Below are 57671 nucleotides of genomic sequence, written 5' to 3'. Positions count from 1 at the left end.
CGCAGGCGCACAAGCTGCGCCACCACCTGGACGCGGTCGACGCCGACCGGGCCGGGTCGGTACTCGATATCGGATGCGGCTGGGGCGCGATACTGAACGGGCTCGCCGAACGCGGCGTGGGCCGCTCGGTCGGGCTCACCTTGAGTGCCGAGCAAGCGGAATACGTTGACGCGCAGCGTTATCCGGGTGTCGAGGTGCGTATCCAGGACTGGCTGGACTATCACCCGCAGGAGCGGTTCGACGGCATCATCTCCATCGGCGCGTTCGAGCACTTCGCCCGGCCCGACGATTCGCCCGAGCAGAAGATCCGCGTCTACCGCGAATTCTTCACCCGCTGCCGGGAGTGGTCGAACCCGGACGGCACGCTCTCCCTGCAAACCATCGCCTACGCGAATATGGATGCCGCCCAGGCGAATTCGTTCATGACGCAGCAGATCTTCCCCGACGCGGAACTGCCCACACTCGCCGAGATCGCCGCGGCGGCGCAGGGCCTGTTCGATATCTGCGAGGTCACCAACGGCCGCCTGGACTACGCGTGGACCTGCGCGGAGTGGGCACGCCGGCTGCGGGCCGAACGCGCGGCGGCCACCGAACTGGTCGGTGCGGAGGCGGTGGCCCGGTACGAGCGGTATCTCAAGCTGTCGGCCATGGGATTCCGGATGGGCAAGCTCACGCTGTATCGATTGGTGCTGCGGCCGTACCGCACCTCGTTGTTCGGTGCGCGGGGAGATCGGGTGTCGTGACCGTGCAGGCATCCGGACCGGCGCGCCCGCGTGTCCGATTCAATCCGTTCAGCGCCGAATTCCGGTGCGACCCTTACCCGATGTACCGGGAGCTGCGTCTGAGCGCCCCGGTACACAAGACCCTCGGAATGTGGGTGCTGACCCGGCACGCCGATGTGAAGGCCGTGCTACTGGACCGGAGCTTCAGCGCCGGGCTGATTCCGCAATTGGTGAGCGCGCGGGCCGAGCGGCTGGGGCAGAGCGATGTGGGGCGCATCGAACGACTGGGTCGAAAGTCGCTGGTATTCACCGATAATCCGGATCACGCGCGGCTGCGTGGACTGGTGAACCGGGTGTTCACCGCGTCGGCGGTGGCCGAACTGCGCCCGGTGGCGACCGCCGTCGCGACCCGGCTGTTGGATAGCGCCCGCGCGGCGGGCAGTCTGGATATCATCGCTGATTTCGCTGGGCCGCTGCCGATTTCGGTGCTCTGCGAGTGGATGGCGCTGCCCGGCGAACTGCGCACCCGGGTCGGCCCGTGGACGCACGATATTCGCTTCCTGCTCGAGCCCGGACTCATGACCGCGGCCGACTTCGCGCGGGTGCGGGAGGTGGTCGAGGAGTTCGCGGCCGCGCTCGCCGAGGTGCTGGCCGCACGTCGGCGACGCCCGGGCGCGGACCTCATCAGCCGTCTGTGCGCGACCCGCACCGGCGGTGGTGACGCGCTGAGCGAGGAGGAATTGATCTTCGTCTGCATTATGTGTTTCGTCGCGGGCAATGAGACCACCAAATCCCTGATCGGCAATGGTGCGCTCGCGCTGCTCCGGCATCCGGATCAGGCGGCGCTGCTGCGGAACGACCCCGAGAACGCCAGAGCCGTTGTGGCGGAGACACTTCGCTATGACTGCCCGCTACAGCTGACCAAACGCTCGGCCACCCGGGATGTGGAGGTCGGCGGGCAGCTGATTCGCGCGGGCGATCAGGTGCTGGTGTGCCTGGGCGCGGCCAATCGCGATCCCGAGATATTCGCCGAACCCGACCGATTCGATCTGACCCGCGGTGCGAGCGGCCATCTGGCATTCGGTCACGGTATGCACGGCTGCCTTGGCGGACAGCTCGCCGAACTCGTCGCCGAAGTCGCCTTCGCGCACCTTCGGACGGTCGAAATGACGCCGCTGGCAGACGAATTCGACTGGCAGGATCACAGTTTCATCGTGCGCGGGTTGCGCAGCCTGCCGGTCCGGATTCGGGACGTGGCATGAGCGGTATTCGGTCCGGCAGTAAGGAATTCGAGATGCCCCCGCGTGAATTGCTTCCCGAGGTCCTGCGTCGCCGCGCCGTCGCCGAGGCGGACCGCACCGCATACATCTTTCTCGACGACAATGGCGAAGAGACCGCCGCCCTGAGCTACGGCGAACTGCATGCCCGGGCGCTGGCCGTCGCCGCGGAGCTCGAATCACGTTGTGCCCCGGGTGATCGTGCGCTGCTGGTGTTTCCGCAGTGCCCGGAGTTCATTATCGCCTACTTCGGTTGCCTGTACGCGGGCGTGGTGGCGGTCCCGCTGAATCCGCCGCGCCGCGCACGGGTTCAGGAGGCGACAATATCGATCGTGCGGGACTGCGCTCCCGCCGCCGTGCTGAGCCTGGAGATGTTCCTCGCGCCATTGCGCGCGGTCTTGGAATCGTATTGTGCCGCCCCGCACTGGCTCGCGGTGGACCGAATGTCCAGCGCCGCAGTTGAATTTGAGCCGACGGCCCGAATCGTGGACGATCCGGCCTTCCTGCAATACACCTCCGGTTCCACCGCCGCGCCCAAAGGCGTCGTGGTCACGCACGGCAATCTGATCGCCAATGAGGAGATGATCCGGCAGGGCTTCGGTCACGACCGCGACTCCACCGTGGTCGGCTGGGCTCCCTTCTTCCACGATCAGGGCCTGATCGGCAATGTGCTGCAACCCCTTTACACCGGCGCGACCAGTATTCTCATGTCGCCGACGGCCTTCATCCGGCGGCCACTGCTGTGGTTGTCGACCATCACCCGGTATCGCGCGCACACCAGCGGCGGCCCGAATTTCGCCTTCGACGCCTGCGTATCGCGGGCCGCCGCCGGACCATTGCCGGAACTGGACCTGAGCAGTTGGCGGGTGGCATTCAACGGCGCGGAGCCGATCCGGCCCGAAACGCTGCGCGCGTTCACGGAAACCTTTGCGCCACACGGCTTCGACGCCGGTGCGTGGTATCCGTGCTACGGCTTGGCCGAGGCGACTCTGCTGGTCACGGGCAGTCCGGTGGGCCGTGGCCCGCGCCTGCTCGAGGTGGACGCGGACGCGCTCGCGCAACGCCGGTATGCCGTCGGCGGCAGGACCAGAACACTGGTCGGGTCGGGACAAGTCCTTACCGGTGAGCAAGTACGCATCGTGGATCCCGAGACCTGCCGCACCTGCCCGCCGGATCGGGTAGGAGAGATCTGGGTATCGGGAAACCATGTCGCCCACGGGTATTGGCGGAACCCCACCGCCACCGCCGCGACCTTCCGGGCCGACGGCTTCCTGCGCACCGGTGACCTGGGCCTGCTGCTGGACGGCGAACTGTATGTGGTCGGCCGGGTGAAGGATCTCATTATCATTCGCGGCCGCAACTACTATCCGCAGGATATCGAGCACACCGCGCAGGCCGCGCATCCGGCGCTGCGGGCCGGCGCTGTCGCCGCATTCGCGATCACCGGCTCCGGTACCGAGAAACTCGTTGTGGTGCAGGAGATTCGGCGCGATATCGAGGCCGATCCCGCCGATATCACCGGTGCGATCAAAGCGGCGGTGACGGCCGAACACGAAGTGGCGGTCGCCGATATCGTGCTTGCCGAGCCGGGCCAGGTGCAGCGCACCAGTAGCGGCAAGATCATGCGATCCGCGGCCCGGGAACGCTACCTGGCCGGTGCGTTCGAGATGTGGACCCCGGCCGCCGACGATCTCACCCAAGCACAGAGGAGCTGATATGCCGACCTGGCAGGCACCGAATCCGGATTTCGCCGCCGTCGTCACGGGTGCGGTGCTGAGCATGCCCGCCGCCCGCCACCTGGGATTCGAATTCGCCCGAATCGCCCCCGGCGAGACCGAGATCGTCCAACCGTTCCGGACCGAACTCACCCAGCACAACGGCTTCTTTCAAGGAGGTATGCTCGGCTCGCTCGCCGATTTCGCGGCGGGCTCGGCCGCGGGCACGCTATTGCAGCCGGGCTGGGTGAACATGACCATCGACTACACGGTGAAAATCCTGGCCGCCGCCAACGGCCTCCGGGTGATCGCGCGCGGGCGAGTGCTCAAACCCGGCGCACTCATCACCTCGGCCGCCGCCGACGTCTACTCGGTCGACAACGAGGGCGAAACCCTCTGTGCCACAGCATTGGTCACCATGCGCAATGTGAGGCTGGGTTAGGTGAACGACTTCGTCTTCGACCCCTTCGCGCCCGGATTCGCCGACGATCCGTATCCGCACTACGCGCGGCTGCGCGCCGAGAGCCCGGTATACGAGCATCTGCTCGGCTTCTGGATACTGTCCAAATACGCGGATGTGGCTGCGCTGCAACGGTCTTCGCACTCCGTCGACGAGGCACGCCTGACCCGCCTGCCGGTGTGGAAGAGCGACAGCGGCACCCTCGGCAAGCGGAACCGGATCATGGGCGGGCAATCCATGCTGGATCAGGACCCACCGGACCACACTCGCCTGCGCCGTCCGGTAGCGAAGGCGTTCACGCGCCGCGCCGTCGAGGATCGGGCGCCGCGCATCCGGGAACACGTCCGGGCGGCCCTGGACCGCATCGCCGAGATCGGTCGCGCGGATATCGTTGCCGAACTGGCCTTTCCGCTGCCCTTCGCGATCATCTCCGAACTGCTCGGCATCCCGGTGCTGGAGCACACTCGGCTGCGCGAACTCACCGGAACCCTGGTGCTCGCCCTGGAACCGCTCGCCGATCCGCAACTGCAGGTGCGGATTCGGGCCGCCAACACCGAACTGCTCGAGCTGGTGGGGGAGTTGGTGCGGTGGAAGCGCGCGCACCCCGGTGATGATCTGCTGACCGCGTTGACGAAGGCCGAGCACGAGGGCGATGAGCTGACCGAGGACGAGTTGATCGCCCAGGTCATGCTGATCTATGTGGCCGGGCACGAGACCACGGTCAATCACCTCGGCGGCGGGCTGCTGGCACTGCTGCGCCATCCCGAGCAGGCCGCGCGACTGCGAGCCGAGCCCGCACTGGCCGGCAATGCGGTGGACGAACTGCTGCGCTATGACACGCCCGTTCACCTGATGCGACGCATCACGATCGAGCCCCTGGTTGTCGGGAAAGGCCGAGATTCCCTCCGGCAGTTGGGTATTGGGGGCGCTGGCGGCGGCCAATCGGGACACCGAATTCTGGGGATCCGATGCCGATGAGCTGCGCATCGATCGACCGATCGCGGCCCAGCACGGTTCGTTCGGGGCAGGCGCGCATCACTGTCTCGGTGCGGCCCTGGTCCGGGTGCAGGGGCGGGTGGCCTTCACCGAATTCGTCCGGCGCTTTCCGGACGCCGTGGTCGATGACGTGCGTTGGAACGGCCGCATCAATGTGCGCGGTCCCGAACAACTCGTCGTCACCGTTTAGCCCAGGAGTCGAGCCATGCCGACCGTTCTCGTCAATGGTGTATCGATCGCGTACTCCGACACCGGAATTCCCGAAGGCCGGGACAGCGCCGAGACCATTGTCTTCGGGCACGGGCTGCTGTTCGGTGGCTGGATGTTCGATCCGCAGGTCGAGGCGCTGCGGCAGCGCTATCGCTGCGTCACCATCGACTGGCGGGGCCAGGGGGATACCCCGCCCACCTCGGACGGGTACGACATGGACACGCTCACCGCGGATGCCGTGGGGTTGATCGGTGCTCTGCGCCTGGCGCCGGTGCACTTTGTGGGGCTGTCCATGGGCGGGTTCATCGGCCTGCGCCTGGCGGCCCGGCACCCCGAACTGCTCCGATCGCTGACGCTGTTGGATACCAGTGCGGCACAGGAGGATTCGGCGAAGATCGGTGAGTACAAGCGGCTCGCGCTCGCGGTGCGGGTGTTCGGGTTCCGGGCGGTACAGCGGCAGGTCGCCCCGCACATGTTCGGGCCCGCCTTCCGCGCCGATCCGGGTGCGCGGCCGATTATCCGGGACTGGGCCGCGCGGCTGCGCCGCCACGATCGCGCCGCGCTCCGCAGAGCCGTGCTTGGTGTCGCCGACCGCAGGCCCGTCGAATCCGAACTCGCCGGCATCACCCTGCCCACCCTTGTTCTGGTCGGCGCCGACGATACCGCCACCCCACCCGCGCGCGCCCGCGAGATCATTACCCGCATACCGGGCTCGCGCCTGGCCGTGATCGAACAGTGTGGTCACAGCAGCACCCTGGAACAGCCCCGGTCGGTCACCGGGCACCTCACCGACTTCCTTGCCGCGTCCGCCTCGCCGCTGATATGAGCCGCGGCGGCGGTTTTCGGCCCGAACCGGGTTACCGCTGATCGGCAGCCGGACGCGGGAGTACCGTCGACTGATGACGCGGAACCGGAGGGGGCGTCCTCGCATCGCCCGGATGGGGGCGCTGCTATCGGCTGTCGCATTGATCGCCGCGGGCTGCGGCGGGTCGAGCCCGGGGGAGCGGGTGAGCGGGAGTTGGCCGCCGGATGCCGGGCGCGGGCCGTGCGCGGTCGACAAACAACCGAACATTCCGGCCGCCATGCGGGACGGGGTGGTGCTCAAATCCGATGTGTACGCCCCGCGTACCTCGGATCAGGTACCGGTGATTCTCATGCGCACCCAGTACGGGAAGGCGGCGGCGCAGATTCAGCCGTATCGGTATCAGACGCCGGAGTGGTTCGCTTCGCAGTGCTATCTCGTTGTGGTGCAGGATATTCGGGGCCAGGGGGAATCCGCGGGGACGTTCACCGAATTCGGGAACGATATGACCGACGGCTACGACACGGTGGAGTGGGCGGCGAGGCTGGCGGGATCCAATGGCAAGGTAGGGATGTACGGATCCTCGTATGTCGGTGCCACACAATGGCTTGCGGCCGTCGGCGCGCCGCCGCATCTGACCACGATCGTGCCCGCCAATACCTCCTCGGATTATTACGACGGCTGGAACTACGAGGGCGGGGCATTCCGGCTGGGCTTCGTCGAACCGTGGGCCATGGGGACGATCGCGAGCACCGCCGCGGTCAATCGCGGAGATACCGGCACCGCCAAGCAATTACAGTCCGACCTTACGAATTACAGTCGCTGGCTGGGCTTTCGGCCGTATCAGCAGTTCCCGCCACTGCATCCGGAGAATCCGGCGGTCGCGTCCTGGTACTTCGACTGGCTCCGGCATTCGACGCGAGACGATTACTGGAAGCAGGTGAGTATTCGCGACCGTTATGCCCAGGTGCAGGTCCCCGTACTGGATATCGAAGGCTGGTACGACGCGTTTCTCGCGGGCGGGGTGGAGAACTTCACCGGTATGGTGGCGAACGGTGGTACGACCGCCGCGCGGGAGAATCAGCGGCTCGTGATCGGGCCGTGGGATCACATCGGCTGGGGCCGGCCGGACTCCGGCACCGGCACCCCGCTGATGGCAACCGCCGGTGCGGCCGGGGACAGTCCGATCAACGAACTCATGCCGGCCTGGTTCGACCACTTCCTGAAAGGCAAGAGCGACAACGTCTCCGGGCATCCGATCGTCGACTACTTCCTGATGGGCGCGAATCGCTGGAAGAGCGCCACCGCCTGGCCGCTACCCGATACCCGATGGACGACGTACTACCTGTCCGGGGCGGGCGGCAATGGAATGCACGGGCGTGCAGGGCATCTCGGTACCGACAAGCCCACGGATCCGCAGCCGCCGGACGGCTACGACTACGACCCGGCCAATCCGGTGCCCAGTGCCGGCGGGCACTCCTGCTGCGGTGCGGGGACCGGGCCGCAGGGGCCGGTCGACCAGTTCGTGGTCGAACAGCGCTCCGATGTACTCACCTACACGACCGATCCGATGGCCGGCGATACCGAGATCACCGGTCCGATCCGCCTGCGGCTGTGGGCGGCCTCCACCGCACCCGATACCGACTTCACCGCCAAGCTGGTCGCGCTCGCGCCGGACGGCAGTTCGGTCAACCTCAACAACGGGATAATTCGGGCCGCCTTCCGTGATTCGCTGGAGCAGCCGTCACCGATCGAACCGGGTCGGTCCTACCAGTACAATATCGACATCTGGCCGACGTCCTACCTGGTCAAAGCCGGATATCGGATCCGCGTCGAGGTCTCCAGCAGTGATTTCCCGCAGTTCGCGCCCAACCCGAATACCGGCGAACCCTTCGGCCTGACCGCCGACTCGCAGATCGCCACCCAGACCATCTACCACGATGCCGAGCACCCCTCGGCCCTCATACTTCCGGTCATTCCGGGCACCGACACCGGGAGCACCCGATTCCCTGTCGGGCACTGACCGTAGACTGCCCGGGAATACCCCTTGCCGGTATTTCAGTCATTCACGACGCCAATAGGAGATCATGTGTGCCAGCGAATTGTCTGTCAGGCCTGCGGTAAGCCCTCCTTCCAGGGCTGCGGCGAGCATGTCGAGGAAGTACTCGGCGATGTGCCTGTCGCACAGCGCTGCGCCTGCGCCAGCACGGGCGGTAGCCGCGGGCTCTTCTCCCGCCAGTAGTCGATCCCGCGATCGCGGCGTGTAGACAGCCGACCACGGCCCGGCCCCACCAGGGCCGGGCACGCGCCGGGAAAAGATCTCCGGAACGGTGTGGCTCAAGAGGATTCGAGAATGCGGGCCTTGGCTCGTTCGTATTCGATATCGCTGAGATGACCCTTGTTGTAGAGGGTGGCGACGCGTTCCAATTTGTCGACCACGGTGTCGTCCTCGCCGGTTCCATCGCCGCGGACCGGGCGATACAGGGGCAGGGCCAGGCGGGGGTGTGCGGGGTCGTCGCGCTCGTAGACGGCGTGGACGGGCAGGTCCAGCCAGGACCGCGCGGCGGGGATTCGGGAGCTGTGCGTGAAGCCGTCCCGGTCGGTGAAGGTCAGCACAGCGGTGCCCACTTCGTCGACGGTTTCATATTTACTCAATCGCGCTGGGGCATAGGGGGTTCCGAGCAGGCGGGGAATAATGCCGATCGTCTTCAGCTCATAGCACAGGGCCAGGGCCGTACCGGCGACGCCCACCCAGCCGGCAATGGTGCAGATGGTGATGGGGGTGGCGTACGCCGTAGGGGGTTGAAGTCCTTCGGCGGCGGCCGCGTGCCACCCGCTCACCGCCGCGAATGCCCCTGTGGTGAGCGCGATTCCGAAGCCCATCATGCGCATGATCGCCCACGCCGTTCCGGTCAGGCCACAGGCGGCGAAGGCTCCGCCGACCAGGAAGATCATCCGCGCGTCATCGGTGGCGCAGCCCTCGCTATCGCAATCCCAAGGGATGTCATGCAATACGTAGGTGCCCTGCCGGATCATCAGCCAAGCGGTGACACCGAGAACCGTCGAGAGAACGAGTAGGGCGGGGGCGGCGATCCGGCCGGGCCCGGGAGAGTCTGGCACGTCCTGATTATGCGGTGGGGCGGCCGTCGGCGCACCCTCCGGTCGCGGGTCCGAACCAGGCCGGAATCACCGCGCGGGCGAAGGCGCTGATGCACTCCGCGGTCGGGCCGGACAGGATTTCACCGGTGAAGTAGATGCCATTGCGCCCCTGCAGGTTCGCGATGCGGTCGAACCAGCCGGCGCGAATGGCGGCGGCGCTCGGATAGGCGGGCCATTCGGCGATGGTTTCGCTGATCAACTCGGGTTCGTGGAAGAGAAACAGGCTCTCCTTCGCCAGCGCCCACGCCTGTGCCTCCGAGAGCGAGCGGTCCGAGTTGCTGAAGCAGACCCAGTACGGGCCCGGATGCTGCTTGTTGGCGGCGGTGACGCGGTGCATGGCCTGCTCGGGATCGGTGTCGGTAAAACTGCCGTACGGATCGATCACCCAGAAGCCCAAGGGCTCAGGGGAGTTCGGCTTACGGGGGAAGCCGATGATCTCCTCGCTGACCTTGATGAGGTAGCTGCGGGTCCAGGCGCGCGGGCAATTGTGCTCGGCGAACAGGTCGTGAATCTCACCGGCGGGGAAGATATCTCGAATCTGTGCGGGGCGTGCGGTGAGTATCACTCGCGAATAGATCGCATCGCCGGTTGTGCCGCCCGCTGTATAGCTGACCCGAATGCCCTCCGGCGCAACAGGTTCGATCGCCGTCACGCGGGTGCCGAGTTCGACCCGAAGCCCATGGTCCTCGCCGATGCGCCGCAGCAGGCTGATGAACCCGTGTCGCAAACTCCGCGTAACCGGTCTGTGTGAACCCATCTGCGCGAGTAGCGATTCCGGCATCCTCGCCAGTAATGCCGCCCGCTGTCCCGGATAGAGCGACAGGATCATTTTCGCCAGCTGTGACACATGCCCGGAGATGTGCGCGTTGATATTGATGACGGTCTCCGCGGGCTGACGCGGGCGTCGCATATTCGCGTAGAGCGTGAGTCCCTGCAGGATCTCGCCGACCAGCGGTGCGTGCCGCGCCCGGTAGGTCTCCCAGGTCTCGCCCGGGACGCGATCGAAGGCGAGCCCGTTCAGTCCGGGACCGCGACTCTCCCGGATCGCCCGCTCGATAATGGTCCATGCCTGGGCGAGTTGATCGGCGGCCTGCTCCGGGGTCAGTTCGTGCAACAGTGGCACGAAATGCGGTGGTACGGCTATGCGTGGTTTGCCGGAGTCGTCCTTGGAGACGAAATGCAGTGCCTCGGTTTGCAGTTCGACCGGATGGCGGGTGAGGAGCTCATGGATGGCGGTTCCCGCGATATCCGCGCCGAAGTCCTGCTGTATCACCAGGTGGGCTTGGAAATCGTATGTCGCACCGTCGATTTCGGCGGTCTGGCAGTAACCGCCGAGCTCCGCGCCCGCTTCGAGGATGTCGATATTCTCGAACCCCAGCTCGCGTAGCTTCGCGGCCGCCATAATGCCGCTCTGACCTGCGCCGACGATACAGATGCGGTCCGCGAGCTCCACCGGGGCTCCTTCGCGTGGTAGCGACGGGGATGGCATGAGTATGCGCCCTTCGCGGGCAAGAGTCGGACCCTCTGAGTGAAACACGTTCTAGATTTGTGGGCTGCCGGGCCATAGGGTGCTGGGGGATCGGTGTGGGACTCCCCGCGCCGAACTTGGGAAGGAGCTGTCCGGATGGACATCACTGCGGCGGTCGCGCGCGGAGCGCAGGCGCCACTCGCGCTCGAAGCCATCACGCTGGAGGAGCCGCGCGCGCATGAGGTCGTGGTGCGCATTGTCGCGTCCGGTGTCTGCCATACGGATCTGGTCACCAAGAGCGTCTTTCCGGCCGAACTTCCCATCGTGCTGGGGCATGAGGGCGCGGGCATTGTCGAGGCGATCGGCTCCGAGGTCACCGATGTCAAGATCGGCGATCATGTGCTGTTGACCTACAACAGCTGTGGCGAATGCCGTCTGTGCACCACGGGCACACCGTCGTACTGCGAGAACTTCGTCATGCTGAACACCTCCGGCGGGCGGGCGGATTTCACCTCACCGCTGAGCCAGGGTGGTGACCGGGTGATGGGCGCGTTCTTCGGGCAGTCGAGTTTCGCGACGCATGTGCTGGTGTCGCGGCGCAGCGTGGTCGTGGTCGACGACGAGGTGGATCTGGTCGCGAGCGCACCGTTCGGTTGCGGCGTGCAGACCGGGGCGGGTGCGGTCGCCAATGTGATGCGCCCGCAGCCGCACGAGTCGATCGTCATCTTCGGCGCCGGTGGTGTCGGCATGTCCGCGCTGATGGCCGCCCGCGCGCTGGGCGTGGAGAATGTGGTCGCCGTCGACCTCTCCGCCGAAAGGCTCGCTGTGGCGAAGGAACTCGGTGCGTCCACGGTGATCGACGGTGCCGCCGAGGATGTCGTCGCCCAGGTCCAGGCCGCCACCGGAGGTGGTGCGAACTTCGCCCTCGACACCACCGCCGTCAATGCGGTGATCGCCAACGCCCTACTCGCGCTCGCCCCCCGCGGCACCCTGGTGCTGGTCGGCCTGGGCGAGGCGTCGATGGATTTCGAAATCGGCCACCTCACCGGCAATGGCAAAGCCGTCCGCGGTTGCATCGAAGGTACTTGCGACCCACAGGAATTCATCCCCCAACTGATCGAATGGCATCGCGCGGGCAAGTTCCCGATCGAGCGCATCTCCCGCCAATACCCGTTCGACGAAATCAATACCGCCATGCACGACGCCCACACCGGAGCCACCATCAAACCGATCCTGGTTCTCTGAGCAGAACCGGGCAGCGGGAAACTGGGCCGCCGAATCGGATCAATGATCGGCGGCCCAGTCCTCGGTATCGCTGTGGGTGCCGGCGGGACAGCCGTCGGCACCGCGGCCACTCGCCTCGCTCGAACGCGGAAACATCAGTAGGCAGCGCTGTTCGCCGAGTTGCTCGATGCCGGCGGTCACCAGAATTCCCATGGCGCTCCCGGCGACCACCTGCGAACTCGACGAGAAGGTGAGGTCGCCGGTGACTCCCTTGAAACTCTGTCGCAGCGCCAGAGCGACCGCGATCCGGTCGAGTGCTTCACCGTGATGATTCGGGCGCAGTAGCAGCGCCCGCTGCACTGCGGCTTCGAACATTCCGACCGCGTCGTACGCCAGCCCGGTACGGTCTCCCGGCCACAATGGTTTGTAGGTCTGTTCGAGGTCGGGCACCGCCGGATTTACGCTGAGACGTTTGATTTGGGTGCAGAAGCCCAGGAATTCCACCGACTGAACTTCGTTGCCCACATTCGCGCCGCCCTCCATACAGGTGCGCCCGCTCAGGATGACCCGGGCGCCCTTGGCGACATAGCGAACGGTCAGATTCGCCGGTAATCCGTTGGTCGCGTTGGGATCGGCGATGAGCCGGGTCACGGTGTCGCCACCGAGGATCTCGGGCAGATTGTCGGACTGGCACCCTTTGGTGACGGCTCGGCCGAACGCGCCGAAATCTTCGTTGCGGCCGGCGAAGAACAGCAGCGTATGACGATCGAAAGTGTCTGTCTGGCATGGTGATTGCGTATTCGACAGCATTGTCTGGTCTGACCAAGTCACCCTGTCCGCGTCGATTCGCCGGGTGGCGAGTTCCTGACGCAGATCCTCCACCAGCGAATTGACATAGATGTCATTGGGATCGTCCGGGTAGTAGATCCGCACGCGATTGTAGATCCGCTGCCCGGTCTCGGGCTTATCGCGCGGAACGCGCGCGCCCTGGACATAATCCGCGATCAGCTGAGCTTGGCTTCGATTCGCCGGTACCTCCTGTAGATACAGCTTCGAGGCATCGGGTAGTTGATCGGCCGACAGGGTGGTCGCGACCATCGGGACTCCCAGTCGGCCGAGCTTGGTCACCGCGTCGAGCGTTACCTTCGTGCTGCGGTCCAGTCCGATGACCCCGAGTACTCCCGGATCGTCGCGGAGCAGCTTCGCCAGCATATGGTCGACAACCCAGGCGGACTGCTTCATGGCGACACCGCCATTGGCGACAATGATGCGCACCAGTGGCAGTGAGGAATCCTGTTGAGAATTGAGTCTGCGCTGTTCCAGCGCGAGACCGGCCAACTCCTCGACCACCCCGCGTGGGTATCTGGTGCTGTCGCTGTAGGTGAGGCCGGCGAAATAGACGAGCGAGATCAGCTCCCGTCGCTCATCGGCGGCGTGCTTTTGTTTGGCAAGTCCGTTCTGCTCGAACACTTCCCGCTGCATTGCGGTGAGGGCGGCATCACCGGAGAAGACGCGCTTGGCATTGTCGCTGTAGCCGAGACATTCGCCGGCATGCTCCTGTACCGCGATGTCCTTCGTCCACGGCCACTCGGCGCAAGGCACATTTCGTAGGGCGGGCACGGTGATCACCGCGGCGGTGAGCAGGGCGGAGAGCGGAATCAGAACCGCCAGCAGTACAAACCATTTCCTGGCCGCGAGCGGTGGCGCGGGCGGTCGGGCCAGGTGCGGATCGATGCCGGTGAACTGCCGCGGTGGACCCTCGATATGGAACAACAGCAGCCAGGCGTACGCCCAGCGGTTCCGGCGCATGTTCTCGATCTCGAATTGCCAGCGTCGCAGCGGATCAGTGGATCCGGGCAGGCCGTAATCGCGGCCGAGCTCATCCAATGGCATGCGCGGCGGTTGGATGTCGAGGGCGTCGAGGTCGTAGGTCTCTTTGCCGAACGGTTTGTAGTCGAGCCGCGCGATGATCACCAACGGATCGAAAAGTCCGGTCTCATTGCGGATTTCGGTGACCCAGCGCAGTAGGTCGGCGCCCGCGCTGTCCTCGGTGAGATTCTCGATGAGCGCGATCGGATACGCGGTGCGCCGCCAGCTGGAGGGGCGCCAGATCCGGCGCCGGTAAGCGGCACGCAGGTCCGCGAGGAACGCGTGCACCAGCAGCTTCGCCACCTGCTCGGCATTCTCGCGCTCCCGATGCGGTTCGGTCAGGCGGGTCGCGAAAGCCAGGAAGTTGTCCGACAATTCCGGCGCCATGTACCGCTGGTGCATGAACCATCGGCTCTCGCTGGAGAATCCGGGCACTACGCCGCCGATGAACATCCAGAGCCGCAGCACCGGCCACAATGACAGCAGGGCGGCGGCGAACTTTTCGACAACCCCGCCGAGTAGCCCACTCACCGGACCGATCGGCGGCACCAGCGAATTGCCCCGCAGCAGTCGCGGCAGCCGCCGTCGCAGTTCGTCGGCCGCGATATCGGCTTGGGTGTCCGGCAGGTGCTGGCGGGTGATCCAGTCGGCGACTCGATAGCGCGGGAATCGAATCGGGCCCATCGCGGTGCCGTAGGAGGAGATGTCGTTCGCCAGCTTATTGAGGACTCGCAGGTAGGGAAGTTTGGCCTGCTCGCCGTCGAGTTCGTACACGCCCGCGCCGGTCGTGTCCTCGGCAATGACCTTGACGTCGGCCAGGCCGCGCGGAACAGTGCGCCCATGCCCGGTTCCGAGCCAGCCGTTCACATTCGGGAGTGGTGAGGTTGTCCTGAGATCCTCGGTGACCAGACAGATCATCGGCCGGGGTAGTGGCCGCCGGCGGCGGAGCAGGGTCGGCAGTACCCGCGGCCGCTCGTCCGGCACCACGAGTGTGCGTAGCAGTCCGTACAGCTTGCCGAGATCGATCGTTGCATTCGGCATAGGTCAGCCCCTCCCCGGGCGGAAACAGCGGTGACTCACTCCTGTGCGTGTCAACGGGACTGTACCGGGTCGGGAATGCCGATATGCCGCAATGGAATTGGTAACCACCGATTTACGCATTGGGCTGCGGGCGACACATCTCTACTTCACACTGAGCTCCTGGCAGACGCCGTGTGCGGGCGGCGTTTTCACTCGGGAGTTATATATGAGCGAGATCCAGCGCCAATCCGATGATGAACGACGGTTAGCCGAGCTCGGTTATAAGCAGGAACTGGCGCGGTCGTGGTCGGGGTTTTCGAACTTCGCCATCAGTTTCACGATTGTGTCGATCCTGACCGGTGGGCTCGCGAGCTATGGGATCGGATTGGCCAATGGCGGGCCGATCACCATGGCTTGGGGGTGGCCGCTGGTCTCGCTCATGGTGTTGTTCGTGGGGCTGGCCATGGCCGAATTGGCCTCGGCGTACCCGACTTCCGGCGGGTTGTACTGGTGGGCCGCGGAGTTGGGCGGGCCGATCTGGGGGTGGTTCACCGGCTGGTTCAATCTGATCGGGCAGATCGCGGTGACCGCCGCAATCGATTACGGCGCAGCGATTTTCACCACCGTGGTGCTCAATGTGATCGGGCTGGACATCGGAACCGACCGCACCGCAATCTTTTTGGTGTTCGCCGCCATCCTGATACTGCACGCGGTGCTCAATGCCATCGGCCCGCATCTGTCCGCGGTCATCAATAATATTTCCGCCTGGTGGCATGTGGGTGGCGTCGCGATCTTCGTGCTGGTGCTCGGGATCGGCGCGGAACACCATCAGAGCGTGGGGTTCGTCTTCACCCAGACCGTCGACAACTCCGCGGTCGGATTCGGCGGGGTGACCTTCAGCTTCCTGCTCGGATTGCTGCACGCGCAGTACACCTTCACCGGGTATGACGCCTCGGCGCATATGTCGGAGGAGACACACGATGCCTCGCGGATGGCGGCGAAGGGGATTATCAACACCATTATCGTCTCGGCGGTCGCCGGATATCTGCTGATCATGGCGGTGACCTTCGCGATCCCGAACCTCGATGACGCCCTCGATCCGACCAAGAACAGCGGTTATCCGGTGATCTACATCCTGGAGAACTCGCTCAATTCGTTCTGGTCCGGGCTGTTGCTGATCATTGCCGCCATCGCCCAATTGTTCTGCGGCTACGCCTCTGTCACCGCGGCATCGCGCATGCTGTTCGCCTTCTCCCGCGACGGCGCGGTGCCGGCTTCGGCGCTGTGGTCGAAGCTGTCGACGCGCAAGGTCCCGGTGAACGCGGTGCTGTTCGTGTCGGTCTTCGCGTTCATCCTGCTGATTCCGTCGATGCTGGTGCCCGCCGCGAACGCCCCCACCGCGTATGCCGCCGCTACCTCGGTCGCCACCATCGGCCTCTATATCGCCTACGGCATTCCGATTCTGCTGCGGCTGCTCAATGGCAGCCGATTCCATACCGGCCCTTGGCAACTCGGGCGCTGGTACAAGCCGATCGGCGTGATCGCGCTGATCTGGATCGTCTTCATCAGCCTGCTGTTCATCCTGCCCATGGATGATCGCGGCTACCCGTGGAACGCCGAATTCACCTGGAATGCGGTGAATTACGCGCCGATCGCCTTGGTGGGCGTGGTGGGCGCGATCGCCATCTGGTGGTTCGCGTCGGCCCGGCGCTGGTTCACCGGGCCGAAGCGCACTGTGGCGGAGCCGCCGGGAGCCGAAACCCCCGTCGGCGCCTGACTTCACAGCGGGGTCACGTACGCCCCGGAGATTCCGCCGTCGACCAGGAACTGCGAGGCGGTAATGAAGGAGGAGTCGTCGCTGGCGAGAAATGCCACGGCAGCGGCGATCTCCTCCGGCTCGGCGAATCGACCGGCCGGAATATGCACCAGTCGCCGTGCGGCACGCTCGGGATCCTTGGCGAACAACTCCTGCAGCAACGGGGTATTCACCGGTCCGGGGCACAGTGCGTTGACCCGGATTCCATTGCGGGCGAACTGAACTCCGAGCTCGCGGCTCATCGACAGCACGCCACCCTTGGAGGCGGTGTAGGAGATCTGCGAGGTCGCCGCGCCCATGACCGCGACGAAGGACGCGGTATTGATCACCGAGCCCTTACCGCGCTCCAGCATGTGCTGGATCGCGTACTTGCTGCACAGATACACCGAGGTCAGATTGACCTCCTGCACCCGCCGCCAGGCGTCCAGCCCGGTGGTGAGAATCGAATCATCCTCGGGCGGTGAGATTCCCGCGTTGTTGAACGCGATATCGAGACCACCGTAGGTATCCACCGCGGTCCGGAAGAGCGCCTGTACCTGCCCCTCGTCGGTGACATCGACCTTCACATAGAGTCCGCCGACCGCGGCCGCCGCGGCCTCACCGGAGGTGGCATCGATATCGGCGACAACGACTTTCGCGCCCTCCTGGGCGAAACGCTTGGCGGTGGCGAGCCCGATACCACTGCCGCCGCCGGTGACGACCGCGACTCGATCCTGTAAGCGCTGCAAGGTATCTCCTTAATTGTCGGTGGCGATGAAGACGTTCTTGGTCTCGGTGAAGGCGCGCGCGGCGTCCGGCCCGAGTTCGCGACCCAAGCCGGACTGTTTGAAACCGCCGAAGGGCGTCCAATACCGCACGGATGAGTGCGAATTCACCGACAGGTTCCCGGCCTCGACACCGCGTGCGACCCGCAGCGCCCGGCCGATATCGGAGGTCCAGATGGAGCCGGACAGGCCGTATTCGGAGTCATTGGCAATGCGCAGCGCATCGGCCTCATCATCGAACGGCAGCACGGCCACCACCGGACCGAACACCTCCTCGGTAAGAATCCGGTCGTGCGGGGTCGAGGGCAGCACAACCGTTGGCGGGAACCAGAATCCGGGGCCGTCGGGGCGTGCTCCGGTGAATGCCACCTTGGTCGAGGGCTCCAGGAATCCGGCCACTCGCTCGCGATGCGCCGCCGAGATGAGCGGTCCCATCTCGGTCGCCGTATCGGCCGGATCGCCGACCCGCACGCCCTGTACGGCCGGTTCCAGCAGCTCCAGGAATCGGTCGAAAACATTGCGCTGCACCAGAATTCGCGACCGCGCGCAGCAGTCCTGCCCGGCATTGTCGAAGACACCGTAAGGCGCTGTGGCGGCGGCCTTCTCCACATCCGAATCGGCGAATACGATATTGGCGCTCTTACCGCCCAATTCGAGGGTGACCCGCTTCACCTGCTCGGCGCAGCCGGCCATAATGCCGCGCCCCACCTCGGTGGAGCCGGTGAAGACCACCTTGCGCACCGCCGGATGGGTGACGAACCGCGCGCCCACCACCGAACCCTTACCCGGAATCACCTGAAAGACGTTCTCCGGCAAGCCGGACTGAAGAGCGAGCTCACCGAGCCGGATAGCCGTCAAAGGCGTCAGCTCCGCCGGTTTGAGCACCACGGTATTCCCCGCCGCGAGCGCGGGGCCGAAACCCCACGCCGCGATCGGCATGGGGAAGTTCCACGGCACGATGATCCCGACGACACCGAGCGGTTCGTGAAAGGTGATATCCACCCCGCCCGCGACCGGAATCTGATTGCCCAGCAGGCGTTCCGGCAGTCCGGCGCTGTAGTGCAGCACATCGCGCACATTGCCCGCCTCCCAGCGTGCGTTGCCGATGGTGTGGCCCGCATTGCGCACCTCGAGCTGCGCGAGGTTCTCCAGATCGGCGTCGACGGCCTCGGCGAACCGGCGCAGCATTCGCGCGCGGTCACCGGGTGCTATCGCGCGCCAGCCCGGCAGCGCCTGCCGGGCTCGTTCGATGGCCGCGTCCGTCGCGACGAGATCGGCCAATTCCACTGTGGCCACGACCTTTTCGGTCGCGGGATTGATGACCTGGGTCGTTGTCACCGAGTGCGCTCCCTTCCGAATTGTGCGGCCTGTTCCACCAATGCCCGCATGAGGCGGTCATCGGCCGGGTTCTCCTCCGGATGCCATTGCACGCCGACCAGGAACGAGCCGTCCGACTCGGCCGCCTCGATGGTGCCGTCGGGGGCGTGCGCGGACGCGGTGAGCCCGGGGGCCAGCGCATCGATCGCCTGATGATGGTGACAGTGCACCTTCACCTCCTGGCCCGCGATGGCCGCCACCCGGCTGCCCGCCGTGGTTCGGACGGTCGTGACCCCGAATGCCCCGGGGGTGCGGGCATGATCGGTATGCCCGAGCGCATCCGGAAGATGCTGCAGCAGAGTGCCGCCCATCGCGACGTTCACCAATTGCAATCCGCGGCAGATCGCGAGCACGGGCATCTTCGCGGCCCGTGCGAGTTCGAACAGCCCGAACTCGGATTCGTCCCGGTCCGGCCGGATGCCCAGGGTCGCGGGGTCCGGCTCGGCGGCGTATCGGGACGGATCGATATCCGCGCCGCCGGTCAGCACCAGGCCGTCGAGCCGCTCGATCAGCTCCGGTCGCGCGATTCCGGTGGGCGGCAACAGAACCGGGATACCACCCGCGCGCTCGGTCATATCCACATACGTGCGCGCGAGCACCGCGGCGTCGACCTCCCAGTGCCCGAAGCGGGTGCGCTCGGAATAGGTGGGCAGCCCGATCAGTGGCCGCCTGGCCGGTAAGGAGCTCGCCGAAACCTCGGGGCCGCTCGCACTCTCAGAGTCGTTCGAAACCACGCACCCGCTCCCAATCGGTCACCGCCGCGTCATAGGCGTCGAGTTCGACCTGCGCCGCATTGCGATAGTGCCGCACCACGTCCTCACCGAACGCCCGCTGCGCGACCTTGCTCTCACCGAACAGCCGCGCCGCATCCCGCAGCGTATGCGGAACCCGCGGCCGCTGCGACCGGTAGGCATTACCGTGGAATTCCGGTTCCAGGGGCAGCCGCTGTTCGAGTCCATACAATCCGGCGGCGATCGAAGCCGCCACGGCGAGATACGGATTCACGTCCCCGCCCGGCACCCGATTCTCGAATCGCAGTGACGGCCCGTGCCCGACCACGCGCAGTGAACAGGTCCGATTGTCCCGGCCCCACGCGACCGCCGTCGGCGCGAAACTACCCGCCTGAAAACGCTTGTACGAGTTGATATTAGGCGCGAGCAGGTAGGTGAACTCGCGCAGGCAATCCAATTGCCCGGCCAGGAAGTGCCGCATCAGTGGCGAGCCGCCATCCGCCTCCGCGCCGGCGAACACCGGATTACCTGCCTCATCCCGCAGGCTGAGGTGGATATGGCACGAATTCCCCTCACGCTCATTGTATTTCGCCATGAACGTGAGGCTGCGGCCCTCCTGCGCGGCGATCTCCTTGGCCCCGGTCTTGTAGATGGTGTGGTTGTCGCAGGTGATCAACGCCTCGTCGTACTTGAAGGCGATCTCATGCTGTCCGGGATTGCACTCGCCCTTGGCCGACTCGACATACATTCCGGCCCCGGACATTTCATTGCGAATACGCCGCAGCAGCGGTTCGATCCGGGCCGTGCCGAGCATGGAGTAGTCGACGTTGTACTGGTTCGCGGGCGTCAGATCCCGATAGCCGCCGCGGAACGCCGACTCGTAACTATCGTCGAAGACCAGGAATTCGAGCTCGGTGCCGACATAGGCGCGCAATCCGTGCTCGGCCAGCCGGTCCAGCTGTGCCCGCAGCACCTGCCGCGGCGATGCCACCACCGGCTTCCCGCCCGAATCCACCTGCTCCACATCGCAGAGCACCAGCGCGGTCCCCGGCCACCACGGGACCAGCCGCAGGGTGGTCAGATCCGGCCGCAGCACGAAATCCCCGTACCCGGTCTCCCAGGAGGACATGGCGTACCCGTCGACCGTGGTCATCTCCACATCCACGGCGAGCAGATAGTCACATGCCTCGGTGGCGTGATCGAGCACCTCCTCCACGAAATACCGTGCCGAACAACGCTTTCCCTGTAATCTCCCCTGCATATCGGTCATGGCCACCAGTACGGTGTCGATCGCGCCCGCCTCGACCTGCCCCACCAGCTCCGCAACACTCAGCATTCCGGCTCGCATCCGTGACCCCTCTCGACATCAACTGCCCCACGCTAAGCGAAGCGGTGCCACACCGTGCCCGAATCCGCAAGGAGATCAGGGAGCGTCGGGGAGCGCCGGGCCGGACGCGGCGCTCGATCCAATCCGCCAGTGTGACCGACTTCCGGCTGCCCGTCGCACCGCTGACCAGCGCCACTCGGATGGAATCCGAGCGCAGTACCCGATCGAGGAGGCTCAACTTCGCTTGATAATCGCTGTTCGGAGGCCCTGTGACTACCCGGCCAGGGTGAGTCGGGGCGCCTCTGTGGCGGGTCCGAAGCGGTATGCCGCGTCGATTACCTCGGCGTCGTGCCGGGGCCACAGGCGCGCGGCCGTGGTAAGGCCCATGGCGGCAATCACGGCCAAGATTACCCAGGTGGTGGTGAACCCGGCGGTGGTGGTCAGCCATCCGGTGATCGGGTAGGTGAGCAGCCAGGCCAGGTGTGACAGGGAGAACTGCGCCGCGAAGAGGGCGGGACGATCGGCGGGTGCTGCCGAGCGGCGCAGCAGCTGCCCGGTCGGGGTGAGGATGGCGGCGGTGCCCGCGCCCACCAGCGCCCACACCACTATTGCTGCGGCCCAACGCCATTCGCCGGAGTCGGCGGTCGAGAGGGCGATGGCGGTGACGAGTCCGGTGATCAGAGTCGCCGCGCCGGTCAGCATGACCGGACGGGCATCGACTCGATCCAGCAGCCGGGGGAGTGACAGCGCGATGAGCATGGTGCCGAAACCATTGGCGGCCAACAGCATTGCCACACCGGTCTGGGTGCCGCCGAGGGTATCGCGGACATAGTTGACGGTATTGACCATGATGACCGAACCGGCCGCCGCTACAACGAGATTCAAGCCGAGGAGTCCGCGCAGTCGTGGGGTCACGGCGAAGATACGCAGGCCGACGGTGATCCGGTCCCGGAAATCGGCCTGGCTGGTCGCGCCCGCATCCGGGATTCGAGTGGTGAGCACCAGTACGGCCGAGAACGCGAATCCGATTGCGGTGCCGACGAACAGCCAGTGGAAGCTGATCACCAGCAGTGCCGCCGCGGCCAGCATGGGGCTCAGCAGGGTCTCCATGGTCGCGGCCAGTTGTGCGGCCGATAGTGCGCGGGTGTAATCGCGCTCATCGGGCAGGATATCGGGGATGACCGCCTGATAGGTGGGGGTGAAGGCCGCCGACGCGGTCTGCAGCACGGCGATCAGTATGTAGATCTGCCAGATCTGGTCGATGAACGGCAGCGCCAGCACCACCGCGCCGCGAATCACATTGAGCCCGAACAGGAAGGTCCGGCGCGGGAGGCGATCGGCGTAGGCGCCCACAATCGGCGCGACCGTCACATAGACCAGCATTTTGATGGTGAGCGCGGTGCCCAGCACGGCGGCCGCCTCGGACCCGGCGAGCTCATAGGCGAGCAATCCCAGTGCGACGGTGGTCAATCCGGTGCCGAACAGTGCCGACACCTGAGCGGTGAACAGTCGCAGGTAGTCGCGGTGCCGCAGTAGTGAGGTGAACATCGGACGGTCCCTCCGATCCGCGCCATCGGGCGAATCCCGGTGGCGCGGACACGAATTCAGCCTTCGGCTACCCGGTAGCCGAGCTTCTCGATGGTGGTCTGAATCAATGCGCCGTCGGCCCCGCCCGCCCCGATAACACTCATCCGGCCGGTGGCGAGCTCGATCTGAACGCCGTCGATGCCGGAGAGTTTCCCGATCGCGGCCTCGACCTTGCCGACGCAACCACCACAGGTCACACCCGAAAGCGTGTACGTACTGATATCCGTGCTGTTGCTCATGGCCGTTCTCCTTGCGTCCCACGGGCTTTCCCGTCGAGGCGGTACCTCCGCCGCGACCGACTATAAACCCATACCCCCTAGGGGTATCAACGTGATCTAGATCATGTGCGTGTTGGTCCTCCGACTCGGCACACGCCTACCCGGGCCAATTCCGCTGGACTACCGTCGATCTCGTGGCAGTCCTCGATCTTGAAGCGCAGCGCAAGGCTCTACTCGACCAAACCGAGCGGCTGGCCGATCTGGTCCGTGGTTCCGACCCGCACACACCGATCCCGACCTGCCCCGGTTGGACCCTGGCCGATCTGCTCATCCACCTCGGCGGCGGCCATCATTGGGCCGCGACAATGATCACCGACCGTGCCACAACACGACTCAGCCGCGAAAACACCCCGCACCGCATGCCACCGGCCGACCCCGAGCAAGCCGATGAATGGCTTCGCCACACCGCCCGAACAGTGTTGGACGCGGTCGACACCACCGGCACCGAAGTCCCGATCTGGACACCGATCGGACCGATGCTCCCCGCCCGCTGGTGGATTCGCCGACGCCTGCACGAGGCAACCGCACACGGTGCGGACGCCGCACTCGCACTGGGCCACGACGTGACAATGGCACCCGAACTGGCCGCCGACGGACTCTCCGAATCACTCGAAATCCTGCAGACCGCACTGGTTTTCACCGCCCGATCCGTACCGGGCAACTTGACGGCGCCCCTCCCCGGCGGTGAGATTCTCACCCTGCACGCCACCGACGCCACCCGCGCACACCCCCGCGACTGGACGATTCGCCCCGCCGGCGACACGATCGAATGGAATCACGACCCCACCCCCGGCACCATCACCATCCACGGATCCGCCGTCGACCTCTACCTCACTATGCTGCGCCGAATCCCCGCCGACACCACCCGCCTGGACATCACCGGCGACCGCGACATCCTCACCCACTGGCTCCAGCGCACAGTTCTCTGAGCACGTGCGTACAAGCTCTGCGGCCTGCGCTCAGGGAGGACATTCGGCCAGGAAGGGTTGTACCCGGGGCCTTCGTAGCAGAGTTGGGCGGATTACCCTGAGCCTCAGCGGGGTTCGGAGGAAGGCCAAGATTCTTCGGAGTGGGAACCTCGCCTGCCGTACCCGACTTTCGCTCCCCCTTTGGGAGCCGCCCTCTCGCCTCCCAGCCTGGCCCGATGGCCGTGGGAACCTTCTCGAGACAAAGACCCCGAAACACCCGCGCGACACGCAGATATGAAACTGGACAGGCGATCACCGGGAACTGAGCGTTGGATTTCGAGCCAAATCCAACGCTCAGTTCCCGGTGATCGCTTGACCAAGTCTTGGGTGGGGGTTGACTCTTGTCTTGAACGCCGCCGGAACGTGCTGTGGCGCAGGGTATTCGGCTGCGAAAGGCCCCGGCTATTCCCGGGCGACGCGAAGGAATTCGTCTCCTGGGGGGCGGTTGACCGGCCGGATGAGGGCATCTGGGCGTGGTGAAATATTGTCGGTGATTGTGACAGGCAATGGTGATGGGATGCGCGGTAGTCGTGGGTAAGGCGAATCGTAAACATCGTGCGGCCAAGCGGGTGTCGCAGAGTGACGCTGATTTGTGGGTGGCGCAGGGGGTTCCGGTGGATCGGGAACCCAGTGCGGGGGAGATCGGGAATGCGATTATGGCCGCTGCCATGCAATCGGCGCAGGGCGGGGTGGGGGGTAAGACAGCGCGGGGTGATTCGGGGATCGCCAAACGGTTCGGTGTGCTGTTTGCTGGTGCTGGAGCGCTGACCGGCGAAGTGGGGTATGGCACGCAATTGGCTGGTCAGCGCATTATTGGTAGGGCATTTGAGTATGGCTGGCTGCCTGCGGATATCGCTCAGGCGGCGCAGCGGCGGACTGATGCGTTCGTCTCCGGATTTCTGATCGATGTGATCGCCGGCTATGTGCGGCCATTCGCGGCCGGCACCGTTCACGAGACCTGGCATGCGCAGTTCGGGGAATTGGGGGCGGACGTGTGGTGGTCGGAGTCGGCGACGCATATTTCGCAGTGGGCGGCGAAGCATATGTTGACCGCCGAGGAGGCGATGACCGCCGTTGTCGAAGCACTGGCGCTGCTCCTTCTGCTGCCGAAAATGGAATTGATCAGGCCGTTGCCGGGCACCGCGAGACCGCAATCCGATGTGCCGCATCATGTCGACGAGAAGGTGCTCGGTCGTGTGCGAGGGTTGCTCGCCAAGGCCGAATCGACGTCCTTTCCCGAAGAGGCGGAGGCACTTTCGGCCAAGGCACAGGAGTTGATGACCAAATATGCGGTTGATCGGGTGTTGGTCGATGCCGATACCTCCGCCGTCGATCTGCCGGGTGCCCGCCGAATTTGGCTCGATACGCCGTATACCGATGCCAAAGCGCTGCTGATCGACGCGGTCGCCAATGCCAATCGCAGCCGCGCGATCTTCATGTCGGACTGGGGATTTGTCACGATCGTCGGCGATGACGCCGACCTCGACGCGGTGGAAGTGCTGTCCACCTCGCTGCTCGTCCAAGCCACCCGGGCAATGATCGGCATCGACAATAACGAGACCCGCACCGACGCCCGCACCTTCCGAAAAGCGTTTCTGGTGGCCTACGCCACCCGCATCGGTGAACGCCTCGCCGCCGCCACCGCGGCAACCATCGCGCAATCCGCTGCCCCGGAACGCCTCCTGCCAGTGCTGGCCTCCCATCAACTCGCGGTGGACAACGCCTTCGAAACCCTCTTCCCGCAATCCCGCAGCCGCGGCATCACCATTCGCAGCGCCGAAGGCTGGGATGCCGGGCGCGCCGCCGCCGACCGCGCCCGGCTCGACGCGCGCCGCACCCTCGACAAGTAAGGGAATTCTCGGGGTTCCTGTGGGACCTGCGAGCGATGCGCGCCGCCGCCGGTTCGTGTGAGCCTGCAGGTATGACTTCGATGCTGAGGGTCCGGCGAATCGTAGTGAGCGGCGTGGCGCTGGCGTGCGCACTCACCGCATGCGGCTCCGGAGCGGATTCGGCTGCGCCGCAACCACTCTCCGACAGTGCCCGCACCGAGGTGCGGCGTGCGCTGGACGCGGCGGTCGCGGCCGGCACACCCGGGGTGCAGGTGGTCGTCACCGAACACGGGCAAACCTGGACCGCCTCAGCCGGAGTGGCCGATATCGCGACCGAAGCCGCATTCCCCGATAATGCCAAGGTTCGAGTCGGCAGCAATACCAAGGCCTTCGTCGCCACAGTGATGATGCAATTGGTGGCCGAAGGAAAAGTGGAACTCGACGCACCGATCGAGCGATACCTGCCGGGCGTAGTTCAAGGCAACGGTATCGACGGAAATCACATTACCGTGCGAAATCTCATGCAGCACACCAGCGGTCTACCCGAATACCTCGAATTACCGCAACTCGACGGCGATTACGACACCCTGCGCACTCAACATTTCGACTCCGCCGAGCTGATCCGTGCCGCACTCGCCAGTGGCCCCGCACATTTTCCACCGGGGGAGAAGGCCGAATACAGCAATACCAACTACCTCATTGTCGGAATGCTGGTGGAACGACTGACCGGCCACCTCTTCGCCGAGGAAGTCACCCGCCGGGTTATCGAACCCCTTGGCCTGCAATCCACCTACCTCCCCGCGGCAGGCGAAATCGACCTCCGAAACCCGCACTCCGCCGGCTACGAAATCGTCGAGGGCAAACCCGTCGACGTCACCCAACTCGATACCTCCTGGGCAGGCGCTGCCGGTGCCCTGGTCTCCACCGGCACCGACCTGAACCGCTTCTTCACCGCCCTGCTTTTCGAAAAGCTCCTCCAACCGGCCCAATTGGCCGAAATGCAACGCAACCCCAAACCGCTGACCAACCGTCCCGCCGGGATGGACTACGCCCTGGGTCTGGCCCGCCTGACCGTCCCCTGCGGCAAAGAGGTCTGGGGCCACGGCGGTTCCATCCCCGGCTTCCGCACCCACGACGGCATCACCTCCGACGGCCGCGCGGTAACCGTGCTGGCAAACCTCCGCGCCGTGGACCCGGCGGCCACCGCAGCCGTGCAACACGCCTTCGACACGGCGATCTGCGAATAGCTTTCGCGAACGGTCGGGAAGCGCGTTTGCGCACCTGGAAGACGTTCGGGCAGGCTGCACTTCGGGGCAGTATTCGATCGATCTGATCGGTACGCCCCGAAATCGGCTCTCCTGTAGGTAATCTCGATGCAATGGGACAACGTGCACCATTCGCGCTGGCCGGCATTGTTCTGGCCGCCTTGTGCGCGGTCATCACGCCGCGGGCCACTGCCGATCCGGGGTTACCCGCGGTGGGCGGAAATTTTCTGTGGGGTGTGTCCAGCTCCGGTTTTCAGAGCGAAGGCGCTGCGCCGGACAGCAATTGGAGCCGCTACGCCGCCTCCGGCCGAGCCGAGGATTACCGCAATTCGGTCGACTTTCTGCATCGCTACGGTGAGGATATCCAGAACGCGGCCGACCTCGGTGTCGGCGTCTACCGGATCAGCGTGGAATGGGCACGGGTACAGCCGAATCCGGGTGAATGGGATTTCTCATTCTACGACAACCTGATTGCGCGGATACGCGCGGCCGGAATGCGCCCGATGATCACCCTCGATCACTGGGTATTCCCGGGCTGGGCGGTCGATCGCGGTGGCTGGCGCAATCCGGGCATGGTCGAAGATTGGCTCACGAACGCGCGCGCCGTGGTGGACCGCTACACGGGGTCCGATCCGCTGTGGGTCACCTTCAATGAACCGCTCGCCTATGTGGCACAGGAACAACGGATCGGCGATATCGGCGCACTCGACGGGCCGGCCATGCTCGATCGGATGGTCACCGCACACCGAGTCATCTTCGACCACATTCATGCCCGGCAGCCCAATGCGATGGTCACCAGCAATATCGGCTACTCGGCAATCGGCGCGGCCCAATCCGATGCGTCCTTCGTCGATCGAATCGCCGATAAACTCGACTACGTAGGAATCGATTACTACTACGGCGGATCCCTGTCCAAGCCACCGAATCTGGCTGCGCTACTGACCAATCAACCGTCGAGCCTCATTCTGGAGCCCGAGGGCATCTATTACGTGCTCCGCAGGTACGCACAGAAATTCCCGGGCCGGCCGCTCTACATTGTCGAGAACGGTATGCCCACCGACAATGGCTCACCCACCACCGACGGTATGACCCGCCCGGACAATCTGCGCGACACCGTCTACTGGCTGCAACGCGCCAAGGCGGACGGGATGAACGTCATCGGCTACAACTACTGGAGCATCACCGACAACTACGAATGGGGCAGCTACGCACCACGTTTCGGCCTCTACACCGTGGACGTCACCACCGACCCCGGACTCGCCCGCCACCCCACCGCCGCGGTGGACACCTACCGCGACATCACCGGCGCGGGTGGCGTCCCCACGGGGTACCTGCCCACCCGCGCCCCGGCCCTGTGCTCCATCCAGGACCTGCCCTCGAGCTGCCTCAACCCGGTCGCCGTACCGGGGCGCTGACCATTCCCGATCGGCGAATACCCCTCCGCCACTACCGAATTGGCATCGTCCGGGAAATACATCTGCGTCACCAGCCGCTGGGTGAACGACAATCCGAACAGCGAGAAGTGAATGTGCGCGGGCCGCCACGCATTGTGGTGATTGCGCCACGGATACGCACCCCGCTTGACGGTGGTGAATGATGGCGCAGCGCCGTGGACTTGTACTCGGGAGCGTCCAGCGGCGGATGTGTGCCCGGCGGATCACGCCGGAAACCGTGCGTTGTCATGAGGCCGCCTTCAGCGCCCGCAGCGCCGCCAATTCCGTATCGGTCGGGGCGAGACTGGTTCGCAGATCGACCGCGACCTGCAAATCCCAGCCCGTCGCCGCACGCACCTGCTCGACCTCGATACCCGGATGAACGGCGGTGAGCACCAGCTCACCCGATGGATCCGGTTGCAGGACACCGAGATCGGTGATCACCAGCGTCGGCCCCCGGCCGCGCACCCCGAGTTTGGTGCGCTCGGCCCGCCCCCTGCCATGCCCGAACGAGGTGATGAAATCGACCTGCTCGACAAACGAACGCCGCGACTGGCGCACGATCACGAAAACCTCACCGCAGGACGCCGCGATCTCCGGCGCACCACCGGCTCCGGGCAGGCGCACCGCCGGATGGTGGTAGTCGTCGCCGATCACGGTCGTATTGATATTTGCGTACTTGTCGATCTGCGCCGCACCGAGAAAACCGATATCGATCCGGCCGGGTTGCAGCCAGTAATTGAAGACCTCGGGCACGCTGATCACCGCATCCGCTGTCTCGGCGAGGATTCCGTCGCCGATCGACGCGGGCAGCCGATCCGGCTTGGACCCCAGCGTCCCGGACTCGTAGACCAGCACGATGTTCTCGTCGATTGTGCGGCGCGCCAGATTCGCTGCGGTGGAAGGTAATCCGATGCCGACGAAGCAGCGCTTCCCGGCACTCAGCGCGCGGGCGGCCGCGACCGTCATCATCTCGTCGGAGGTGTAGCTCATGATTGGTCTCCGATCGTGGGGGTGCCGGCGAAGATGTGATCGCCCAGCCAGCGCTGGAAGGTTTCGCGGTCGCTACCGATCGCATCCCAGGCGCTGTAGTAGTCGTTGTCGCGTTCGGAATAGCCCTGCGCATACGAAGGGTGTGCGCCGCCGGGCACCTCCGCGACCAAGGTCACCGCCCAGGCGGGCAACACGATCGCGCCGGGCACCGGGGTCAGCTCGTCGACGATTTCCTCCACCGTCACCAAGCTCGTATCGGCGGCCAGGACCGCTTCCTTCTGCACCCCGAGCAGACCCCACAGCTGGACATTGCCGTGCCGGTCGGCCCGCTGGGCATGAATGATGGTCACATCCGGATTGAGCGCCGGAACCGCGGCCAATTCCTCACCGGTGAAAGGACAGGTGATCTGCTTGATGGTCGGGGTCACCCGGGGCAGATCCGTGCCGACATAGCCGCGCAGCACCGCGAACGGCAGACCGGACGCACCCGCGACATAGCGGTTCGCCATACCCGCGTGGCTGTGCTCCTCGATCTCCAGCGCGGCCGGCTACGAGTTCACCACCGCGTCCCGAAACCGATGCAGTGAGCCCACACCGGGATTCCCGCCCCACGAGAAGACCAGTTTCCGTGCGCAACCCGCGCCGATCATCTGGTCGTACACGATGTCCGGGGTCATTCGCACCAAGGTCAGGTCGCGTCGGCGCTGCCGAATGATCTCCTGCCCGGCGGCCACCGGAATCAAATGGGTGAAACCCTCCAGCGCGATGGTGTCCCCGTCGTCGACGAGCTCGGAAACCGCCTCTGCCAAGGACACAATCCTTGCCACAATCACTCCTTGTTCGAACTTGTACAGCGGTTCGCGGATCAGGCGATGGTCAGGCCACCGTCGACCGCGAGGGTTTGGCCGGTCACATAACCGGCGGCCGGACTGGCCAGAAACACCAGTGCCGCAGTGAGTTCGGCGGGATCACCCAACCGGCCCTCGGGGATCCGCGACAGTTGCCGGTCGAGGTAGCCCGGCTTGTACTGGGCCGTCATCTCCGAATCGAAGAAGCCGGGGGCGAGGGCATTCACCCGGATCCCGAGTCGACCGCTCCACTGCTGGGCCAGGTCTCGGGTCAAACCGAGCAGACCGGCCTTGCTCGCCGCATACGCGGCCTGCGGTAGCCCGGCGGTGGTCAGCCCGAGGATGCTGGAGATATTGACAATGCTGCTGCCCGGCCGCATCACCGCCGCACACGCCTGCGCCATCCAGTAGCAGCCATACAGGTTCACGTCGATAACCTGCTCGAACTGCTCGACGGTCTCCTGCAGGGCGGGCACCGCGGTACCGATACCGGCATTGTTGACCAGCAGATCCACCCGGCCGAACCGCGCCATCGCCGCATCGACCAGCGCTTGGCAATCACCCTGTCGCGCAACATCTGTGGCCACCACCAGCGCCGAGCGCCCGGTCTCCTCCACCAGTCTGCGGGTCTCGTCCAACCGGTCGACGCGGCGGGCGGCGAGCACCACATCCGCGCCCGCCTCCGCCAGCCCGCGCGCGAACGCGACTCCGAGCCCCGACGATGCGCCGGTAACGATCGCGACCCGGCCCGTCAGGGCGAAACGGTCTAGGACTGAGGTCATTTCGACTCCTGCTTGGGCTGGTTCGAATCGCCGAGGCGAGCGAGTTCATGACGCCAGGCGACGGCCAGATTGAGTCCGGCGCCCAGATCTGGGAGTTCGGCGAGATCCTCGGCGCTGATCGACCGCACCGTGCCGCCCGCCGAGGCCACCGAGAGCGAGATCGAGGCAATGGCATCGACCGAGATCGCGCGCAGAACCGCCTCCGCCACACCACTTCCCGTGGAAGTGAGGCCGTGCCCGCGCATGATGACCAGGGGGCGGTCGCCGAGCGAATCGGCCACGGCGTCACCCAGGGCGGGGGTGCAGATCAGTGCGGCCCGCGGGAAGACCGGAACACCACCGTGGGCGAGCGCGGCCCCGGGAATGTCGTACGCGCCCACGATCGGCAGGATCGGCAGACCCGCCAGGTCGGCGGCGACGACATCGCGCGGGTGGGCGTGCACGACACACGTCACTTCGGGCCGTCGCACCAAAACCCTGGTGTGCAAAGGCAATTCGTACGGGACGGAGTAATCGTCCAACTCGCCCGCCGCGCCGGGAAGGCCGGACAGATCGACCAGGCGGATATCCCGCGCGGTGGTGTACGCCAACCCCCGCTCGTGCGGTCCGCGACAGCGGATCAGCAGATGTGATTCGTCGACCCTGAGACTGATGTGGCCCAGAATGCCAGGAGCCAATTCGCGGGCCGCCAGCACGCGGCAACCCAGGGCCACCTCTTCGCGGCGGCGATCCAATTCGTCCTTGTTCACTTCGACGCTCCGATCAGTTGCGCGCCGACCTCGGAGGCCGGGACGCCCCGGGAAATCCCCTGCCGCAACCGAACCGAGGCCTGCGGCCAATTCACCGTCATCCCACCCGTGACGCGGTCGAGGTCGTCGCGCCAGACGGCAGCCAAGCGGAACGGATCGGCCTGCTCGATAATGTGCGGGGAGTGGTCGAGGTCGCGGGTGCCGATGAGCTGGATCCGCCAGTCGTACTGGTCGCTCCACACATAGGGCACCGGGTCGTACGGGACACGGTTGTCAGGGCGGGCGATATTCTGCGCGACGTGGTCGGCCTGTTCCACCGCGTTCGTCCAGTGTTCGATGCGCGCCGCCCGGCCCAGCCGCGGCTGGTACCAGCCCGCGATATCGCCGACCGCGTGAATCTTGTCGAAACCCTTTGCGCGGCCGTACTCGTCGCATTCGACGCCGTTTCCGACGGGCAGTCCCGCGAACTCCAGCCAGTCGAGATCGAGGCGAGCCCCGATACCGACGACGGCAGTGTCGGCCTCGACCACGGATCCGTCCGACAACTCGGCGTGCAACCGGTTATCGTGCCGCGCAAGGCTATTCACGCGAACCCCGAACCTGGTGTCCACGCTGTTCATTCGATGCAGCTCGGCCAGGCGTTCACCCAGCGCGGCACCCACCACCCGCGCCATCGGCACGGCGGCTTCGTCGACCAGCGTGACCGCGATCCCGGTGCTGCGGGCCAGCGAAGCGACCTCTGCGCCGATGAATCCGGCCCCGATGACCAGCAGGTGGCGTGCGGCCGCGAGGTCGGCGCGCAGCCCGCGCGCATCGGCCAGGGACCGCAGCACATGCACACCTGGGCAAGACCACGGTGCGGGCCGGGCGGCGGCTCCGGTCGCGATCACCAGCTCGTCGTACTGAAGCTCGGCGGCGTTGTCGAGGGTGACTGTCGAAGCGGCAGTGGACAATTCGGTAACTCGCCGCCCCAAAAGTAGTTCGATACCGAGATCCGCCACCTCGGATTCGGTGAGCAGCGGCACTCGGGGGTCCTGTGCGAGTGAGGTTTTCGACAGCGGCGGTTTGTCATACGGCAGTTCGGCCTCGGCCTCGACCACCCGCACGCGCCCGGCATAACCGTGGCGGCGCAGTGCGCGCGCGGTGTACACGCCCGCGACCGAGCCGCCGGCGATCACCACGCCGCTCACTGATCCTCCAGCCGTAAGGCCGAGACCGGGCAGCTGCGCACGGCGGCCTCGACGCGGGCCCGGTCGGCTTCGGCGACCTCCGCCGTCAGCAACACCACGACCCCCGCGTCATCGAGGTCGAAGACGTCATCCGCGCCCACGACACAGTTCGCGTACCCCTGGCACGCGGCCAAATCCGCTTTGAGAAAGGCCATTTCAGCTCTCCTGGATTGAATCGATCGACTTCTCGACCGTCAGACTTTGATTCCCATCCCACCGTCGGAGTGCACGACGCGACCCGAGATACCCCGGGCCCGGTCCGAAGCCAGGAAGACATAGCTCCAGGCGTGATCGGTACCCGAGAGCGCGACCCCGAGCGGATTGCGGGCGGCCAACTCCGTGGCCCGATCCGGACCGTCGAGTCGGCGATCGGTCAGCCCGAAGGTCGAGAGACCGCGCAGATCGGTATTCAGGGTTCCGCCGGGCGCGACACCGTTCACCCGGATCTCCGGGGCCAGCTCATAACCCAGCGTGGTGACCAGCCCGCGCACCGCGAATTTCGATGCGACATAAAGGGTTCCGCCTCGGCCCGGGTAGTACGCCGAAGTCGATTCGGTCAGCACGATATTGCCGCCGCTCTCGCGCAGAGCCGGAATCGCGGCCTTGACGCTGTGCAGGTGCGATTTCACATTGGCGGAGAACATCTCGTCGAAGGCGGCGTCGAGATGTTCGGCATCGATCTCGGCGAGCGGCCGGTAGAAGTCGAAAATGCCCACGCAGTTGATCAATACGTCGAGGCCGCCGAACCGCTCGACCACCGCCGCCACGGCACGCGAGTTCGCCTCCGCCGTGGTGGCATCACCGGCGACGACCACGATGTCATCGCTCTCCGCGGCCAGGGCCTCGCATTTGTGTTCGTCGATTTCCAGCGCGCCCACCCGCGCGCCCTCGGCCCGGAACGCGTCGAGCACACCGCGTCCGATACCGGATCCGGCACCCACGACCAGGGCGCGTTTGCCGTCGAGCCAGCCGCTCATCGCTCGTCCTCCTGAATGAGCGATCCGAACGGCTTCCCGACCATGGCGGTGAAGGTGGCGGTGCTCTGCCAGGTGAGCGCCTCCAGTTCGAGCGGATCCAGGGTCACCCACTGACCCGATCGCGGCGATTCGATCAGCAGCCGCGCACCATTGCGCGTGACCACCCTGCTCACCCGGACCTCGGCGAATTCATTGGCGAGCACAATGGATTCACCCTCCCGGCCCGCCAGCAGGGATTCCAGCTCCGCGGCGGATCGAGCTGCCGCCCGGGCATCCTCCTCCTCGCCCTCCCATACCAGTTTCATAGGAAGATCGCCAGATTCTGGGTCCGGAGTACTGATTCGTCCGCGCTGATATGGCGGCGCGCCAGCCGCCAGGTGTCACCCTCGCGGCGGAGCAGATCACTGCGTCCGGCCGACAGCAGTGCCGGTTCCGAGACATCGCCGCGGCTGCGGAACAGCAGCACCGCGGATTCGACGATCAATTCCTGCTCGTTCGGTGTCGCGAAGGTGCGAATGTTGGACAGGTGGTGGCGGATTCGCGACGGCGGATCCTCGGTCCAGGCGTGCTCGGTATGGAACCGCGCGACCCGGCGACTGAGCGAGTACTTGTCCTCGTCGAAATGCGCCATGCGCCTGGCGGTGTCGTAGCCGGACCCCATCGCCGTGGTCACCTTGATCGGCATGAAGTAGTGGATATCTTCGGTGAGCGCGTCCAGCCAGGCCGTGTAGTCCTGGCGATCGAGCAGGTACGCCTCCTCCACCAGCCAGCGATGCGCTATCAGGTGCCGCGGGTCGTCGAACGCCAGCGACGGCCCGACCGATTCGGTGGTCGAGGCGTCCTGACCCAAGGGCGACTGAGCCGAGCTGATCGGAATATAGGTGGTCATGACTGCCCCTCCGCAGGTGCCTCGTCGCACACATCGCCTGTCTCGCCGCAAGATTCGCCGGTATCGGCCGGAACACCGATCGCGGTCGGGGCGACGGCGGGCGGCTCCATCTCGAGGTGATCCGCCCACTCATCGAGCAGATGCCGCTGGTTGTACTCGCCGTATCCGACATGGGACACACCCGGTCCGGCCCACTGGTCGGCGGTGAGCGGGGGTGTCACGGGGGTGCCGTCGTGCAGAATTCCCATGCGGCCGTTGAGAAGTACGCGGCGCGCCATACTTCCGCCCGCCGTCTTGGTCAGCGAAACCCAGTTCTCGACATCGTCCTGTTCGAACATGCCACTGCTGCCGAAGCACATGAGATACGCCTTGTACGAGAGCTTCTTGAACTCCTCGGGCGCCTCCTTGTCGACAACGAACCAGGACAGCACCTCGGTCTCGTTCTCGCTGATCGGCTGCCACTGCCGCAGTGAGATGAACGGCAGCACATCCTCGGAATCGGCGACCCGCGGCCAGTTGTGCACCAGGCTGAGGTTCGGGAAGACCGAGGCCGCCGAGATCATGAAGCCGTCCCGGCCGATGACATCCTGTTGTTCCTGGGACCACTGCTCTTTCATCCGCGCGACCATCTCGCTCGGATAGCCGACGTACTCCAGCCGCTCCTCGAAACTTCCCGGCGGCAGCTTGTAGGTGGTGCCACCACCCTTGCCCGCCCAGTAAGTGGTTCCGTCCTTGCGCTTTTCGGCCTTCGGCTCCCGGAACAGCCCGATCTCCACGACGCTCGTATGCGTCTGCGGGGTGTGGTACATGTCCCCGGCGAAGTTCTCCGCGCCGATCTTCCAGTTGGCCTTGATTCGCCATCGCTGCGGCCCGAGAACCTCTGCGCCACTGGCGCTTTGGTTGGTGTAGAAGTCGAGATAGAACTTGAAGTCGCCGAGGAAATCCTCCAGCGACGGCGCGTCGGGATCCATCGAGATGAAGATCAGGCCGTTGTAGGTGGCCAGGCGCGGCGCGGGCAACAGCCGCTGCCCGGTACGCACGAAACCGGCATCGCCGCCGTACGCCTCCTGATGGAACGGCAGTCCGGCGAGGCGGCCGTCATTGCGATACGACCAGCCGTGGTACGGGCAGCGGAAGTGCGAGGCATTGCCCTGCTCCGCGCGGCACACCTGCATACCCCGGTGCAGGCACATATTGAACATCGCGTGGATTCGGCCGGACTGGTCACGGCTGACGATGAACGAGTTGTCGAGTACCCGCCGGACGACGTAGTCACCGGCCTGCGGCACCTCGGTCTCATGGGCGAGGAAGGTCCACGCCCGGCTGAACAGTCGCTCCTTCTCCGCTCGGAAGATTTCCGCGTCGCTGTAGATATGGGCTGGTAGGAGGCCTCGCCGGACATTGGCGAGGACATCGTCCGGATCGCGCATGAAACCCCACTCCGAAAGAATTTTCTGGCTTACAGAAATCGATTCTGCAACGTGCGGCGGGAACCGTCAACCCTTTTCCCTCTATGAAGCAGAGATATCTTCTGCTAGAAAGAAAGCCATGGCCATTGTGATCTGGCTCTCCAGACCCGCACACACCCGTCGCCGGATCGGCGCGAAGGGAACCCCGTGATCCGCCCCCGTACCATCGTCTGCGGCCTCTCCGGCAGCTTGCGCCAGGCCTCCTGGAATCGAAAGTTGTTGCGGGCCATGGGCGATCACGCACCCGGCAATATCGAGCTCCGGATCTTCGAGGGCCTCGACCAGGTGCCGCTGTTCAACGAGGATCTGCTCGGCGACGAACCCGCGGGCGTCGCGGCCCTGCGCGCCGCGGTGGCCGCCGCCGACGCGCTGATGATCGCAACCCCCGAATACAACGGCGGCGTGCCCGGCGTCCTCAAGAACGCCCTCGACTGGTTGTCCCTGCCGCGCGGCAGCTCCGCGCTACACCGCAAACCGGTCGCGCTGGTGGGCGCCACGCCCGGCCGACTGGGCACCGCGCGCAGCCAGTTCGAACTCCGGCACACCTTCATATTCACGCAGTCAGCGGTGATTCCCGGTCCGGAAGTCCTGCTGAGCTTCGCCCACGAGCGTTTCGACGCCGACGGCCGGCTCACCGATCCGGCTACCGTCGATCTGATCGAGCGGCTGTGGGAGGAACTGCGGAACTACACCCGACTCGCCGAACCCGAGGTGGTACAGCATTCATGAAACCCGCGATCAGTAAGACCTTCATCGGCCTCGAATCTCCGGGCGCACGGCGCGCCGGCGCGGGCGGCCATCCCTGCCAGGGGATCTATCACGTCGCCGAGGGCACACGACCCCGCGTGGCAATGATCGCCGCGCACTATCAGATCGACTTCTCCGAGCACTATCTCGCCGAGTACATGGCCGCCCGGGGCATCGGATTCCTCGGCTGGAACACCCGGTACCGCGGCTACGAATGGCTGTTCAACCTCGATCAGGCGCTGGTCGATATCGGCGTCGGCGTGCGATGGCTGCGCGAGCAGGGGGTGGAACATGTGATCCTGCTCGGCAATTCGGGCGGCGGGTCATTGATGGCGGCCTACCACTCTCAAGCCGTCGAACCGTGTGTGCGGCCCGCGCGTGACATGGAGCCCGCGCCCGGCATCGACGACCTGGTTCCGGGCGACGGCTATGTCTCCCTCGCCGCGCATCTGGGTCGGCCGGACGTACTCACCGCCTGGATGGACCCCGCCGTGATCGACGAGAACGATCCGACGCTCACCGATCCGGAACTCGATCTGTTCAACCCGCAACACGGTCCGCCGTTCTCGCCCGAATTCCTGGAGCGCTATCGCGCCGCGCAGGTCGCGCGTAATCACCGAATCACGGTGTGGGCCAAGGTCGAACTGGAGCGAGTCACCTCGCGCGGCTACTTCGACCGCCACTTCACCGTGGCGCGCACCTGGGCCGACCCGCGCATGGTCGACGCATCGCTCGAACCCACCGAACGGCCGCCGGGCATGTGCTACCGGGGCCCGACCAAGGCGACCAATTACGGCGATCGCGGTATCGGCGGTGAAGTGACACTGCGCAATTGGCTCAATATGTGGAGCCTCGAGGAATCGCAGTGCCGGGCCGAACCACACCTGGCCAAGCTCACCGTGCCGACCCTGGTGATGAATCCCGACGGTGACGAGGGCGTCTTCCCGAGCGACGCGGACCGGATCTTCGACGCCATCCCGAGCACGGACAAGACACGCGCGGACCTGCCAGGCGACCACTACTTCCTGCGACCCGAGGGTGCTCGCGACGCCGTCGCCGATGTCATCGCGGACTGGGTGGCGGCACGCTTTCCCGTCCGGGATGAATAACACCGCGCATGGCGATTCGCCTGCCGGGAGTCCACGCCGGTAACCGCTACCCTGTGGGGGTGAAAGCCAGGGACGACGACGAACCGATCAAGCCGCAATACCCGATCGAGTCCGTCGACAACGCACTGCGAATTCTGCTGCTGCTGGGCGAGAATCGCAGTATCCGGCTCACCGAGGTCAGTGAGTATCTGTCGGTGGCGTCCTCGACGGCCCACCGACTGCTCGCCATGCTGCAGTATCGCGGCTTCGTCCGGCAGGCCGCCGGATCCCGGGCCTATGAGCCCGGGCCGGCGCTCACCACGATCGCGTTCTCCATCCTGCGGCAGGTCGATATCCGGGCACGCCTGCATCCGGTGCTGGAAAGGCTCTCGGCCACGCTGGGGGAGACGGTGCACCTCGCCCGGCTCGACGGCAACAATGTCACCTTCGTCGATTCGGTGGAGAGCCAGCGCGCGGTGCGGGTCGGCGCCCGGCTGGGCCGGGTCATGCCGGCGCACTGCACCTCTTCGGGCAAGGCGCTGCTGTCGATGGTGAACGAGGACTCGCTGCGGCACCTCTACCCGGACGCGAATCTTCCTGCGCTGACCACACATTCGATCACCAAACGATCGGAACTGATGCGCCAGATCAAGGAGATCCGCAAGGTCGGCTTCGCGACCAGCGCCGAGGAGAGCGAGGAGGGCGTCGCCTCGGTCGCGGTTCCGCTGGGCGAATACAGTGCCGCCCGTTATGCACTCAATGTCTCCAGCCCCGTGGGCCGCATGACCGAGCAGACCCGGGCCGAGATCGCCGACGAACTATTGAAGGTGGCCTCGGAGGTTTCCGAGTTCTTCATCTGAGGTCTCCACATGAACAATTCGCCGCATCGCGTACTCGCGATGCGGCGAATTGCTTTGTGCCACTCAGGCGTACGTCGCCCGCAGTGATTTCTTGTCGATCTTGCCGACCGAGGTCTTGGGCAATTCGCCGATGAACTCCCAGCGATCGGGAATGGCCCAGCGTGCGACAGCATCGGAGAGGTAGCCGCGCAGATCCTCCGCCGACGCGCTGCCATCCGTTTCCAGCACGACAATCGCGAGCGGGCGCTCCTCCCATTTGGGGTCCGGGACACCGATAACCGCGACCTCCCTGACCTCGGGGTGCTCGAGCAGGCGATTCTCCAACTCGACCGAGGAGATCCACTCCCCGCCGCTCTTGATTCCATCCTTGAACCGGTCGCGCACCTCGACCCAGCCGTTCCGGTCGATCACCCCGGCATCGCCGGTGCGCAGCCAGCCATCACGGAACTTCGCCGCGGCATCGGCGTCCGCGCGGAAGTAGGAACCCGCGACGGTCACCCCGCGCACCTCGAGCTCACCGATCGTGACGCCGTCCCGTGGCAGCTCGCGTCCCTCCTCGTCCACCACCCGGGCGAACACGCCCGGAATCAGGCGACCGCTGCGGATGACGAAGTCCAGTGCGGCGTCCTCGGCGCAGTCGCGTGGTGGTTCGGAGATAGTGAGCAGGGGACTGGTCTCGGTCATACCCCAGCCCTGAGTAAGCCTGACGCCGTGCAGGTTTCGCATTCTCTTCGCCAGCGACCGGGACAGGGTCGAACCGCCGACAATGGCGTGGCGCAGACTCGTCAGCCGATCCCCGGAGACGGCGGCATGCTCGGCGACGGAGGTCCAGATGGTTGGCACGGCCGCCGCGCACGTCGGTTCCAGCGTGGCGATCATCGTCGAAATATCCGGCGCCGACAGGAAGCGGCCGTTCAGGATGATCCCCGACCCCGCAAGCCAGGCGGCATGCGGCCAGCCCCATGCGTTGGCGTGGAACATCGGAACGATCGGCAGCAACCGGTCGTACTCGGTGAAGCCCATCGCACTGGCCGAGCACAGCATCAGCGTGTGCAGGTAGATCGAACGATGGCTGTACGCAACACCTTTCGGATTACCGGTGGTTCCGGAGGTGTAGCACAGGATCGCCGCCGCGCGTTCGTCGAGCACCGGCCACGCGAACGCCGGCTCTTGTGCGGCCAGGAGTTCGTCATAGTCGTGGACCGCGACCGAATCCGGTGTACGCATCGCACCACCGCCCTTGACGATGATGTGTTCGACCGTCGGCAGCTCGCCGATGATCCGTTCCAGCGTGGGCACCAGATCGGCCGAGGTGATGATCACCCGGTCTCGCGCGTGATTCACGATGTACCGCAATTGATCATCGTGCAGGCGCAGATTCAAGGTATGCAGCACCGCGCCCATCGACGGCACCGCGAAGTACGCGGCCAAATGCTCGCCGGTATTCCAGCAGAAGCTCGCGACCAGGTCGTCACGCTCGACACCCAGCGATGTCAGTGCCGCGGCCAAGCGTGCGAACTCATCCGCCGTCTCGGCGAATGTGCGCTCCGATGTCGGGCGATCTCCCCGGTATTCGTACACCTTGCTGTCGGGAAATCGGGACAGTCCGCTGCTGAATATTTCCGACACCAGCAGCGGCGTATCCGACATCGAGCTCTGCATAGTTATTCCATTCGTATTCGGCGGAATTCAGGCCAGGGCCGATTCCAGTTGACCGCGATCGAAGTACTCCTCGATGCGATATACCCGGCCGCCGTCCACATATACGCGCAGAATCGCGGGGACCCGGGCGCTTTTGCCATTCCGGCTGGCCGCGATGGTGTGCTGCCGCAGGAACCCGTCGGTCAGCGGCGTGCGGCGAACATCGAGGTATTCGAAACTGTCGTACCGCTGCGGAATCGAGGCCAGGACGGAGAGATTCTCCTCCTTGTCCTGGACTCGGTCATCCCAGTTGTGCCAGACCTGCACATCATCGCGATAGATACCGCGCACGGTCTCGATATCGCCGCTCGACACCGCTCCGAAGAACCGATCGGCGAAATCGAGCATATCGCTCATCGCGTGGATCCCTGGTCGGCCTGCGCGGGGACGCCGAACTTGTCGAACGGCAGATGCGCGACATCGTCCGGGCGCAATTCCCTTGTCCAGGCGGCGAATTCGAGCAGGATGCCGTCCGGGTCGAAGAAGTAGACCGAGCGGACGTAGGTGCCCTCGTTGACTTCGGGGGAGATGCCGCGCTCGCTGTCGTCGTGATTCAGGATCGGACCGGTGCGCACGCCCTTGGCTTCGAGCTTGGCCTTGTACTCCTCGATTTTTTCGGCCGGGACCTTGAACGACACGTGATTCATCGACCCGTGTGCGGTGGCGATATCGCGGCCGATACCCGGCACATCGGCCGGCGAGGCGATGCCGGGACTTCGCGGCGGAGCGTCCTGGAACCAGAAGAACGCGATGTATTGGCCGCCGCCCATATCGAAGAAGAAGTGCTGACCACCCGGAATCGCAACGGTCTTGGCGAGTTTCATGCCCAGGGTATTGGTGTAGAAGTCGACGGTGCGCTCCATGTCCTCACACACCACCGCCAGATGGCAAACTCCACCGAGTTCGAATTCCGTATTGCTCAATTTTCTCTCCTCGCAGGCGGGCCCCCATGGGGCACCGGGCCGCACGGCGTCCGTGCCAGGCGATCGTGAACCACGAGGGCTGCGATCCCGTCGCGAACCAGCCGTACAAATCAGAGTCTTCCAGAACCGTATTCTGTTGTCCAGAGACAATTTCTTCAAAAATCAGGTGGCTCTGTGCCCTATCGCGCGCAGTCCGGCAGCCATGAACTCCGGGGTTGCCTCCGCCGCGCGCAACGCGCCACCGCCCGCGTCCGAACCGCGCAGCGCACGGTGGGTGATGCCCTCGCCGATGACCCCGAGCTTGAAATTGGCCAGTGCGAGGTAGAAGCTCCAGTCCCCGAGATCGCGACCGGAGCGGAGGCAATACTGTTGCGCCAGTTCATCGGCGGTGGGCAGTCGTGGACTGGTCCAGGCCGCATCGCTGCCCAGCACCAGATCGAATATCGGCGAGCGATAGACGCACATCAGCGCGATATCGGTCAACGGGTCGCCGAGCGTCGACATCTCCCAATCGACCACGGCGCGAACGCTTTCCGGCCGGGCCGGGTCGAGAATGGTGTTGTCGATGCGGAAGTCGCCGTGAATGATCGACGCGTCCGAGGCCGCGGGTATCGCCTGCTCGATCGCCGCGCGCAGGGTGGCCACATCGGCGAGTTCGCGGGTCTTGACCCGCTCCCACTGTCCGGCCCAGAGCGCGACCTGGCGGGCGACGAATCCATCCGGGCGGCCGAAATTCTCCAAGCCCACCGCCCGGTAGTCGACGGCGTGCAAGCCCGCCAGCGTCTCGACCAATCCCGCTGCGCTGGAGGCGATCTGGGCGTCGCTCAGCGCGGCCAAGTCGGACTGATCCCGGATCACCGTGCCGTCGACGTACTCGACGACGGTCACCGGCGCTCCCACTGCGACACCCTCGGCATCGAATGCCACGGTCTTCGCGACCGGGACCGCCGTGCCGTGCAGCCTGCTGGTGACGGTGTATTCGCGGGCCATATCGTGTGCGGAGGGGGTGAGTCCGCTGGTCGGCGGTCGCCGCACCACCCAGGTGGATATGTCGTCGGCGGCCTTGAAGGTCAGGTTCGAGCGACCGCCACTGATCAACTCGACCCGGAGTTCACCCCGAACCGGGATTCCGGCACCGATCAGATATCCGCGCAGGGCGGCGATATCCATGCCGGGCAATATCATTCGGACTCCCGGGCGGCGCGCTTGGCGGCACCGACCACGCGTTTCGCAATGGCCCAGCGGTGCACCTCGGACGGCCCGTCATATATCCGGAACGGTCGCACCTCGCGGGCCAGCCGCGCCAGTGGAAGATCATCGGAGACACCGAGTCCACCGCACATCTGGGCGCTGCGATCCACGATCCGGAAGATGGCTTCGGCGGCAAAGGTTTTCGCGATGGAGGTCGAATTCGACGCGGGCTCACCACGATCCAGTTCCCAGCACGCCCGGACCAGCAGTGCCCGGGTCGCGGCGATGTCGATTTCATTGTCCGCCACCATCTTCTGGATCATGCCGAGATCGCCGAGCCGCGAACTGAAGCTCTCCCGCTGTGCGACATGGGCGACCGCGATGTCATGCCCTCGGCGTGCGGCGCCGAGCCAGCGCATCACATGCGTCATACGGGCCGGGCCGAGCCGAACCTGCACGTACTCGAAGCCCCGGTCGATCTCGCCGAGCACTCCGGAGTCGGGCACGAACACGTCCTCGAAGAACACCTCGCAGTGTCCACCGAGCATGGACCGATCCAGTGTGCTGATATGGCGGCCGACCGTAAGACCCGGTGCGTCGGCGGGGGAGAGAAACATGGTGGCTCCGCCGCGCTGACCCGGTTCCCCGGAGGTGCGCGCGAAGATGATGAAGAAGGCCGCGCCGTCCGCGCCTGTGATGAACCACTTGTGCCCGTTGATCCGCCAGCCACCGGCGACCCGCTCGGCCCGGGTCGTGAGCGCCGAGGGGTCCGAGCCCGCGCCCGGTGCGGGCTCGGTCATCGCGAACGCGGACCGGACATCTCCGCGCGCGAGCGGCTCCAGGAATCGCTGCTTCTGCTCCGGATCCGCGACGTGCGCGAGCAAGTGCACATTGCCCTCGTCCGGTGCGGCGATATTCAGGGCGGTGGGACCGAACAGCGAGTATCCGGCCGCCTCGAAAACCGGTGCGCGGTCGGACATGTTCAAGGCCAGGCCGCCGTACTCCACGGGAGCGTGCGGGGCGAATACCCCGGCCTTCTTGGCCAGGGCCTGCAACTCGATCCGCAGTGCGTCGCCACCGGCGGCCGCGATATCGCCGATGTGTTCGTCCTCGATCGGAAGGACGACCTCGCGAATGAAGTCCCCGACCTTGTCGGCCAGGCCCAGCGTCTCGGGCGAATAGGACAGGTCGATCGGCATCCAAGCTCCTCGGTAGATGGCGGCGACGCGATCGCCTGAACGATCGTTCGCACCGGATAGTTGGCTAGGCTGGCATCATCAGGATCAGATGGTCAAAGAATTCAGGATTACTGAACATTTGAATCGGAGTACATCGATGCCGCCGCAGACCCACCAGACGATTCGCTCGGCCCGCCGCGCGGCCGGCGTTTCACAGCGCGAGCTGGCCCGGCGGCTGTGCCTGAGCCCCGCTACCATCAGCGCCATCGAGAGCGGGGCGACGGGCATCACGGTGGAGCGCCTGCGCGCGGTCGCCGCCGCGCTCGAGGTGGACGCGCGCGAATTACTCGACGGCAACGAGGAATCGGCCCGCGGCCCCGAGCCACGCGGGGGAGCACCGCGTCCGGTAGGCGAGCTGAAGTGGCGTGAATTCCTACCGGTGGCAATCGATCCCATACTGCGGGCCGCGATCGAGGCGTTCGTCGAGACCGGATACCACGGCGCCACCATGCGATCGCTGGCACACCGGGCGGGCACCAGCGTCCCCGGCGTCTATCAGCGTTACCGAAGCAAACAAGACCTGCTTGTCCGAATCCTCGACCTCATCATGAACGAACTGCATTGGCGCGTGAAAGCCGCACGCGCCGAAGGCGATACGGGCATCGCGCGCGTAGGACTGGTGGTGGAGGCGCTCGCGCTCTACCACACCCACCGACGGGATCTGGCCTTCATCGGCGCGAGTGAGATGCGCAGTCTCACCGGCGACAACCGGCGTCGAATCACGGCTTCCCGTAACGCACTTCAGTACGCGCTCGACGAGGAGATAGCCGCCGCGGTCGCCGACGGGCACCTGCATACCGAGCACCCGCACATAGCGGGCCGGGCGATCGTGACCATGTGTACTTCCCTGGCGCAGTGGTTCCATATCGACGGGCCGTACACGCCCGAGCAGATCGCGCGCGAGTATTCGGATTTCGCGCTCGATCTACTCCGGAAATAGCCGCTCGGCAGTCACGATTCCGCATTCCACAAGGCACGGATTTCGTCCCAGCCGGGCGGTGTCCCGGTGAGGTCGTACTCGGTTGCGGTGGCGTGCAGGCCGATCAGGATGAGGTCGAGGTAGCGGAGCCGGAGCTCGCGCGCGCGTTCGGCCTCGGTGGGGAATCTGGTGTTGACGGTCTCCAGGATCAGCATCAGGTCCGCCGGGTGGATGTCCGCGCGCAGACTGCCGTCGGCGCGAGCACGGGCGGTGAGATCGTCGAGGATGTCGAACAATTCCGCGCTGGCGGTATCGAGTTCGGGGGTGGACGGTAGCCGGCCACCGAGCATGGACAGCGCCGAACCGCTACTGGCGGCGGTCATCGCGCGCAGGAAACGCACCAGCGCGCGCCAGGCATCGTCGGGTTCGGCGGTGACAGCGGCCTGCGCCTCGGCCGCGGCCTTTTCGGTGCCCGCGACCCGAATCGCTTGCGCGAGTTGGTCTTTGCTGCCATACCGGCGATAGAGACTGCCCATACCGACACCGGCGCGGCGGGCGATCTCCGATACCGGAGCGTTCCAGCCGAGCTCGGCGAAGGCATCCCTGGCCGCCCGCAGGACCAGGGAGTCATTGCGCTCAGCCGAGCGCTGCCGACCGGTCGGAGACGAGCTGCTGTTCGGGAGCATGGGCGGTATCTCTTTCACCTCGGCTGTAGGGGTGCACGCGCAACGCCCCGGCAAGCACGATACCGATCGCGGCGAGCACGGCGGCCAGCCAGAAGGCGGAGGTGTAGCCGTGTTCGGCCGGCAGACCGTGCGCACCGGTGCTGTTCTGCAACAGCACGATCGACAACTGACCACCCACCGCGCTACCGATGGTGCGCACGGTGGTGTTGAGACCGTTCGCGGCGGCCAGCTCGTCATGCGGCACGATCGCGGCGACCAGTTCGGCCAGGGCGGCATAGCCGTACCCGGCTCCCAGGCCCAGAACGCAGAACCACACCACGACCTCGGTGGTATTCGCATGCCAGATCGCGGTCAGTGCCGCACCGGCGGCCATCAGGGCCATCGCGGCGACCAGCGGTGCCCGCGCGCCGAGGTGTCCGCGCAGCCAGGGCGCGGTCCGGCCGCCGACCATCACCAGGATCGAGCCGGGCAGCAATGCCAGACCCGCCTGCAGCACCGACAGGCCGTGGCCGTAGTCGGCGAGACCGCTTGGGGTCTGAAGTAGTTGGGGGAGCAGCACATAGAAGAAGAACGGCACCACACCGATCAGCAGCGCGGCCACGTTCGTGATCAGCATCGGCAGATGCGTCAGCAGCTTCAGATCGACCAAGGGGTCACGAACCTTGGCCTCGACCACCGTCAATAGCGCGAACAGCACGATGGCCAGGAGGAACAAAGCCGCGACGCCCCAGGACGTCCAACCCCAGCGCGGACCCTCGGTCAACGCGACCAGCAAGGCGACCACCGCACCACCGAGCAGCACGGCTCCGGCGAGATCGATCCGTTTCGCCAGCTGCGGAGTGCTCTCCGGGACGAACGCCGCGACCATCGCGATCGCGACCACGATGATGATCGCCTCCGCACCGAAAGTCCAACGCCACGAAGCATGTTCGATAATGAGACCACCCGCGACCAGACCCAGACCGGAGCCGGCGCCGAGCATGGCGGCGGTCAATCCGAACGCCGCCGGTATCCGCGTCGGTGGCATGGTCCGTGGAATGATCGCGAATGCCAGCGGCAGCGTCGCCATACTCGCGCCTTCGACGGCCCGCAAGGCGATCAGCGTCCAAATGTCCTGCGTCGCAGCCGCACCCAGGGTTCCGATCAGGAACACCCCGAGCACCGCGAGCAGAACACGTTTGTGCCCATACCGGTCGCCGAGACCGCCCAGCACCGGCGTGGACACCGCCGCGCCGAGCATGAACGCCGTGACCAGCCACGCGGTGGTGGACCGATCGGTACCGAGTTTCGCACCGAGTATCGGGAGCGTGGGAATGATCATCGTCTGCATGAGCGTGTACGCGCCGACCGCGATCAGCAGTGCGGCTAGCACCACATTCGGGTGGCGCGTACGGGCAGCTTTATCCACCGGGATTCCTTTCGGTTTGGTGGTGCGACGCTGCACCGAATGAATCGAGCGGAGCGCTCCGCTCCGGCATGAACATAGCTGAGCGCTACGCTCCGCGAAAGTGTGGGTGCACTTCGGGCCGCGCGGGCTCGTCCAGCGCGGCCTGGTTCGTGGTGCTCAGGGAGTCGGCGGGGCGACCATGTAGATCAACTTCGGCCAGGCGACGGACATGGGAATCAGTGGATCGCGACAGATCCAAATCGTCAGTTGGTGGTTCTGTCCGCCTATGCCGAGTTCGTTGTCCAGTCGCAGTGCCGGAGTGGTGTGAGCGAATTCGGCCAGGAAGGCTTGTTGTTCACTACCGCCGTTGAATCCGACGTACAGGATGGTCTGGGCCGAATCCGGTGGTGGGCCGAATTCGGCGAAGCCGCGGTGCGGGCTGTACACCGGCGGGATCCATTGGGACCGACCATATTGGTCGAGTGCACCCGCTTGGTTATAAGCAGCGGTGACGACAACGGCACCGGCCTGTTCGGCGGGCGGCAGGCCGATCGCCGCCGTGTGCACCGCGTCGGCCAAGTCCGCCCAGCCGTCGTTGCCGTAGTGCTGCAAAGACCCCAGGGGACCGTCATGTGGTTCGACGATCCAGCTGCGCGGGTAGGGGAGCAGTGCAAAGAATGCGGTCAGCGCGGCCGAGAGGACGGTGAGAGTGGTGAACGTCCACCGCAGCGGACGTTTCCCAGCGGTGTCGAGAAGTCCGGACAGAGTCGATGCGCCGGCACCGAAAAGCGCGGGAATGATCCCGGCAACGTAGTAGGCCCGGCCATGCCCCACGACCACCAGAACCACCATCAGCACAGCCGCGATCAACAGGAACCGATATGGCCGCAACCGCGGCGAACGCACCAATCCATACAGACCCAGCGCGCCCAGCCCGCCACCGAGGAATCCGCTGATCATCAAGATCGCCGCGACGGTGCCCCACTGCCCGCCGTTTTGTGCCGTCTCCCGGGCAATAGCACTATTGGTCGCCAACTGCGGCCACCGGTGGGATGCCTGCCACAGCAGGGCCGGGATCATGGCCGCCGCGAAGATCAGCAGACCCACCCACAATGCTGTGCGCCGCAACATCTCTCGCGGTCCGACGGCGAGAACGCCGAGCCCGATACAAGCCGCCAGCATCAACACCAGCCATTTGTCCTGCACATCGACCGCCGCGGTCACACCCACGGCGACCAACAACCGGTCTTGTCGGATACGCACCCAGCGGACCAGCAGCCAGCAGATCAACCCCTGCAACGCCAAATCGAATGCGACGCTGGTCAATACAGTAAAACCGAGCACAAGCGGCGAGGCGCCGTACGCCGCCGCCGCGAGCAACTGATAACGCGGCCGCGCACCGCATTCGAAGGCCACGGCAGCCGCAAGAACCGACACCAAGATCAACAGCAGCAACCCGGGAATCCGCAACACGATCACCGATCCAGGCGCGATCAGGTCACACAGCCGCGCGATCAGCGGCACCACCGGCCCATTATCGACATAACTGACCGCCAGCCGCCGACCACATGCGAGGTAGTACAACTCATCGCCCGCGAACTGGAACCGCGCCGCGGAGACGGACAAGACAAGCGCCATCAAGCCGGAGATCAGCACGACCCCTCGCCATGCGAAGCGAGCCGGCGCGGCGATCGATTCAGTCTCTGCGGTGTGCGTCAGCGTCATAGCTTCTCCGATAGTTCCGCCACCGCGATACCCGGCCGACTGGTTGGGGCCGGGCCCGTCAGCCGGTCTGCGTGGCATGGCTATAGCCGGTGGCGGCCTTCAACCACGACGCGGGACGCAGTGTCCAACAGCTTTATTAAATAGCATCATTTCACTTTTCCTGCAGGTGAACGATCGTTTCTCGCAGTGCTCGGCGAGGCTCGACCAGCTCTCAATCGGGTCGATCGACAGGCCCATCGGTGGCACGATCGCTCTTGAATCGAAGCCCGACGACACGGTCTTCAATACTTCCGGGGGTTCAGGCGCGCGTGATTCTCACCCAACCAGTGGCAACCGTAACCACAGGTGTACTGGCCGTAATCGTTGCCCTCATCGCTCTCACCGGTGTGCTACTGACCCGCCGCCAGAGCGGGAAACACTTTGTTCAGACTCATAAACTCGATCGGGATCGGGCCCTGCGCGAACGCTACACCACGTGCGCCGAACAACTCGCGCACGATAAACCCGCGATCAGGCAAGCCGGTGTCTACGCGCTCGCCGCGCTGGCCGACGATTGGCATAACGACCCGTCCAGCAGCGATGGCAGATCGATAGATACCCAGGTATGCATGGACCTGCTGTGCGCCTATTTGCGTGGTCCAGTTCTGGATGACGCTGACGGAGCAATTCCCCGCGATCTCGAGGTCCGCAGAGCGATTTTCGAAGTATTCCGCCGCCACCGGGATCAGTGGCGCGGCTACGCCTTCGATCTCGGGAAGGTGAACTTCTCGGATATGGACCTCGGCAAGATCATCCTCGTCTGGTCCACGAATCTCTCAGATTCGATACTCGCGCGGGCCGTACTCTCCGGCTCCAAGCTCGGCGGTTCATCCTTGATCAGAGCCGACCTATCAGGTGCTGACCTGACCGATGCGGACCTGACCAGCGCGAACCTCACCGGTGCCGACCTCACTGGTGCGGATCTCACAGGTGCAGTTCTTACAAACGCGAACCTCACCGGCGCAACCCTTTCCGGCGCAAAGCTCACTGATGCTGTCCTCAGCGACACGATTCTGAAGAACGCCGTCCTCTCAGCCGCCGACCTCAGCGGCGCCTACCTGGTCGGTTCGGACCTGACCGGCGCAAAACTCATCGACGCGAAGCTCAACGATGCAAATCTCGTCCACACGAGACTCTCGTATTCGGACCTCACCGGCGCGGACCTCATCGACGCCGACCTGACCGGTGCGAAGGTCGATTACGCGAAACTCAACTGGGCGACCGCTCCTTTGCACCTTCCTTGAATGGTCAGTGAGACTCGTCCAGCGGTTGTTCCGGCTCGGTTGCGTATTGGGTCGATGTGTTGCCGCTACCGCTCGTAGGGCTTTCGAGAGTCGTTGGGGTGCTGGCGATTTCCAATGCTGCCGTCAGGTAAGCCGAGGCCGGCACGCCCGCAGCGATGAGCGCAGCGGCAACTGCGGCGAACACGATCTGTGGCCGATCCAAGGTGTTTTCGCCGGCCAGTAGATACCACGCGATATTGATCAACCAGTGCCCGATCGACGCGATCAGCACACGCTGGCGGAAACCTCCGTCGCCCAGGTATCCGAGCACGATGGCGAACGCCATCACCGAGATGAAGAAGCAGACCGCGGTTACCGGACCCGCTACGAATGCTTGGACATGCCACAGTGCCCACGTCGCCCCGGTCACCGAGATCGCCGCGAACCTGGCCATTCGAGATTCGAGTATCGGCTGCATCAGCCCTCGCCAACCGATCTCCTCACCGGTCGCACCGATGAGCTGGAGCAGCACGAACACCGCGAAAGGTAGACCCCCGACTGCCGTGGGGCCGACCAGGGCGGTGCCCGACGCGAGGGCTGCCAGTGTGATCAACAGCCAGAAAACCACGCACGCTGCGACCATTGCCAGGACACGGGCGCCTACTCGCCGGGAGGAAATCGCGGCCGGCCGGAGTCGGCGAATGGTCTTCCCGAACATCAGCCACGTTGTCAGCGCGCCCAGTGCCGGGCCGAACTGGACCAGCGACAGCGCCGCGGGGTCGATGCCCGAATGAGGCTGGACCGCAAGTAGAACAACCGAGGCGGTAAGGGTAGCCACGACGTAGACGCCGAGAGCGGCCCAAGCCCGCGCGGTATTCGGTGGCCGCACTTCGCGGGCGTCGGGCGGAATGTTGTCCATATCGTTGGGGCTCACGGGAATCAGCCTGCCCGGTAGATATCCGCCCGCGGATCACCCTGGAGTACTGATCCCCTGTCGTACAAGGGTATCCGGCGCGATGGCTCCCCCGGGACAGTCGAACTCCAAGCCCGCGATACGGCGAGCGGCTCGGATCGGCCCAATGAAATTGGGCGGCAACGGCATTCAATGCGGACAAGCCTTCGGCGCGCAACTGGTTGAGCCCGATGATCGTTGTGCGACAGTGCCTTCAGGCGAGATCACTCGCACCATTGACACAACCGTGACCAGGTCGAATTCCGATAAGCGTGTAGACCGGCGGGCAAGGATTGCGGCCGCTGGTAACGGGGCAGCCTGCGGCGATCGCCGCAGGCTGCCGCCCTGTGTAGCGATCCAGGCTACCGGTTGAGGGCCTGGGCCAGGTCGGGCTCTGGAACCAGGATGGGTGGGGTAACCGGTCGGCGCCGTTCGACCGGTCGGGGGAGTGCCACCGGCATTGCACGGGTGGTGCCGGCGGCTTGCTGGGGTTCGCGTCCGCATTTGCGGATGAGGTCGTAGAGGTCGCCGTCGAATTTGTCGACGCAGCAGGTGTGTTGGTTGCCGACGACGCCGTCGGAGGCGAATTGCAGGATGTGGGGTTTGCGTCCGGACATGACGTTCCAGCCGACGGCGTGGTCGCCGACGCCCTGGTATTGCTCTTTGAAGGGACGGGGTGCGCCGGATCCGTTGTAGTTGCTGGCCCAGATGTCGTAGTCGCCGGAGAGCGTGTTCCCGTACAGCCAGAAGGGGGTGTATCCGATGACGTAGCCGGGGACTCCTCGGTCGGCGAGGTGCTGTTCGGTGAGTTCCACTGCTCGCAGGACTTCATTGGCGCTCGGCGGGCGTGGGGCATTGGGGGATTGTTCGGCGTCGATCTGCCAAATCCATGGTTTGTCTGTCCACCACGGCGTTTGTTCGTCGACGCAGCGCACCCAGAATTCGATCTGCGACTCGATATCTCCGGGCCACAGGAAGTGGTAGCTACCGAGGACCGGGATTCCGGCATCGCGAGCCCGTTCGAGGACGGTCTGATAGTGCTCGGACTTCCAATCGCTGCCTTCGCTGGTCTTGTAGATGAAGAACGAGATGCCGTCGCGTTGGGCGGCGACCATATTCATGGGGCCGCGGCGGAAGTCGAAGTCGGAGGCGTCCCATCCCCAGACGGGTGCCGTGTTGGTGACGCCGGTGGTGGCTGTCGGCGTAGTGACTTCGGGGTGGACTCGGGTGGGTGCGGATCCGCCGGTGAGTTGTTCCAGCTGCGCCATCAGGTCACTCGAGGTTGCCCAGTGGATGTGGTCGTAGTGGCCGATAGCGGAGGGCCCGCCGTAGGGGCCGCCGCCGGGGAACTGCTGTTGGTTCTTGACATAGAAGCCGTCGTCGTCGGCGAAGGGCGTGGAGTGGATGAGTTCGACGGTGTAGTTCCAGTAGTTGTCGTACATCCATTTGGCGAAGTCCCGCATCTTGACGTCGTCGCGGTCGCAGCCGATATCGATTGCCGCCGTGGGTGAGCCGTCGTAGGACAGACCGTAGTGATGTGATTGGAGTCCGTGGTCGCCGTCCATGCCACTGGTGATCCGCAGTTCGTCGGCTCTCGGGTAGGTTTCGAGAAATTTCACCATCCTTCTACCCAGTGGGCCGAGCACGACGCCCGGAAACTGTTGAATGGCCATGACTCTCTCCTCGGTGCGGATGATCGTGTGAAAGGCTGCGGAAATCGGGGTGATTTCGTGCGCTCACGCAGGCCGAAATGCTGTGAGAATTCGAGTTTTGCAGTGTGATTCGGCGGCGTATCGAGTACTCGGCTACGTCAATTTCGATGGAATCGTGCCGAAATCCGAGGCATGCCAGGTGCCGGAGCAAGTAGTTGGCTACTGCCCTTCTTCGCGTTCGCGCGAAGTTCCGTCAGGTGTACTCGTCCGCAGTCGCCGCCAGCAACAGCTACCCAAATACAAGTAGAGCCGGTCCGAAGACCGGCTCTACTGTTCTGTCGGGGTTAGATCGTGTCTCACGTCGTTGAAATTGGTTTCCAGCGTGTCGTGATGGGTTGTGCTGCATGATGTTCGGCCGTGACCGACGAGCTGTCGAAGCGGCTGGTGCCCGATGAGCTGTGGCTGCTGGTGCAGCCGCTGCTGCTCGCCGTTCAGTGGTGGAACCTACGTTCCAGGAAGCGCCGGACCAGGTTGCGGTGGAGATCGGACCAGGCTTGAACCCGGACTGCCCACCAGGGGGCGATGTCGCGGGGTTTGGCGGTCACGGCGTGCGAGATGAGATCGGAGGCTTCGTCGACGGTCAGACCGGGGAGATGGCCGAAGTCGGTGGGGGCGCTCATTCTGGTGTGTACCAGTGGCATGTAGACCGAGGTGGTGGTGACGTGGTCGCCGGCTATTTCGACGGCGACGCTGCGCAGCCAGACATCGAAGGCCGCTTTGGAGGCACCGTAGGCCGACCAGCGCGGACTCGGCGGCATGAGCACTCCCCAACTGGAGACATTCACAATATGCCCCTGCTTGCGTGCACGCATATCGGGCAACAGAGTGAGCAGCAGCCGTACCGGGCCGAGATAGTTGATGTCGATGGTGCGGGTGAAATCGTGGAAGCGGTCGTAGGACTCGGCGATGGGCCGCCGAATCGACTTTCCCGCGTTGTTGATCACGACATCGATGTGCCCGTACTCGGCCAGCAACGTCCGGCCGAGCAGGTCGACGGCATCCATGTCGGTCAGGTCGGTCGTGTACGCGTGGGCCGTGCCGCCATCGGCGCTGATGTCGGCAGCCAGTTGTTCCAGTTCGGGACGAGAACGCGCCACCAGCAGCACCACCGCCCCCGCCGCGGCCAGCTTCCGTGCACTGGCCTTGCCGATACCGTGCGAGGCCCCGGTCACCAATATCACCCTGTCGGCGACGACCGCCCGTAATGACTCCTTGGTAGGCCGGAATGTCGGGTACAGTAGCCGAATCGCCACCCGTTTGGCGAGCGAACGTCCATTGTTTTCGGTCGGAGTCTCGTTCACAGCGCTCGACTGTATACGGGCGCATCTGTATACGGGCGCATCTGAGAACTCACGTGTCGTGGTGACCGAGGCGGGGCAGGCTACCGCGTAATCAAAGCATGCTCGTCGACTACCCCCCAGAATGAATGATCTGTTCGATATTGCGCTCAGCCAGCGCGCTGATCGTCAACGACGGGTTCACTGTTCCGGTGCTACCGGGCACAGCCGCTCCATCCATCACGTACAGGCCTCGATACCCACACACCCGGCCGTAGGGGTCTGTCGCGCGTCCGACCACTGCGCCGCCCAACGGATGGGAGGTGAATGAGGCGTCCGCATCCAAGGCTGGTCGGGAGATGGGCTGGCAGTTGCAGGCCTTGTTGTTGACTTCCCGCGCTCGCGCGAGATAGCCGGCAGCGCCGTCGTGTGGCCACTGCAGGTCCACACTCCCGTTGGTCGGGTTGTAGACGAACCGGCCGCGGGTGTCATCGAGCACGATGCCCAGCGATCCGAGAAGGGTGATGTCGTAGGGCGTCGTGCCGGGGATGAACCAGTTCTCCAGCGACACGGGTGCGCCTTCCTCGTCCAGAATCCGGCTCGCGGACGCTGTGCCCTGTGTGCCCATCTCGAGCGTGCTGAGCGGCCGCGCCAAGGCGACGTCGCCGTTGCTGCCCCAGCCTTCGCCGATGTGCTCGTTCAGGTCCGGCAGCGCGTCGGTCGCCCGCGCGCGCACCAACAACTCGGAGGTGCCGATGGAGCCCGCAGCCAGGAACAGCGTGTCGCAGGTCAGCGTCCGGGTGCGGAGCACCTCGCCGGTCGGGGCGAGTTTGGTCACGGCGACGGTATAGCGACCCGACGCTCCCGGTTCCTTGGCGATGGCGTCCACGCGATGTCCAGGGTAGATCTGGGCACGGTGGGTCGCCTCGGCATAGCGCAGGTAGTTCTGGTTCAGATCGAACTTCGCGCCATTGGAATTGCCGAGGTTCGAACAGCCGACCGTCGCCGACGGCCTCGATCGCCAGGCCAGCTCGTCGCGGATGATATTCCAATTCCATGTGCCGTCGATGCGCTGCGGCGTATAGCCGGCCGCGCGGACCTGCTCGTCCCAGGCCCGCGAGTGCGCGAACGCGGAAGAGTGATAGATGTCGTCCGGCATCAGGCTCGGCCGCAACATCTTTCGGACCTTGGGGTAGTAGACGTCATGCATCTCGCGGTAGCCGACCACGCCGCGGAACACATGATCGAAGAACCGCTGCTCCGGCTCGATCATCACCCCGGTGAACACTACCGAGCCACCGCCCACACACGCACCGCGCCACACGTCGATGCCCCGGTAACTGGAAACATCGAGGACCCCGCCGAACGGATCGACAGGCAGTGGGATCCTGTTTACGCCGGTAAAGGTGGTGCGATGCCAGAAGCCGCGGCCATCCGGAATCGTGTCGGTGGCGAAGATGTCGCGCCACGGATCACTCGGCCAGCGCGACCCGCGCTCCAGCACCGCGACTTGGGTCCCGGACTGCGCCAGGCGCAGCGCGGTGATCGACGCCCCGAACCCCGATCCGATGACGATCGCGGGCACATGATCGGCCGGATCCGGCAGCGGCGCGAAGATCTCCGGCACCAGCATGCGGTACATCGACGCTTTCAGGCTCGGGCTGTAGTCGTCTGCCCATGCCACAGGCGTGGCCGTGCTTGCACCCGCAATACCCAGCGTCGTCGCGGCCAAGCCCGCACCCTTGATGAAACCGCGCCTGTCCATGAGTGCCCTCGCCTGATCTGAACGTCGCTCCATCACCTCCGGCTCCCGTAACGACCATGCATATTACTTTCCCGGCCCCAGGTCACCAACGTCCTTGACCGGACCGGCCTGCCGTGCCAACAGCGGGACTCCGTCATAGCGAATCTCTATCATATGGGTGGGTTGGAGACTCGAGAATGCGATCGTGTTGTGCGCGGACGAGAAGGACTGCGACCGAGCCAATGACTTGAGAACTTCACGCTGACCAGGCGATATCTCCAACGCGGGCACGGGCTGTCCGGTGATGAAATGGGCCCTACCTGGGGAGGCGCTGCGCCGACCTGCTCAAACGGTAAACAGTACGGCGGTTCTGGGTTGGAGATTGTTTCGCCGTCCGGATCGCGACTATTTAAGAACAGACCAGTCGGCTTGTGCTGGGTATAGTCGAGGCTGGAGGAAAGTGATGACCGCACCGCGACCGCAGATCCATCCCGATGGAGGATTGGATTGGGATGGCGAGTCGGACGGGTCAGTGACTCGGCCGGTGCCGTTGTCTGCGGGGCAGCGGGGGCTGTGGCTGGCACAGCAATTGAGCCCGGACGTGCCGATATGTGAGGCGCAGTACGTCGAGTTCCGTGGGGATATAGATCTCGATCTGCTGCGCGAGAAGGCGATTCAAGCCGGCCGCGAGTTCCGGTCGTGGTATCTGCGGCTGATAGAGGTCGACGGTGAGCCGCATCAGTTGTTCGATCCATCGTTGGATTCGTTGGGGCCGGTAATTGATATGCGTGGTGAACCGGATCCCGTCGCGGCGGGCTTGCAGTGGATGCGCCATGAGTACACTGCGCCGTTGGATATGACGCGGGACCGGTTGGTTGCAGCGGCGATTGTGCAGGTCGGGGATCGACATCACCTGTTGTACTGCAGGATCCACCACATCGCATTGGATGGCTACGCCGGGATGACGATAGTGAACCGGATCGCGGCGCTGTACACGGCTGCGGTGCAGGGCCGGGCAGCAGAGCCGAACCGGGCGGCGGAGCTGAGCGCCCTCTACGAGGCCGACCGCAGCTACCGGGAGTCGAAGCGGTTCGCCAACGACCAGGCATATTGGGTGGACAGACTCGCCGACGTCGAGGAAGGGTCCAGCCTGGCACCCGGATACGCGCCCCCACGCGCAGACAGTGTGGTCGCAGTCGCCGAACTGTCGACGGTGACGGTAGGCCGGATCGATCATTCCGCGGAAGTGTTGGAGGCGTCCCCGGCTGCGGTGGTGATCGCCGCATTCGGATGCTATCTGGCCCGGATGACCGGCCGGGACGAGGTCCTGGTCAATATTCCGATGTCGGGTCGCACCACCGCCGAGCTGCGGCGCTCCGGGGGGGTGTTCGTCAACGTCGCGCCGCTTCCGATCGCGCTCGGCTCGGCGGACACGGTCGCGACGCTGGTGCGGCGGGTGCAGTCCGATCTGGTGGGCACGTTGCGACACCAGCGGTTTGGCCTCACCGACATTCGCGCCGCCACCGGATACGGCGGGCAGCGGCGTTTCGCGGGCCCGATTGTGAATGTCATGTTTTTCCCCCAGAAGATCCTGCTCGGGTCGCTGACCGGGGAATTCCATATCCTCAGCTCCGGGCCGGTCGAGGATTTGCTGATCGACCTTTATCAGACCGGAGAGCCGCCGCGGACGATCCTCCACTTTATGGCCAATCCCGACCTCTACACCGGCCCCGAACTGTCGGAGCATTACACCAGATTTGTAGAGTTTCTCGACGCGTTCGCCGCCGCCGCACCGGGCACCGATCTGGGGCAGGTTCACCCCGACAGCGTCCGCTACGGCGCCCGGATCCGGAGCCGCCGCGAGAACCTGGCGTTCTGGCAGGCCACGCTCGCGGACCTTCCTGTGGAGCTTCGTCTGCCGTGTGACAGGCCGCGGCCGGTGGTGATGTCGTATCGGGGTGCCACTGGGAGTTATTCGTTGCGTGCCGGGTTGGTTGGTGCGTTGAAGGGGTTTGCGCGGCAGCAT

General features: G+C 65.2%; 51 protein-coding genes and 3 pseudogenes (1 of these 54 running past the window's edge). 21 read left to right on the top strand and 33 right to left on the bottom strand.

Going from position 1 to position 57671, the window contains the following annotated elements:
* The 9 genes from GFY24_RS31040 to GFY24_RS31005 all read left to right on the top strand — a co-directional run.
* Positions 1-743, top strand: partial view of a cyclopropane-fatty-acyl-phospholipid synthase family protein gene (locus GFY24_RS31040; protein ID WP_153808665.1) — the 3' portion only. It extends 154 nt beyond the left edge of the window; the window shows 743 of its 897 coding nt (coding positions 155-897); its start codon lies off the left edge, out of view; the stop codon is at positions 741-743.
* Positions 740-1984 carry a cytochrome P450 gene (locus GFY24_RS31035; RefSeq protein WP_309231552.1) on the top strand — a complete coding sequence of 415 codons (1245 nt, stop codon included), beginning with the start codon at positions 740-742 and terminating at the stop codon, positions 1982-1984. Before GFY24_RS31040 ends, GFY24_RS31035 begins: the two co-directional genes overlap by 4 nt.
* On the top strand, positions 1981-3714 hold the full coding sequence (locus GFY24_RS31030) for a fatty acyl-AMP ligase (RefSeq protein WP_228566814.1): 1734 nt from the start codon (positions 1981-1983) through the stop codon (positions 3712-3714). The genes GFY24_RS31035 and GFY24_RS31030 overlap by 4 nt, the downstream gene beginning before the upstream one ends.
* A 1-nt stretch (position 3715) precedes the next feature.
* A complete protein-coding gene (locus GFY24_RS31025; protein ID WP_153808664.1) occupies positions 3716-4156 on the top strand; it encodes a PaaI family thioesterase in 441 nt (146 codons plus the stop codon).
* On the top strand, positions 4157-5152 hold the full coding sequence (locus tag GFY24_RS31020; RefSeq protein ID WP_309231551.1) for a cytochrome P450: 996 nt from the start codon (positions 4157-4159) through the stop codon (positions 5150-5152).
* On the top strand, positions 5094-5360 hold the full coding sequence (locus GFY24_RS42390) for a cytochrome P450 (protein ID WP_255458771.1): 267 nt from the start codon (positions 5094-5096) through the stop codon (positions 5358-5360). Before GFY24_RS31020 ends, GFY24_RS42390 begins: the two co-directional genes overlap by 59 nt.
* 15 nt (positions 5361-5375) lie before the next feature.
* Complete coding sequence (locus GFY24_RS31015) at positions 5376-6206, top strand: alpha/beta fold hydrolase (RefSeq protein ID WP_153808663.1); 831 nt, start codon at positions 5376-5378, stop codon at positions 6204-6206.
* Between the two features lie 112 nt (positions 6207-6318).
* Entirely contained in the window at positions 6319-8205 is a 1887-nt protein-coding gene (locus tag GFY24_RS31010) for a CocE/NonD family hydrolase (RefSeq protein ID WP_153808662.1), read from the top strand.
* A gap of 66 nt (positions 8206-8271) precedes the next feature.
* A complete protein-coding gene (locus GFY24_RS31005; RefSeq protein WP_228566812.1) occupies positions 8272-8424 on the top strand; it encodes a hypothetical protein in 153 nt (50 codons plus the stop codon).
* Between the two features lie 95 nt (positions 8425-8519).
* Here the strand turns inward: GFY24_RS31005 and GFY24_RS31000 are convergent, their stop codons facing one another.
* Positions 8520-9302: an SHOCT domain-containing protein gene (locus tag GFY24_RS31000; RefSeq protein ID WP_153808660.1), complete on the bottom strand. Its 783-nt coding sequence runs from the start codon at positions 9300-9302 to the stop codon at positions 8520-8522.
* A gap of 7 nt (positions 9303-9309) precedes the next feature.
* A complete protein-coding gene (locus GFY24_RS30995; RefSeq protein WP_194853085.1) occupies positions 9310-10794 on the bottom strand; it encodes an FAD-dependent oxidoreductase in 1485 nt (494 codons plus the stop codon).
* A 171-nt stretch (positions 10795-10965) separates the two neighbouring features.
* Between GFY24_RS30995 and GFY24_RS30990 the strand changes: the two genes are divergently transcribed.
* Entirely contained in the window at positions 10966-12054 is a 1089-nt protein-coding gene (locus GFY24_RS30990; RefSeq protein ID WP_153808658.1) for an NAD(P)-dependent alcohol dehydrogenase, read from the top strand.
* 39 nt (positions 12055-12093) lie between these two features.
* Here GFY24_RS30990 and GFY24_RS30985 read toward each other — a convergent pair whose 3' ends face one another.
* Entirely contained in the window at positions 12094-14943 is a 2850-nt protein-coding gene (locus GFY24_RS30985; protein WP_153808657.1) for a hypothetical protein, read from the bottom strand.
* Positions 14944-15148: 205 nt separating this feature from the next.
* Here GFY24_RS30985 and GFY24_RS30980 point away from each other — a divergent pair, with 205 nt between their 5' ends.
* Positions 15149-16699: an amino acid permease gene (locus tag GFY24_RS30980; protein ID WP_228566811.1), complete on the top strand. Its 1551-nt coding sequence runs from the start codon at positions 15149-15151 to the stop codon at positions 16697-16699.
* Positions 16700-16701: 2 nt separating this feature from the next.
* Here the strand turns inward: GFY24_RS30980 and GFY24_RS30975 are convergent, their stop codons facing one another.
* The 6 genes from GFY24_RS30975 to GFY24_RS30950 all read right to left on the bottom strand — a co-directional run bounded on the left by GFY24_RS30975 (position 16702) and on the right by GFY24_RS30950 (position 22763).
* Positions 16702-17466 (bottom strand): 3-oxoacyl-ACP reductase, encoded by a 765-nt coding sequence (locus GFY24_RS30975; RefSeq protein WP_153808655.1) that lies wholly within the window; start codon positions 17464-17466, stop codon positions 16702-16704.
* A gap of 9 nt (positions 17467-17475) precedes the next feature.
* Complete coding sequence (locus tag GFY24_RS30970; RefSeq protein WP_309231549.1) at positions 17476-18840, bottom strand: aldehyde dehydrogenase family protein; 1365 nt, start codon at positions 18838-18840, stop codon at positions 17476-17478.
* On the bottom strand, positions 18837-19613 hold the full coding sequence (locus GFY24_RS30965) for a gamma-glutamyl-gamma-aminobutyrate hydrolase family protein (RefSeq protein WP_309231548.1): 777 nt from the start codon (positions 19611-19613) through the stop codon (positions 18837-18839). The genes GFY24_RS30970 and GFY24_RS30965 overlap by 4 nt, the downstream gene beginning before the upstream one ends.
* Positions 19594-20958 (bottom strand): glutamine synthetase family protein, encoded by a 1365-nt coding sequence (locus tag GFY24_RS30960; RefSeq protein ID WP_153808654.1) that lies wholly within the window; start codon positions 20956-20958, stop codon positions 19594-19596. The genes GFY24_RS30965 and GFY24_RS30960 overlap by 20 nt, the downstream gene beginning before the upstream one ends.
* A 252-nt stretch (positions 20959-21210) precedes the next feature.
* Positions 21211-22485, bottom strand: a complete 1275-nt coding sequence (locus GFY24_RS30955) for an MFS transporter (RefSeq protein ID WP_153808653.1) — start codon at positions 22483-22485, stop codon at positions 21211-21213.
* Positions 22486-22541: 56 nt separating this feature from the next.
* Entirely contained in the window at positions 22542-22763 is a 222-nt protein-coding gene (locus tag GFY24_RS30950) for a heavy metal-associated domain-containing protein (protein ID WP_153808652.1), read from the bottom strand.
* Between the two features lie 173 nt (positions 22764-22936).
* Here GFY24_RS30950 and GFY24_RS30945 point away from each other — a divergent pair, with 173 nt between their 5' ends.
* From GFY24_RS30945 to GFY24_RS30930, 4 genes are all read left to right on the top strand, one after another.
* Positions 22937-23731 carry a maleylpyruvate isomerase family mycothiol-dependent enzyme gene (locus GFY24_RS30945; protein WP_309231547.1) on the top strand — a complete coding sequence of 265 codons (795 nt, stop codon included), beginning with the start codon at positions 22937-22939 and terminating at the stop codon, positions 23729-23731.
* Positions 23732-24300: 569 nt separating this feature from the next.
* Complete coding sequence (locus tag GFY24_RS30940; RefSeq protein ID WP_309231546.1) at positions 24301-25620, top strand: DUF2786 domain-containing protein; 1320 nt, start codon at positions 24301-24303, stop codon at positions 25618-25620.
* A 71-nt stretch (positions 25621-25691) separates the two neighbouring features.
* The gene (locus GFY24_RS30935) at positions 25692-26846 is read left to right on the top strand and encodes a serine hydrolase (RefSeq protein WP_228566810.1); all 1155 of its coding nucleotides are present in this window, start codon (positions 25692-25694) and stop codon (positions 26844-26846) included.
* A gap of 131 nt (positions 26847-26977) precedes the next feature.
* Positions 26978-28279: a family 1 glycosylhydrolase gene (locus GFY24_RS30930; RefSeq protein WP_153808651.1), complete on the top strand. Its 1302-nt coding sequence runs from the start codon at positions 26978-26980 to the stop codon at positions 28277-28279.
* Positions 28280-28323: 44 nt separating this feature from the next.
* On the opposite strand, the pseudogene GFY24_RS30925 reads toward GFY24_RS30930, so the two are convergent.
* The 12 genes and pseudogenes from GFY24_RS30925 to GFY24_RS30875 form a co-directional block, all read right to left on the bottom strand.
* A pseudogene (locus GFY24_RS30925) lies at positions 28324-28458 on the bottom strand (protocatechuate 3,4-dioxygenase subunit beta); the annotation flags it as partial.
* A 32-nt stretch (positions 28459-28490) separates the two neighbouring features.
* Positions 28491-28547 (bottom strand): annotated as a pseudogene (locus GFY24_RS43860) (hypothetical protein); the annotation flags it as partial.
* On the bottom strand, positions 28544-29290 hold the full coding sequence (locus GFY24_RS30920) for a CoA-transferase subunit beta (RefSeq protein ID WP_153808650.1): 747 nt from the start codon (positions 29288-29290) through the stop codon (positions 28544-28546). The pseudogene GFY24_RS43860 and the gene GFY24_RS30920, both read right to left, overlap by 4 nt.
* A pseudogene (locus tag GFY24_RS30915) lies at positions 29287-30099 on the bottom strand (CoA transferase subunit A). The gene GFY24_RS30920 and the pseudogene GFY24_RS30915 overlap by 4 nt, the downstream one beginning before the upstream one ends.
* 56 nt (positions 30100-30155) lie before the next feature.
* Positions 30156-30920 carry an SDR family NAD(P)-dependent oxidoreductase gene (locus tag GFY24_RS30910; RefSeq protein ID WP_153808649.1) on the bottom strand — a complete coding sequence of 255 codons (765 nt, stop codon included), beginning with the start codon at positions 30918-30920 and terminating at the stop codon, positions 30156-30158.
* Positions 30917-31669 (bottom strand): class II aldolase/adducin family protein, encoded by a 753-nt coding sequence (locus GFY24_RS30905; protein WP_309231545.1) that lies wholly within the window; start codon positions 31667-31669, stop codon positions 30917-30919. The genes GFY24_RS30910 and GFY24_RS30905 overlap by 4 nt, the downstream gene beginning before the upstream one ends.
* Positions 31666-32859, bottom strand: coding sequence for an FAD-dependent oxidoreductase (locus GFY24_RS30900; RefSeq protein WP_309231544.1), 1194 nt, complete (start codon positions 32857-32859; stop codon positions 31666-31668). The genes GFY24_RS30905 and GFY24_RS30900 overlap by 4 nt, the downstream gene beginning before the upstream one ends.
* On the bottom strand, positions 32856-33053 hold the full coding sequence (locus GFY24_RS30895) for a ferredoxin (protein WP_153808647.1): 198 nt from the start codon (positions 33051-33053) through the stop codon (positions 32856-32858). Before GFY24_RS30895 ends, GFY24_RS30900 begins: the two co-directional genes overlap by 4 nt.
* 39 nt (positions 33054-33092) lie before the next feature.
* A complete protein-coding gene (hcaB, locus tag GFY24_RS30890) occupies positions 33093-33875 on the bottom strand; it encodes a 3-(cis-5,6-dihydroxycyclohexa-1,3-dien-1-yl)propanoate dehydrogenase (protein WP_153808646.1) in 783 nt (260 codons plus the stop codon).
* A complete protein-coding gene (locus tag GFY24_RS30885) occupies positions 33872-34180 on the bottom strand; it encodes a hypothetical protein (protein ID WP_153808645.1) in 309 nt (102 codons plus the stop codon). The genes hcaB and GFY24_RS30885 overlap by 4 nt, the downstream gene beginning before the upstream one ends.
* Positions 34177-34764 carry a 3-phenylpropionate/cinnamic acid dioxygenase subunit beta gene (locus GFY24_RS30880; RefSeq protein ID WP_153808644.1) on the bottom strand — a complete coding sequence of 196 codons (588 nt, stop codon included), beginning with the start codon at positions 34762-34764 and terminating at the stop codon, positions 34177-34179. Before GFY24_RS30880 ends, GFY24_RS30885 begins: the two co-directional genes overlap by 4 nt.
* Complete coding sequence (locus GFY24_RS30875; RefSeq protein ID WP_153808643.1) at positions 34761-36194, bottom strand: aromatic ring-hydroxylating dioxygenase subunit alpha; 1434 nt, start codon at positions 36192-36194, stop codon at positions 34761-34763. Before GFY24_RS30875 ends, GFY24_RS30880 begins: the two co-directional genes overlap by 4 nt.
* Positions 36195-36380: 186 nt before the next feature.
* Here GFY24_RS30875 and GFY24_RS30870 point away from each other — a divergent pair, with 186 nt between their 5' ends.
* From GFY24_RS30870 to GFY24_RS30860, 3 genes are read left to right on the top strand one after another with little or no spacing between them, the layout of a single operon-like run.
* The gene (locus GFY24_RS30870; RefSeq protein ID WP_309231543.1) at positions 36381-36962 is read left to right on the top strand and encodes an NAD(P)H-dependent oxidoreductase; all 582 of its coding nucleotides are present in this window, start codon (positions 36381-36383) and stop codon (positions 36960-36962) included.
* Positions 36959-38089 carry an alpha/beta hydrolase gene (locus GFY24_RS30865; protein WP_153808641.1) on the top strand — a complete coding sequence of 377 codons (1131 nt, stop codon included), beginning with the start codon at positions 36959-36961 and terminating at the stop codon, positions 38087-38089. The genes GFY24_RS30870 and GFY24_RS30865 overlap by 4 nt, the downstream gene beginning before the upstream one ends.
* 59 nt (positions 38090-38148) lie before the next feature.
* Positions 38149-38928, top strand: a complete 780-nt coding sequence (locus GFY24_RS30860) for an IclR family transcriptional regulator (protein WP_309231542.1) — start codon at positions 38149-38151, stop codon at positions 38926-38928.
* A 63-nt stretch (positions 38929-38991) separates the two neighbouring features.
* Here the strand turns inward: GFY24_RS30860 and GFY24_RS30855 are convergent, their stop codons facing one another.
* The 5 genes from GFY24_RS30855 to GFY24_RS30835 all read right to left on the bottom strand — a co-directional run bounded on the left by GFY24_RS30855 (position 38992) and on the right by GFY24_RS30835 (position 43942).
* Positions 38992-40578, bottom strand: a complete 1587-nt coding sequence (locus tag GFY24_RS30855; protein WP_228566809.1) for a long-chain fatty acid--CoA ligase — start codon at positions 40576-40578, stop codon at positions 38992-38994.
* Positions 40579-40617: 39 nt separating this feature from the next.
* Positions 40618-40986, bottom strand: coding sequence for a nuclear transport factor 2 family protein (locus GFY24_RS30850; protein WP_153808638.1), 369 nt, complete (start codon positions 40984-40986; stop codon positions 40618-40620).
* Complete coding sequence (locus GFY24_RS30845) at positions 40983-41552, bottom strand: VOC family protein (protein WP_153808637.1); 570 nt, start codon at positions 41550-41552, stop codon at positions 40983-40985. Before GFY24_RS30845 ends, GFY24_RS30850 begins: the two co-directional genes overlap by 4 nt.
* 162 nt (positions 41553-41714) lie before the next feature.
* A complete protein-coding gene (locus GFY24_RS30840; protein WP_228566808.1) occupies positions 41715-42737 on the bottom strand; it encodes a phosphotransferase family protein in 1023 nt (340 codons plus the stop codon).
* Complete coding sequence (locus GFY24_RS30835; protein WP_153808636.1) at positions 42734-43942, bottom strand: acyl-CoA dehydrogenase family protein; 1209 nt, start codon at positions 43940-43942, stop codon at positions 42734-42736. Before GFY24_RS30835 ends, GFY24_RS30840 begins: the two co-directional genes overlap by 4 nt.
* A 136-nt stretch (positions 43943-44078) precedes the next feature.
* Between GFY24_RS30835 and GFY24_RS30830 the strand changes: the two genes are divergently transcribed.
* Entirely contained in the window at positions 44079-44921 is an 843-nt protein-coding gene (locus GFY24_RS30830; protein ID WP_153808635.1) for a helix-turn-helix domain-containing protein, read from the top strand.
* An 11-nt stretch (positions 44922-44932) separates the two neighbouring features.
* Here GFY24_RS30830 and GFY24_RS30825 read toward each other — a convergent pair whose 3' ends face one another.
* The 3 genes from GFY24_RS30825 to GFY24_RS30815 form a co-directional block, all read right to left on the bottom strand.
* Entirely contained in the window at positions 44933-45586 is a 654-nt protein-coding gene (locus GFY24_RS30825) for a TetR/AcrR family transcriptional regulator (RefSeq protein WP_153808634.1), read from the bottom strand.
* Entirely contained in the window at positions 45537-46994 is a 1458-nt protein-coding gene (locus GFY24_RS30820) for an MFS transporter (RefSeq protein ID WP_153808633.1), read from the bottom strand. Before GFY24_RS30820 ends, GFY24_RS30825 begins: the two co-directional genes overlap by 50 nt.
* Before the next feature lie 156 nt (positions 46995-47150).
* Positions 47151-48698 (bottom strand): glycosyl transferase family 39, encoded by a 1548-nt coding sequence (locus GFY24_RS30815; RefSeq protein ID WP_194853084.1) that lies wholly within the window; start codon positions 48696-48698, stop codon positions 47151-47153.
* Between the two features lie 308 nt (positions 48699-49006).
* On the opposite strand from GFY24_RS30815, the gene GFY24_RS43480 reads away from it, so the two are divergent.
* Positions 49007-49981: a pentapeptide repeat-containing protein gene (locus tag GFY24_RS43480; RefSeq protein ID WP_153808631.1), complete on the top strand. Its 975-nt coding sequence runs from the start codon at positions 49007-49009 to the stop codon at positions 49979-49981.
* Positions 49982-49985: 4 nt separating this feature from the next.
* Here the strand turns inward: GFY24_RS43480 and GFY24_RS30805 are convergent, their stop codons facing one another.
* The 4 genes from GFY24_RS30805 to GFY24_RS30790 form a co-directional block, all read right to left on the bottom strand.
* Positions 49986-50894 carry a CPBP family intramembrane glutamic endopeptidase gene (locus tag GFY24_RS30805; RefSeq protein WP_153808630.1) on the bottom strand — a complete coding sequence of 303 codons (909 nt, stop codon included), beginning with the start codon at positions 50892-50894 and terminating at the stop codon, positions 49986-49988.
* A 380-nt stretch (positions 50895-51274) separates the two neighbouring features.
* Positions 51275-52585, bottom strand: coding sequence for a GH25 family lysozyme (locus GFY24_RS30800; protein WP_153808629.1), 1311 nt, complete (start codon positions 52583-52585; stop codon positions 51275-51277).
* Between the two features lie 470 nt (positions 52586-53055).
* Positions 53056-53925 carry an SDR family NAD(P)-dependent oxidoreductase gene (locus tag GFY24_RS30795; protein WP_309231541.1) on the bottom strand — a complete coding sequence of 290 codons (870 nt, stop codon included), beginning with the start codon at positions 53923-53925 and terminating at the stop codon, positions 53056-53058.
* Between the two features lie 109 nt (positions 53926-54034).
* On the bottom strand, positions 54035-55666 hold the full coding sequence (locus tag GFY24_RS30790) for a GMC oxidoreductase (protein ID WP_153808714.1): 1632 nt from the start codon (positions 55664-55666) through the stop codon (positions 54035-54037).
* A gap of 442 nt (positions 55667-56108) precedes the next feature.
* On the opposite strand from GFY24_RS30790, the gene GFY24_RS30785 reads away from it, so the two are divergent.
* Positions 56109-57671 (top strand): condensation domain-containing protein (locus GFY24_RS30785; RefSeq protein ID WP_228566807.1); only part of this gene is annotated, 1563 nt, incomplete at its 3' end.

Origin of the sequence: Nocardia sp. SYP-A9097 (genome assembly GCF_009649815.1) — a bacterium.
GTDB lineage: Bacteria > Actinomycetota > Actinomycetes > Mycobacteriales > Mycobacteriaceae > Nocardia.
The sequence above is the reverse complement of the archived record's forward strand: the minus strand, read 5'-3'. Positions and strand labels throughout refer to the sequence as shown.

Bases quoted from the DNA above. Each gene is read 5' to 3' on its own strand.
- GFY24_RS30910 (WP_153808649.1), bottom strand. From the start codon at position 30,920: ATGACCTCAGTCCTAGACCGTTTCGCCCTGACGGGCCGGGTCGCGATC.
- hcaB (WP_153808646.1), bottom strand. From the start codon at position 33,875: ATGAGCGGCTGGCTCGACGGCAAACGCGCCCTGGTCGTGGGTGCCGGA.
- GFY24_RS30835 (WP_153808636.1), bottom strand. From the start codon at position 43,942: ATGCCGATCGACCTGTCCTATTCGCCCGAGACGCTGGGCCTGGCCGAC.
- GFY24_RS30800 (WP_153808629.1), bottom strand. From the start codon at position 52,585: ATGGCCATTCAACAGTTTCCGGGCGTCGTGCTCGGCCCACTGGGTAGA.
- GFY24_RS30960 (WP_153808654.1), bottom strand. From the start codon at position 20,958: ATGCGAGCCGGAATGCTGAGTGTTGCGGAGCTGGTGGGGCAGGTCGAG.
- GFY24_RS30855 (WP_228566809.1), bottom strand. From the start codon at position 40,578: ATGTCGGATACGCCGCTGCTGGTGTCGGAAATATTCAGCAGCGGACTG.
- GFY24_RS30985 (WP_153808657.1), bottom strand. From the start codon at position 14,943: ATGCCGAATGCAACGATCGATCTCGGCAAGCTGTACGGACTGCTACGC.
- GFY24_RS30930 (WP_153808651.1), top strand. From the start codon at position 26,978: ATGGGACAACGTGCACCATTCGCGCTGGCCGGCATTGTTCTGGCCGCC.
- GFY24_RS30935 (WP_228566810.1), top strand. From the start codon at position 25,692: ATGACTTCGATGCTGAGGGTCCGGCGAATCGTAGTGAGCGGCGTGGCG.
- GFY24_RS30875 (WP_153808643.1), bottom strand. From the start codon at position 36,194: ATGCGCGATCCGGACGATGTCCTCGCCAATGTCCGGCGAGGCCTCCTA.
- GFY24_RS31010 (WP_153808662.1), top strand. From the start codon at position 6,319: ATGGGGGCGCTGCTATCGGCTGTCGCATTGATCGCCGCGGGCTGCGGC.
- GFY24_RS31015 (WP_153808663.1), top strand. From the start codon at position 5,376: ATGCCGACCGTTCTCGTCAATGGTGTATCGATCGCGTACTCCGACACC.
- GFY24_RS30840 (WP_228566808.1), bottom strand. From the start codon at position 42,737: ATGATATTGCCCGGCATGGATATCGCCGCCCTGCGCGGATATCTGATC.
- GFY24_RS30850 (WP_153808638.1), bottom strand. From the start codon at position 40,986: ATGAGCGATATGCTCGATTTCGCCGATCGGTTCTTCGGAGCGGTGTCG.
- GFY24_RS31025 (WP_153808664.1), top strand. From the start codon at position 3,716: ATGCCGACCTGGCAGGCACCGAATCCGGATTTCGCCGCCGTCGTCACG.
- GFY24_RS30825 (WP_153808634.1), bottom strand. From the start codon at position 45,586: ATGCTCCCGAACAGCAGCTCGTCTCCGACCGGTCGGCAGCGCTCGGCT.
- GFY24_RS30895 (WP_153808647.1), bottom strand. From the start codon at position 33,053: ATGGCCTTTCTCAAAGCGGATTTGGCCGCGTGCCAGGGGTACGCGAAC.
- GFY24_RS30865 (WP_153808641.1), top strand. From the start codon at position 36,959: ATGAAACCCGCGATCAGTAAGACCTTCATCGGCCTCGAATCTCCGGGC.
- GFY24_RS31030 (WP_228566814.1), top strand. From the start codon at position 1,981: ATGAGCGGTATTCGGTCCGGCAGTAAGGAATTCGAGATGCCCCCGCGT.
- GFY24_RS30830 (WP_153808635.1), top strand. From the start codon at position 44,079: ATGCCGCCGCAGACCCACCAGACGATTCGCTCGGCCCGCCGCGCGGCC.
- GFY24_RS30790 (WP_153808714.1), bottom strand. From the start codon at position 55,666: ATGGACAGGCGCGGTTTCATCAAGGGTGCGGGCTTGGCCGCGACGACG.
- GFY24_RS30815 (WP_194853084.1), bottom strand. From the start codon at position 48,698: ATGACGCTGACGCACACCGCAGAGACTGAATCGATCGCCGCGCCGGCT.
- GFY24_RS30880 (WP_153808644.1), bottom strand. From the start codon at position 34,764: ATGACCACCTATATTCCGATCAGCTCGGCTCAGTCGCCCTTGGGTCAG.
- GFY24_RS30955 (WP_153808653.1), bottom strand. From the start codon at position 22,485: ATGTTCACCTCACTACTGCGGCACCGCGACTACCTGCGACTGTTCACC.
- GFY24_RS30920 (WP_153808650.1), bottom strand. From the start codon at position 29,290: ATGAGCTACACCTCCGACGAGATGATGACGGTCGCGGCCGCCCGCGCG.
- GFY24_RS30980 (WP_228566811.1), top strand. From the start codon at position 15,149: ATGAGCGAGATCCAGCGCCAATCCGATGATGAACGACGGTTAGCCGAG.
- GFY24_RS30990 (WP_153808658.1), top strand. From the start codon at position 10,966: ATGGACATCACTGCGGCGGTCGCGCGCGGAGCGCAGGCGCCACTCGCG.
- GFY24_RS30885 (WP_153808645.1), bottom strand. From the start codon at position 34,180: ATGAAACTGGTATGGGAGGGCGAGGAGGAGGATGCCCGGGCGGCAGCT.
- GFY24_RS30950 (WP_153808652.1), bottom strand. From the start codon at position 22,763: ATGAGCAACAGCACGGATATCAGTACGTACACGCTTTCGGGTGTGACC.